At 61.6% G+C, this 57,671-nt stretch carries 44 protein-coding genes and 3 pseudogenes (1 of these 47 running past the window's edge); 20 read left to right on the top strand and 27 right to left on the bottom strand.

All coding sequences use genetic code 11. The features are described from left to right. The 7 genes from A7X77_RS18650 to A7X77_RS18615 all read right to left on the bottom strand — a co-directional run. Positions 1-420 carry the 5' portion of a BA14K family protein gene (locus A7X77_RS18650; RefSeq protein WP_064684328.1) on the bottom strand. The gene continues 42 nt to the left of window position 1, outside the view, so only the first 420 of its 462 coding nucleotides appear in the window; the start codon lies at positions 418-420; its stop codon lies beyond the left edge, outside the window. Between the two features lie 149 nt (positions 421-569). Further along, positions 570-785: a cold-shock protein gene (locus A7X77_RS18645; protein WP_003561293.1), complete on the bottom strand. Its 216-nt coding sequence runs from the start codon at positions 783-785 to the stop codon at positions 570-572. A 485-nt stretch (positions 786-1,270) separates the two neighbouring features. Next, on the bottom strand, positions 1,271-2,161 hold the full coding sequence (locus A7X77_RS18640) for a DMT family transporter (protein ID WP_064684327.1): 891 nt from the start codon (positions 2,159-2,161) through the stop codon (positions 1,271-1,273). Between the two features lie 688 nt (positions 2,162-2,849). After that, complete coding sequence (locus tag A7X77_RS18630; RefSeq protein WP_064684478.1) at positions 2,850-3,992, bottom strand: PQQ-dependent sugar dehydrogenase; 1,143 nt, start codon at positions 3,990-3,992, stop codon at positions 2,850-2,852. Positions 3,993-4,051: 59 nt separating this feature from the next. Then, positions 4,052-4,825 (bottom strand): class GN sortase, encoded by a 774-nt coding sequence (locus A7X77_RS18625; RefSeq protein ID WP_064684326.1) that lies wholly within the window; start codon positions 4,823-4,825, stop codon positions 4,052-4,054. Continuing rightward, complete coding sequence (locus tag A7X77_RS18620; RefSeq protein ID WP_064684325.1) at positions 4,815-7,196, bottom strand: marine proteobacterial sortase target protein; 2,382 nt, start codon at positions 7,194-7,196, stop codon at positions 4,815-4,817. Before A7X77_RS18620 ends, A7X77_RS18625 begins: the two co-directional genes overlap by 11 nt. 247 nt (positions 7,197-7,443) lie before the next feature. Next, complete coding sequence (locus tag A7X77_RS18615) at positions 7,444-9,117, bottom strand: ArnT family glycosyltransferase (RefSeq protein WP_064684324.1); 1,674 nt, start codon at positions 9,115-9,117, stop codon at positions 7,444-7,446. Between the two features lie 238 nt (positions 9,118-9,355). Here A7X77_RS18615 and A7X77_RS18610 point away from each other — a divergent pair, with 238 nt between their 5' ends. The 5 genes from A7X77_RS18610 (at position 9,356) to A7X77_RS18590 (ending at position 13,391) form a co-directional block, all read left to right on the top strand. Beyond that, on the top strand, positions 9,356-10,558 hold the full coding sequence (locus tag A7X77_RS18610; protein ID WP_012484631.1) for a pyridoxal phosphate-dependent aminotransferase: 1,203 nt from the start codon (positions 9,356-9,358) through the stop codon (positions 10,556-10,558). A 96-nt stretch (positions 10,559-10,654) separates the two neighbouring features. Next, on the top strand, positions 10,655-10,915 hold the full coding sequence (locus A7X77_RS18605) for a type II toxin-antitoxin system Phd/YefM family antitoxin (protein WP_064684323.1): 261 nt from the start codon (positions 10,655-10,657) through the stop codon (positions 10,913-10,915). A gap of 2 nt (positions 10,916-10,917) precedes the next feature. Further along, positions 10,918-11,304, top strand: a complete 387-nt coding sequence (locus tag A7X77_RS18600; protein WP_064684322.1) for a type II toxin-antitoxin system VapC family toxin — start codon at positions 10,918-10,920, stop codon at positions 11,302-11,304. A gap of 286 nt (positions 11,305-11,590) precedes the next feature. Then, the gene (locus tag A7X77_RS18595) at positions 11,591-12,493 is read left to right on the top strand and encodes a glycosyltransferase family 8 protein (RefSeq protein ID WP_082928834.1); all 903 of its coding nucleotides are present in this window, start codon (positions 11,591-11,593) and stop codon (positions 12,491-12,493) included. A gap of 28 nt (positions 12,494-12,521) precedes the next feature. Then, a complete protein-coding gene (locus tag A7X77_RS18590) occupies positions 12,522-13,391 on the top strand; it encodes a hypothetical protein (RefSeq protein ID WP_064684321.1) in 870 nt (289 codons plus the stop codon). A 72-nt stretch (positions 13,392-13,463) separates the two neighbouring features. On the opposite strand, the gene A7X77_RS18585 is transcribed toward A7X77_RS18590, so the two are convergent. Next, positions 13,464-14,561 (bottom strand): calcium:proton antiporter, encoded by a 1,098-nt coding sequence (locus A7X77_RS18585; RefSeq protein ID WP_064684320.1) that lies wholly within the window; start codon positions 14,559-14,561, stop codon positions 13,464-13,466. Between the two features lie 231 nt (positions 14,562-14,792). Between A7X77_RS18585 and A7X77_RS18580 the strand changes: the two genes are divergently transcribed. Beyond that, a complete protein-coding gene (locus A7X77_RS18580) occupies positions 14,793-15,074 on the top strand; it encodes a DUF2188 domain-containing protein (protein ID WP_064684319.1) in 282 nt (93 codons plus the stop codon). Positions 15,075-15,076: 2 nt separating this feature from the next. Here the strand turns inward: A7X77_RS18580 and A7X77_RS18575 are convergent. Together A7X77_RS18575 and A7X77_RS18570 are read right to left on the bottom strand one after the other, a co-directional pair. Continuing rightward, positions 15,077-15,591, bottom strand: a pseudogene (locus A7X77_RS18575) (GrpB family protein). A 271-nt stretch (positions 15,592-15,862) separates the two neighbouring features. Next, the gene (locus A7X77_RS18570) at positions 15,863-16,768 is read right to left on the bottom strand and encodes a LysR family transcriptional regulator (RefSeq protein ID WP_064684318.1); all 906 of its coding nucleotides are present in this window, start codon (positions 16,766-16,768) and stop codon (positions 15,863-15,865) included. A gap of 93 nt (positions 16,769-16,861) precedes the next feature. Between A7X77_RS18570 and A7X77_RS18565 the strand changes: the two genes are divergently transcribed. Then, positions 16,862-17,887, top strand: coding sequence for an NAD-dependent epimerase/dehydratase family protein (locus tag A7X77_RS18565; RefSeq protein ID WP_064684317.1), 1,026 nt, complete (start codon positions 16,862-16,864; stop codon positions 17,885-17,887). On the opposite strand, the gene A7X77_RS18560 is transcribed toward A7X77_RS18565, so the two are convergent. From A7X77_RS18560 to trxB, 5 genes are all read right to left on the bottom strand, one after another. Next, entirely contained in the window at positions 17,884-18,684 is an 801-nt protein-coding gene (locus tag A7X77_RS18560; protein WP_064684476.1) for an aminoglycoside phosphotransferase family protein, read from the bottom strand. The two genes, A7X77_RS18565 and A7X77_RS18560, sit on opposite strands and share 4 nt — an antisense overlap. Positions 18,685-18,761: 77 nt before the next feature. Next, positions 18,762-19,886: an alkene reductase gene (locus A7X77_RS18555; RefSeq protein WP_064684316.1), complete on the bottom strand. Its 1,125-nt coding sequence runs from the start codon at positions 19,884-19,886 to the stop codon at positions 18,762-18,764. Between the two features lie 124 nt (positions 19,887-20,010). Then, complete coding sequence (locus A7X77_RS18550; RefSeq protein ID WP_064684315.1) at positions 20,011-20,304, bottom strand: ArsR/SmtB family transcription factor; 294 nt, start codon at positions 20,302-20,304, stop codon at positions 20,011-20,013. 551 nt (positions 20,305-20,855) lie between these two features. Then, complete coding sequence (locus A7X77_RS18545; protein WP_004671024.1) at positions 20,856-21,752, bottom strand: LysR family transcriptional regulator VtlR; 897 nt, start codon at positions 21,750-21,752, stop codon at positions 20,856-20,858. A 22-nt stretch (positions 21,753-21,774) separates the two neighbouring features. After that, positions 21,775-22,749, bottom strand: a complete 975-nt coding sequence (gene trxB / locus A7X77_RS18540) for a thioredoxin-disulfide reductase (RefSeq protein WP_064684314.1) — start codon at positions 22,747-22,749, stop codon at positions 21,775-21,777. 231 nt (positions 22,750-22,980) lie between these two features. Between trxB and A7X77_RS18535 the strand changes: the two genes are divergently transcribed. Beyond that, on the top strand, positions 22,981-23,448 hold the full coding sequence (locus A7X77_RS18535) for an Lrp/AsnC family transcriptional regulator (protein ID WP_064684313.1): 468 nt from the start codon (positions 22,981-22,983) through the stop codon (positions 23,446-23,448). Position 23,449: 1 nt separating this feature from the next. Here A7X77_RS18535 and A7X77_RS18530 read toward each other — a convergent pair whose 3' ends face one another. Then, the gene (locus A7X77_RS18530) at positions 23,450-24,796 is read right to left on the bottom strand and encodes a sigma-54-dependent transcriptional regulator (protein WP_064684312.1); all 1,347 of its coding nucleotides are present in this window, start codon (positions 24,794-24,796) and stop codon (positions 23,450-23,452) included. 4 nt (positions 24,797-24,800) lie between these two features. Continuing rightward, the gene (locus A7X77_RS18525; RefSeq protein WP_064684311.1) at positions 24,801-26,675 is read right to left on the bottom strand and encodes a sensor histidine kinase; all 1,875 of its coding nucleotides are present in this window, start codon (positions 26,673-26,675) and stop codon (positions 24,801-24,803) included. 225 nt (positions 26,676-26,900) lie between these two features. Between A7X77_RS18525 and A7X77_RS18520 the strand changes: the two genes are divergently transcribed. Further along, positions 26,901-28,235 carry a dicarboxylate/amino acid:cation symporter gene (locus A7X77_RS18520; RefSeq protein WP_064684310.1) on the top strand — a complete coding sequence of 445 codons (1,335 nt, stop codon included), beginning with the start codon at positions 26,901-26,903 and terminating at the stop codon, positions 28,233-28,235. 202 nt (positions 28,236-28,437) lie between these two features. Here the strand turns inward: A7X77_RS18520 and A7X77_RS18515 are convergent, their stop codons facing one another. Next, a complete protein-coding gene (locus A7X77_RS18515; RefSeq protein WP_064684309.1) occupies positions 28,438-29,496 on the bottom strand; it encodes a glycosyltransferase family 4 protein in 1,059 nt (352 codons plus the stop codon). Positions 29,497-29,523: 27 nt separating this feature from the next. Then, complete coding sequence (gene greA / locus A7X77_RS18510; RefSeq protein WP_010028762.1) at positions 29,524-30,000, bottom strand: transcription elongation factor GreA; 477 nt, start codon at positions 29,998-30,000, stop codon at positions 29,524-29,526. Between the two features lie 251 nt (positions 30,001-30,251). On the opposite strand from greA, the gene A7X77_RS18505 reads away from it, so the two are divergent. Both A7X77_RS18505 and A7X77_RS18500 read left to right on the top strand, forming a co-directional pair. Then, positions 30,252-31,484 (top strand): putative DNA modification/repair radical SAM protein, encoded by a 1,233-nt coding sequence (locus tag A7X77_RS18505; RefSeq protein ID WP_064684308.1) that lies wholly within the window; start codon positions 30,252-30,254, stop codon positions 31,482-31,484. Beyond that, complete coding sequence (locus A7X77_RS18500) at positions 31,484-32,938, top strand: UdgX family uracil-DNA binding protein (protein ID WP_064684307.1); 1,455 nt, start codon at positions 31,484-31,486, stop codon at positions 32,936-32,938. The genes A7X77_RS18505 and A7X77_RS18500 overlap by 1 nt, the downstream gene beginning before the upstream one ends. Positions 32,939-33,051: 113 nt before the next feature. Here the strand turns inward: A7X77_RS18500 and carB are convergent, their stop codons facing one another. Together carB and A7X77_RS18490 are read right to left on the bottom strand one after the other, a co-directional pair. Beyond that, positions 33,052-36,540: a carbamoyl-phosphate synthase large subunit gene (gene carB / locus A7X77_RS18495; protein ID WP_064684306.1), complete on the bottom strand. Its 3,489-nt coding sequence runs from the start codon at positions 36,538-36,540 to the stop codon at positions 33,052-33,054. Between the two features lie 171 nt (positions 36,541-36,711). Beyond that, a pseudogene (locus A7X77_RS18490) lies at positions 36,712-37,740 on the bottom strand (zinc-dependent alcohol dehydrogenase family protein). Positions 37,741-37,974: 234 nt separating this feature from the next. Between A7X77_RS18490 and ypfJ the strand changes: the two are divergent. The 3 genes from ypfJ to A7X77_RS18475 all read left to right on the top strand — a co-directional run bounded on the left by ypfJ (position 37,975) and on the right by A7X77_RS18475 (position 42,172). Continuing rightward, a complete protein-coding gene (gene ypfJ / locus A7X77_RS18485) occupies positions 37,975-38,895 on the top strand; it encodes a KPN_02809 family neutral zinc metallopeptidase (protein ID WP_064684305.1) in 921 nt (306 codons plus the stop codon). 483 nt (positions 38,896-39,378) lie between these two features. Next, positions 39,379-40,623 carry a TCR/Tet family MFS transporter gene (locus tag A7X77_RS18480; protein WP_064684304.1) on the top strand — a complete coding sequence of 415 codons (1,245 nt, stop codon included), beginning with the start codon at positions 39,379-39,381 and terminating at the stop codon, positions 40,621-40,623. 145 nt (positions 40,624-40,768) lie between these two features. Further along, a complete protein-coding gene (locus tag A7X77_RS18475; protein WP_064684303.1) occupies positions 40,769-42,172 on the top strand; it encodes an MATE family efflux transporter in 1,404 nt (467 codons plus the stop codon). Positions 42,173-42,403: 231 nt separating this feature from the next. Here the strand turns inward: A7X77_RS18475 and A7X77_RS18470 are convergent, their stop codons facing one another. The 3 genes from A7X77_RS18470 to A7X77_RS18460 form a co-directional block, all read right to left on the bottom strand. Then, positions 42,404-43,165 carry a glucose 1-dehydrogenase gene (locus tag A7X77_RS18470; RefSeq protein ID WP_064684302.1) on the bottom strand — a complete coding sequence of 254 codons (762 nt, stop codon included), beginning with the start codon at positions 43,163-43,165 and terminating at the stop codon, positions 42,404-42,406. Between the two features lie 41 nt (positions 43,166-43,206). After that, positions 43,207-44,283: a PQQ-dependent sugar dehydrogenase gene (locus A7X77_RS18465; protein ID WP_064684301.1), complete on the bottom strand. Its 1,077-nt coding sequence runs from the start codon at positions 44,281-44,283 to the stop codon at positions 43,207-43,209. A 179-nt stretch (positions 44,284-44,462) separates the two neighbouring features. Beyond that, a complete protein-coding gene (locus A7X77_RS18460) occupies positions 44,463-45,551 on the bottom strand; it encodes an alpha/beta hydrolase (protein WP_064684300.1) in 1,089 nt (362 codons plus the stop codon). Between the two features lie 316 nt (positions 45,552-45,867). Between A7X77_RS18460 and A7X77_RS18455 the strand changes: the two genes are divergently transcribed. Next, positions 45,868-46,761 carry a LysR family transcriptional regulator gene (locus A7X77_RS18455; RefSeq protein ID WP_064684299.1) on the top strand — a complete coding sequence of 298 codons (894 nt, stop codon included), beginning with the start codon at positions 45,868-45,870 and terminating at the stop codon, positions 46,759-46,761. 54 nt (positions 46,762-46,815) lie between these two features. Here the strand turns inward: A7X77_RS18455 and A7X77_RS18450 are convergent. Continuing rightward, positions 46,816-47,138: pseudogene (locus tag A7X77_RS18450) on the bottom strand (antibiotic biosynthesis monooxygenase family protein). A gap of 392 nt (positions 47,139-47,530) precedes the next feature. On the opposite strand from A7X77_RS18450, the gene A7X77_RS18445 reads away from it, so the two are divergent. Continuing rightward, positions 47,531-48,640, top strand: a complete 1,110-nt coding sequence (locus A7X77_RS18445; protein WP_280950340.1) for a sulfite oxidase — start codon at positions 47,531-47,533, stop codon at positions 48,638-48,640. 187 nt (positions 48,641-48,827) lie between these two features. Here the strand turns inward: A7X77_RS18445 and carA are convergent, their stop codons facing one another. Then, positions 48,828-50,033, bottom strand: a complete 1,206-nt coding sequence (gene carA, locus A7X77_RS18440) for a glutamine-hydrolyzing carbamoyl-phosphate synthase small subunit (RefSeq protein ID WP_064684475.1) — start codon at positions 50,031-50,033, stop codon at positions 48,828-48,830. A 271-nt stretch (positions 50,034-50,304) separates the two neighbouring features. Between carA and A7X77_RS18435 the strand changes: the two genes are divergently transcribed. Then, the gene (locus A7X77_RS18435; protein ID WP_064684297.1) at positions 50,305-50,757 is read left to right on the top strand and encodes a GatB/YqeY domain-containing protein; all 453 of its coding nucleotides are present in this window, start codon (positions 50,305-50,307) and stop codon (positions 50,755-50,757) included. Here the strand turns inward: A7X77_RS18435 and A7X77_RS18430 are convergent. After that, the gene (locus A7X77_RS18430) at positions 50,738-51,637 is read right to left on the bottom strand and encodes a hypothetical protein (RefSeq protein WP_064684296.1); all 900 of its coding nucleotides are present in this window, start codon (positions 51,635-51,637) and stop codon (positions 50,738-50,740) included. The genes A7X77_RS18435 and A7X77_RS18430 overlap by 20 nt on opposite strands. A 666-nt stretch (positions 51,638-52,303) precedes the next feature. Between A7X77_RS18430 and dnaG the strand changes: the two genes are divergently transcribed. From dnaG to A7X77_RS18415, 3 genes are all read left to right on the top strand, one after another. After that, positions 52,304-54,304 (top strand): DNA primase, encoded by a 2,001-nt coding sequence (gene dnaG, locus A7X77_RS18425; protein ID WP_064684295.1) that lies wholly within the window; start codon positions 52,304-52,306, stop codon positions 54,302-54,304. Further along, positions 54,304-56,169 (top strand): DNA helicase RecQ, encoded by a 1,866-nt coding sequence (recQ, locus tag A7X77_RS18420; protein WP_064684294.1) that lies wholly within the window; start codon positions 54,304-54,306, stop codon positions 56,167-56,169. The genes dnaG and recQ overlap by 1 nt, the downstream gene beginning before the upstream one ends. Positions 56,170-56,274: 105 nt before the next feature. Then, the gene (locus A7X77_RS18415) at positions 56,275-57,462 is read left to right on the top strand and encodes a glycine C-acetyltransferase (RefSeq protein WP_064684293.1); all 1,188 of its coding nucleotides are present in this window, start codon (positions 56,275-56,277) and stop codon (positions 57,460-57,462) included. Positions 57,463-57,671 lie beyond the last annotated feature (209 nt).

Genomic DNA, 57,671 nt, shown 5'->3' with positions numbered 1-57,671 from the left:
ATAAGTGCCCGTGCGCGGATCGAACGAGCGGTAGCGATAGGAGCAGTAACGCGCCCATTGCGGCGACCAGGGCTCCACCGCCGTGCGGGCCGGCGCATAGTATCGCGGCTGCTCGACATATCGCGGCTCTTCGACATAGACGCGGCGCGGAGCGCGATAGACCGGTGCCGGCTCATAATAATCCGGCTCGTAGGCGGGGTCGATATAACGGCGCTCTTCGTAGACGGGGCCGTTATTGGCATTGGCGATGGCCGAGCCGACAATCAGGCCGGCCGCAAGGCCGACCGCGCCGCCGACAAGCGCATCGTTGCCGCCGTGCCGGCGCCAATGGCGATCGCGAGCCGACGCCTCACCGATGGCGGAGAGGGTAAGTGCGGCGGCGGTTGCCGTCAGAAGGAGAGTTTTTGCGAGCCTGTTCATAAGCAGAGAGTCCTAATCCCGGGAACCGAACCCCGGTTCCTTTCTCGATGATGCTAGTCCTAGCGTTCGCTAGCTGAACGAAGGCTGAATGACAAAACCCGGCATTGCTGCCGGGCTTCAACTCGAAATTCGACAGCCTTGTTAAGGGTTCAGCCTGCAATCTGCAGATTGACGGCCTTGGGGCCCTTGCCGCGGCGATCCGGCTCCGTGTCGAAGCTTACCTTCTGGTTTTCCGTCAGACCGGCCAGCCCGGAGGCCTGGACGGCAGAAATGTGAACGAAGATATCGGCGCCGCCCCGGTCCGGCTTGATGAAGCCGAAGCCTTTGTCGGTATTGAAGAATTTTACAGTGCCAGTCTCGGCCATGCGTCAGGTCCTTTTCTCTCTGCCCGCCATCCACACGGGCAGCATCATAGCATTGCCTCCTTGCGGGAGGTGTTGGCAGGCAATTCTTGAAATGTGAGAAAAAGGTCCCCTCTACCTCGGCCTGCCCCAGACAGGACTTTCGCCTGCCTTTTTCGGAACCGGCTGACCGGAATATTAGCGTTTCCGGCGCGCAAATACTTAAGGACTTCCCATGCTCGCAAAATGCCCGAACGAGGCGAGAGTGCGGCGTTTCCGGGATTTTGGCAAGCAAAAGTTTTTTAACGTGTCGTTCAGGGCACACTCCCGCCAACAGCCAATTCGCGCAAAAACGCAAAATTTCCTTCGTGAATGCGGAATGATTAACGTTTTATATCGTCTGCAATCTAAGTTGCGAGCAGATTTTCCCAAAAATGCAACGTAAACGGGCTTTCCGAATTCCTTAATTTTTTTTCGAATCCGGCATCCACCCATATTTGGACGCGTGTTCAGGCGGCAGGCAGGCGGCGGCGGGTCAATCCCGGCGCCAGCTCGACTACAAGCATAGCGGTAAACATTAGCGCACAACCTGTATATCCAGTCGCCGGCATCGACTCACCGAGCAGCAGGGCTGCGAGCGAAGCACCGAAGAGCGCTTCGGAAGAGAGGAAGATCGCCGCCTGGGATGGCGTGGTGTACCGCTGGGCGATCACCTGCAGCACGAAGGCCAAGCCTGACGAGAAGATGCCGACATAGAGGATCTCTGGGCCTGCCGCCCATATGGCCGAAAGGGCGATCGGTTCGACCGCTGCGGCAATGACGAGGGCGCAGACCGCGGTGACGGCGAATTGTGTGGCCGACACCGCAAGCGGCCTGCCGGTTTTGGAAACCGTCGTGCCGGCAAGGCTGATCTGAATGGCCCAGAAGAAGGCGCAGACGACTGTCAGTAGATCTCCCGTTGTCAGCGCCGAGAGATGACCGCCGGACAGGAGGTAGATGCCGGCGAGAGCCATCAGCGCGCCCGGCCATATGATCCAATGGGGGGCGCGGCGCAGGAAGAAGACGGAAATGAGCGGCACGAAGACGACATAAAGGCCGGTGATGAAGCTGGAATTCGTCACCGTCGTCGTCTGCAGGCCGATCTGCTGCGTGGCTGCGCCGGAGAAAAGGGCAAGGCCGGTGAGGATGTAGAGTTTCGCGTGGTGTGCGCTTGTCCTCACTGTCGCCTTGCGCGCTTCCAGAACGACGAAAGGCAGCACGGCCAATGTGGCGACGGCGAAACGCAGCGCGATGAACCAGAAGGGGCCGATCGCCTTCATAGCCGTCGACTGAGCGACGAAGCCGCCGCCCCAGATGGCAGCCGCAAGCAATAGAAGGAGATTCGCCTGAACGCGCGTCATGTCGTCCTCGAAGGTTGAAGGGGAAGGTGCTTGAAGCGGTTAGCAGTTGCGTTTCCATTCGGCAAGGGTGAGGTTTTGGCGGGTCGCCGAAGTTGATCGATTGCGCCTTGGGCGGCCTCTACTTTGCTCTGAAACGTCTTCCCGTTGGTGATCGCTCTGTTCTCCCAACCGCCTTGAGATCATGTTCCTGTGGAAACAAAAGATGGCTGCGGTGGCAATGCCGCCCGATTGTGTGGAGAGTTAGAGCGTGTCAAGTGAATGTAGTGGGAGCGCTTCTTATGGACGGGAATATTTAGGCTTTATTGCGCTGTTGGGTCTCCTGGTCCTTGCTATGGGACCGGCTCATGCCCGCGATGCTGTGAAAAGTGGAACAATAAAGCGGAACGGATCGAAATTCAGTTATCAAGTTACCGCCCTAACTTTCGAACAATCGCAGAATTGAAGTCATTCACAGCGGGAAAAAGTATACAGGCCCGCTGGCCGAAATGTCGTTTCGCGACCGCCATTTGCAGGTTTTCGAGATGGTGGCCAGACTGATCAAAACCACCTGCCAGGGCGGTGTTTCCTCGCTCGGAAATATCTGGCTGAGCAAAGATCCGGAACAAGACGAGGATCCTGACGCTAGGCATCCTCAATACTTCATCTGGGAATATAGCTGCAAATAGATCCCTCGAGACCGATCGGGATCTCAGCCGTTGTTGGCATCGGCGCGCGAGACCCTGAGCAGCGCGCCGTCGTCCTCGTCCGTCACCATCAGCAACGCGCCGTCGGGCGCGACGACGACGTCGCGAATGCGCCCATAGTCGCCTTCGAAAAGGCGTTCCTCGGCAACGAAGGCGCCACTCTCATCCCGCTGCATTCTCGATAGCAGCTGGAATTTCAGCGCTGCGACGAGGAAGTCGCCGTCCCATTCCGGGAACATGGCGCCGCGATAGACCGCGAGCGCGCCGGGCGCAATTGACGGATCCCAGTACTGCAGCGGCTGCTCCAACCCTTCCTTGGCGGTACCTTCGCCGATCTCGGCGCCGGAATAATCGCGGCCGTAGGTGATGATCGGCCAACCGTAATTCTTGCCGGCTTCGGGCTGGTTGATTTCGTCACCGCCGCGCGCGCCGTGCTCGACCGTATAGAGCTTGCCGTCCTTGGTATCGAAGGTGATGCCCTGCGGGTTGCGGTGGCCCTTCGACCAGATTTCCGGCAGCGCCTTGCCGCCGTCCTTGAAGGGATTGTCGGCGGGAATGCTGCCGTCGGCATTGATATGGATGATCGCGCCGGCATTGTCCTGCCAATCCTGGGAACGGTCGCGGTCGCCGCGGTCTCCAACGCTGATGAACAGTGTGCCATCACGGGCAATCGCGATCCGCGAGCCATAATGAATGTTGGTGGATGTGAAGCGCCGCATGCCGAACAGAGGCGTTACAGCCTCGAGCTTCTTCTCGTCAGCGGAAAGCTTCGCGCTGAAGGCTTCGGTGCCGGAGCCCTGGTCATTCCTCATGGCGGCGGTGAAGTAGAGCTTTCTGCTCGTGGCAAAATCCGGGGCGAGCGCCAGATCCAGTAGCCCACCCTGGCCGCGAGCGCTGACCTTGGGCACATTAGCGATCGGATCGGACAGTTTGCCGTCGCGGATAATGCGCATGCGGCCGGGCCGCTCGGTAACGATATAGCCGCCGCCGGGCAGTGCCTCGACCGCCCAAGGATGGTCGAGCCCATCGGCGAGTTTTTCGACACGAACAGCGGGACCCTGTGTATTGACGGTATCGGCCGCGTTGGCCGATATGGCGCCTGCGAACGCTAGCGCTGCAGCGAAATGGAAGGCGGATACTCTCTTCATCTTGCTCCCCGTCGTCTCTTCATGCTGAACCTGGAGCAGGCAGGGGACGGCTTCAACCCTCATATGCCTTGCAATAACGGCTTTGTGTTTGCCGGTTGAACGGAACCTGTCGCCTCGTCATCGACCAATTCCGCTTCGAGGATGTAGCGCAGCGGCCCGCGTTCTGTCGCGTCGAAGGGCCAGCAGGTGGTCAGCACGAGATGGCGACCGTCGGAGGCGGGATCGATGCCGCTGGCATCCCAGGGAGCGATGCGGCCTTCGCCGGCCTTGAAGGTCAGGACTTTGCCGTCGCGGCGGGTGACTTCGATGGCGTCGCCCGGCTTTATATATTGCAGCCAGCGAAAGTGGGTGTCGCGATGAGCGGCGATGACCGCGGTGCCTTCATCGCCTGGCTGCGGCGTGTTGGCGAGCCAGGCAGGACCAAAGGCGAGAGCCTCGCCGGAAGCGCCGGAAAGCACGATTGCCTCCTTGCCGAGGCGCGGTGCGCGCACCTTGGCTTCCGTGGTGAAGTCCGCCCAAGGCCAGGGTTTTGCCGCTTCGCCCCGCAGTTCCGCAGCGAAGGCGCGTTTCAGCAGCACCTGAGAGAGCTCTGCCTTGGCCTTCAGCAGCAAACCGTCGCCGATCAGCGCCAGGCCGTAGAGCGCCAGGCCGGCAATCCCAATGGCGATTGCCTTTTCGATCGACGAAAGGCGCCAGAGGAAAAAGCCCTTCTTCTGGCGCGCCTTCGGTCTGTCATGGGCCGTGGCCGCGGCCATGGCGAGTTCCAGGTAGGTCGGAAGCGGCTCGAATTCAGCCGCTTCCTCATTCCTGCCGGCAGGGCGACTAGAGGCCATTGCGCCTGCCTCCGGTGGTGATGACGCCTTTGAGGCGCCGGCGCCACACGGCCAGTCCGCTTGCCGCCGTCAGCGCCAAGAGCAGCATGGTAAGCCCGCGCATGATCTGTTCGTCGGCGCGGGTCGCCGTCTGCGGCAGGTTCACGGTCGAAGTCTTCTGCGCGATCATGGTGGCGGCCTTCGCGGTCGGAGCTGCGGCCATCAGGTTTGCGATCTCCGGCGATGCGCCGCGCCCGTGGATGACGGCGGCAGCGTGCTGCGATCCGGAACCCTCCGTCGGCGTGATCGAGCCATGGGGTTGCCCGCCGCCAAGCGGCGCAGCATTTTCGCCGAACACCTTCCCGAAATCCCAACCGTCAGGCAGGTTGAGCGGCAGCTTTGCCGAGCCGAGCGGCTCGTTTGCCGGCCGTGACGGCGTGACGTCGACGGCGACGAGGCTGGTGACGCGGGAGACGAGGTGGTGGGCAAGCGCCACCGTCTCGATAACCTTGTCGAGCGCGGCAGGATCCCGGCGCTCATAGGCGCGGGTTTCAAAATCGTCGATCTTGCGCCGCGCCCAGAGCTTGGAGATGCCCTTGCCGTCGGCGGCGTGAGCGATATCCATCTCGACGCGCCAAGGCTGGTCGCCCGTCTTGCCGATGATCTGCAGCTTGCCGGCTGGCTTATCCTCAGGCAGTTCCGCCGTCAGCACGACGGGCTCGCCGCTATAAAGGTCGGGCATCGGGTTCGGCGTGATGTCCTCGGCCGCGATGCCTTCGAAATTCGCGGCGATATCGGTCATGGCGGGGTTCTGCAGCTTGGCGAAGAGTTCGCCCATGCGGCTTGCCACCTGATCGGCCGATCCGATCTGGGTGAACGTGCCGCGGCCGATTTCGGCGGCCTTGCTCATGAAATAAGTGTTCGGCGCCGAGCCGATGCCGACGGTGAAGACGCGGGCATCGCCACGGTTTGCGGTGATTTCCTGAAAGAGCTGCTGCTCGTTGCCGATCGCGCCGTCGGTTAGGAACACGATCTGGCGTAGCGCCCCGCTTGCGACCGGGCCCTGGTTGCGCAGCGCGTCCTCGAGGGCGGGCAGCATTTCGGTGCCGCCGTCGGCGGTCAGGCCTCTGACATAAGCGATGGCTTTTTCGCGATTGTCTGGCGTGGCGGCGACGAGACCCTTGAAATAATCGGTCATCGTGTCGTCGAAACGGATGACGTTGAAGCGGTCATCCGGATTCAGCTTGGAAATGGCGAGCGCCAGGCTCTGTCTTGCCTGCTCGATCGACTGGCCGGACATGGAGCCGGAATTGTCGATGACAAAGACCACCTCGCGTTTGGCCGGCGCTGCCGCATCCGGCGCCGTCGGCGGGGTGACGAAGGCGAGCAGATAGGTCTTACCGTCCTTCACTTCGCGAAAGAGACCGGCGTTCGGCGTCTTGCCGGGAGCAGCCTTCCAGGTGAGTTCGAAATCCTTGTCGGCGGGAACGGAATCCCCCTTTAGGCTGATCGTCCTCGCCTGATCGCCGTCCCGTCCGATTTCGACCGCGTGGAAAGATGATGTGACGTCACCGAGCGGAAAACCCGCCTTGAGGTTGACGGTCAGCGAGACGGGGTTGATTTTTGCATTCTCGCGCGGATCGAGCACGGTGGCTTCGATCTTCTCACGGTTTTCCACCGGCTCGCTCGGCGTGGCGAAACCGGCGCCGTTGTTGAATTCGACCGTCTGGACGATCGGCGCCGGATTGTAGCGCGGTGCGACGACCATCGGGAAGCGCAGTGAGAACTCACCGCCCGACTGGCGGACAGTCTGCTGATATTCGATCTGCACGACGATTTCTTCGCCGGGGCCGACATTGGCGACCTGATTGGTAAAAATGTTCGGCCGCTGCTGTTCGAGCAGCGCCGTCTTCTTGCCTTCGGCCTTCGCCTGCTCGTAGATCTCCCGGGCTTCCTGGCGCGGCTTGATCTGGCCTTCGATCAAGCGTTCGCCGATCTGCATCTTCAGCGCGTCGACGGCGGAACTCTCCGGCAGCGGGAAGACATAGGTGCCCTCGACCCAGCCCTGGCTCGGGTTCTGGAAGCGCTGCGTCACCTTCACCCTGGCGATCGGTCCCGAGACGTCGATTGCGACGTCGGTCTTCAGCCGCGGCGCTTCGACGTAGAAGCCGGGTTCCTTCGCCGGGAAGAGCAGCGAGCCGCTATTGACGTCGTTCGGCCGGACAAGGGCCGCGAGCTGGCCGGATGTCTGCTGCGCCTCGGCGCGCGCGGCTGAGGCAAGTCCCAGCATGGCTGCGAGGCACGCGGCAAAGGCAGTGGCGGCGACAAGAAATGAAATGGAAATCCGGCGCATGCGCATGCGCCCGATGGCGAACTCATCTTCCAGAAACATTGGCGTACCCTCAATAACCAATTTTGGATAACGCAATGATGCGGCTTCGATCTCGGCGCGCTCGCGACCGAATTGCGGCGGCGTGCGGCATTTGTTGCGGCTTATTCGTGGCGAAGGGCGAATCCGACAATGCCCCTGATTTCTAAGGGTTTAGGTGACAAAAACGCGACGGTTGCCAACGCGAAGTGCCGGACGTGATGCGGTCGAAATGCATGGCCCTCAACCGTCGAGGCTCATTCCGCGGCTCTCATGGACGGGTGATCCTGTAGACCAGCAAATCATTTGAATCCGTGAGCTTGGTTGCGGTCCTGTCCAGATAGTCGATCACGCCCTTATGATGCTCGACGAACAGCAGGTCCTGCTTGTCCGTGGCGTTCTTGGCCACGCCGAACAGATCCGCGCCCTGCGCGCGCAGTTCCTCGAGCTGTGCGATCGCGGTGGCGTCATCCGCGACGAATTTCGACCATTCGGAATCGCCTCCGCCGGGCGGGAATACCCAGCCGCGCGCCCTGCTGTAGTAAACTGCGACGGGATCGCCGACTTCGGGCGCGATGGCGACGACGAGGTCGCCCGGTTGCGTCAGCCGCGCCAGTTCCTCGCCAAGCAGCTTGCCCTTCATCGCGATTGGCTTCTTCATCGTCCTCACGAGGGGAAGGGTCGACCAGCCGAGCGCTATGGCCACGATACAGATCGAGCGAAGCATCACCGCCGGCGTTAGAAAGGTTGTCGATGAAAGCCTTGCCAGAAGAAGCGCGCCATGGCCGCAGAATATCGCGACCGGCACATGGAAGATGTGGAGGTTCCACACATTGCTGGTGATCTCGCCCGCCGCCGCCAGATAAAGGATCGATGCCGCGGCCAGCCACACATAGGGAATGGCCGAAAGGATGCGTTGCTTCGGGTCTTCGGCGGGTCTGGGCGGCATCCACATGCCGACCGCGAACAGCACCATGAACGGATAGCCATAGAACCATAAAACCGAGGTGTTCCATGCGGATTTGAAGTAGAACCTGTCCCTGACATATGTCCAGAAGCCGTAATCCCAGATATAGCCGCCGCTGCCGGCGAAATGAAACGGCGGATAGCTGCGGGCGAGATAGATCGCCCAGCTGAAATATGCGCCGATGATGGTCAGGCTCAAAAGCCCTGACAGGAAGACCAAGCTCGCCCGCTTCCACTTCTTCTCCAGAATCCAGCAGACCATCAGATAGAAGATGACGGCGCCGGCGGCGATGCCCGGAGGCTTTGACAGCACGCCGAGCGAGAAGCTGGCCGTGGCGAGCGGCAAGAGCCAGCCGCTGCCGCCGACCCAGTATTTGGCGAACAGCCAGACACCAAGAGTGACCAAAGCTAGCATCGCGGGATCGGGAAGAAACGAGCTGTCGATCTGGATTGCCGCCGGCATCAGCGCGTAGGCCAATGCCGCCGCATGGGCGTGCATCTCGCCCCAGCACAGCGCCGTCAGCCTGTGCAGCGAAAACACGGTCAGCAGACCGAAGAAGGCTGCGACCACGCGGCCGAACCAGTCGTGCCAGCCGAAGAGTTGGTAGAGCAGGGCTGTAAGGTAGCTGACGATCTGGAACTCGCGGCCCTGATAGCTTGGCCCGGGCCCGGTCCAACTGACCTCGGGAAAGAAGATGTTCCAGCTGCGCTGCTGGAAGTTGTCGGCCATCATGGCGGTGCTTATCTCACGCCAACTGAAGCCGTCGACCAGCGGCAAGGTGATCTTGTGGAACCTGAAGACGATCGCAATAATCAGGATCCCCAGCAAGATCGCCGTGTCGACGTTCAGATAATTGCGGGAAGCCATTTCCCGGTCGATCGTCTCCCGCGGGTATTGCCGACTTTCGGACCGATTCAATTCCAGGGCGTCCGGCGCGAGACGCAGCGGTGCGGAGGGCTTGCGGGGCGGCTTTCTCATGCCGGCAGTTCATCAGCAGCGGCTTAAAAAGCAATTCATCCAAATTGAGTACTGACCCTCCTCCCTCGTGCTGAGATGGCAAGTACCCCGGCTCGCCCTGTGTGGCGAAAACGATCAATAAGAATCATTGCCCCCATCACGCCTTTGCGCTTGAAATGCCGTCATACATTGGACATAGAGCTAACCGCAGAACTCCGGTCCCGGCTTTCTGCCCGTTTCAACCATTAGGACCGATATCATGGCCTTCCTTGCCGATGCTCTTTCCCGTGTGAAGCCTTCAGCCACCATCGCTGTCTCTCAGAAAGCGCGCGAGCTGAAAGCAAAAGGACGCGACGTCATCGGCCTCGGCGCCGGCGAGCCGGATTTCGATACGCCCGAGAATATCAAGAAGGCCGCCATCGACGCGATCAACCGCGGCGAGACGAAGTACACGCCGGTTTCTGGCATTCCCGAACTGCGCAAGGCGATCGCCGCCAAATTCAAGCGTGAGAACGGCCTGGAATATTCCTGGGAGCAGACGATCGTCGGCACCGGGGGCAAACAGATCCTGTTCAACGCCTTCATGGCGACGCTGAACCCCGGCGACGAGGTCGTGGTCCCTGCGCCCTACTGGGTTTCCTATCCCGAGATGGTGGCGCTGTGCGGCGGTACGCCGGTTTTCGTTTCCGCCACCCAGGAGCATAATTTCAAGCTTCAGGCCGCCGATCTCGAAAAGGCGATCACGCCGAAGACCAAGTGGTTCATCTTCAACTCGCCGTCCAACCCGACGGGTGCTGCCTATACGCATGCCGAGCTGAAGGCGCTGACCGACGTGCTGATGAAGCACCCGCATGTCTGGGTGCTGACCGACGACATGTACGAGCACCTGACCTATGGCGACTTCAAGTTCGTCACGCCTGTCGAAGTCGAGCCGAAGCTTTACGACCGCACGCTGACGATGAACGGCGTCTCCAAGGCCTATGCGATGACCGGCTGGCGTATCGGCTATGCGGCCGGCCCGATCCAGCTCATCAAGGCGATGGACATGATCCAGGGCCAGCAAACCTCGGGCGCGACGTCGATCGCCCAGTGGGCGGCCGTCGAAGCGCTGAACGGCACTCAGGACTTCATTCCGGCCAACAAGAAGATCTTCGAAGGCCGTCGCGATCTCGTCGTGTCCATGCTGAACCAGGCCAAGGGCATCGTCTGCCCGGTTCCGGAAGGCGCCTTCTACGTCTATCCGTCCTGCAAGGGCTTGATTGGCAAGACCGCCCCCTCCGGCAAGGTCATCGAGACGGACGAGGATTTCGTCTCCGAGCTTCTGGAATCGGAAGGTGTGGCCGTCGTTCACGGTTCGGCCTTCGGTCTCGGCCCGAACTTCCGCATTTCCTACGCAACCTCGGAGGATTTGCTCGAGGAAGCCTGCCGCCGCATCCAGCGCTTCTGCGCCGCCTGCAAGTAAGCCGGTTGCGCCAACTTCGATTGAAGGCCCGCCGGCGACGGCGGGCTTTTTGTTCGTGTGTTGACGCTGTGGCTGCATGTAGCTACATTTGATGTCATGAAGATCGTTTCAATCCGTGACGCGAAGAACCGCCTGACCGAGCTTGCCCGCGAGGTCGAGGAAGGTGAGACCATTGTCGTGACCCGGAACGGCAAGCCGGTCTTCGATCTCGTGCCGCATCAGAAGCGCGGCGGTTTGAACCTGGAAGCGGGCGAAGCCTATCTGCGTTCCAAGGGCATCACGAGGACGGAGATGTATATCGCCGACGACTTCGACGATCCTCTGCCGGAAGATTTCCTTTTGAAGCCGCTGCCGTGACCATGCGGGTCCTGCTTGACACGCACATGGTGATCGCGATTGCGCAGAAGCACCTGACGAAACGTTTTCCGCGTGTCGAGCGGCTGCTTTCTGACGATGCCGCCAGCGGGTTCGTCAGCGTCGCCAGTCTCTGGGAAATTGCCATCAAGACGAGGCTAGGCAAATTGCAGCCGGGATTGCCGTTAGAGACCATTCCCGTCTATCTCCGGGAGACCGGACTGACGATCCTGCCCGTCGACGTCCCCCACGTCATCACCGCTGCCGATCCCGAGCCCGAGACGCGCGATCCCTTCGACCGCCTGCTGCTAGCGCAGTGCAGGGTCGAGGGCTTGCAGCTTGTGACGGTCGACCGATTGCTTGTCGACCATCCGCTGGCGCTGCGCCTCTGAAGCGCGTCGCAATCTTTCATCTTCGCTCCCAGCGCTCCAGGTTTTTGATTTCTCGCATGTCGTCATCGCAAAACCGCTGCACACTTTTGCGCGACATGCTTTAGGCTTCCATTCTGATTGAAGACCTTGCGGCAACGATTCGGCTTTGCCTCGCAAGTCGTTGAATTCCGATTCAAATCGTGAGGGGGGAGCGTCGGCGGCGCGGGTGATCTCAGGTTGCGGGCGGCCGTCAAACCAACTAGATATCCGCCATCAAGTTCAAGTTGCCGCTTTGGGAGGCCGGATTTTGCAGCAGAGTGCCGTCATCGTCTGTTCCGACGTCAACATGCTGCCGGCAGCCTGCTGCACCCTGCTTTCCGTCAAGCGCAATCTGGCGAGGGCCGGTGAATTCCTGCTTCTCGGCATCGACCTGAAGCCGAACGAGGTCGCCGAGGTCGAAAGCTTCGCGCACCTGCATGGCATGACCATCAAGGTGCTGCCCTATGCGACGCCGGATACGGCGCGCCAGGCGCGGGGCCGTTGGTCCGCCGCCACGCTGGCGCGGCTCTATATGGATCTGCAAATTCCAGATAATATCGTGCGCCTGCTTTACCTCGACGCCGATGTGCTGGCGGTAGCGTCCGTCGACGAACTCTTCACCAGGGATCTCCAGGGCAAGGCGCTTGCCGCCGTCGATGACTATGTCATGGCCTTTCCCGAGAAGGCGGGCGCGCGGCAGCGCAAGATCGGCATGAGCGAGGGCGGGCGCTACTTCAACGCGGGCGTCTTGCTGTTCGACTGGTCGGTCTGCCGAGCAAAGGGGCTTTTTGCCAGGACCCGGGAAGTCTTCGAGGAGCGCTCGCATCTGTTCGAAAACAACGACCAGGATGCGCTGAACGTTACGTTCGACGGCGACTGGCTGGTGCTCGATCCGTGCTGGAACACGCAGACGGGGCTTTTGCCGTTCATCGACCGACCGGCCATCCTTCATTTCACCGGTCGTAAGAAACCGTGGCAGGCGACCGTTCCCTGGGTGCACCGTCGGATAGCCGAGCGTTATGCCGAGGATCTCCGCAACACGCCGTGGGCCTCCTTCTGCAAGCAGCCGTCAGCGGCGGGCCGGGTTGCCGGTTTCTTCTCGCACGTGGGAAAGCAGATCGGCGGGCTGACGCGGCTTGCACAGATGCGCGCCTATTTCAGCAACAGCTAGATCGTCCTTGGAAAGTGCATGTGAGCCGATGGAATCAATTCCGAGCGATATCAGGACTACGACCGCCGAAGATGGCGAAGTGAATCTCTTGACACCAGAAGCGTGGAAGGCTTTGCTGTCGCGCTATTCCCACATCGTGCTTGTGGCGAATAGCGAAGCGGTCGATTTCGAACGGCTCAGAAGCGAGCTGCCGGAGACCGCGCTCTACGTCTTCTTCAACAATGTCTACAAGGTGCTCGACGAGCCCTTCGCCGGTCATGCGGTGCTGGTTGCCCGCAGCGGCGTGATGGGCGCCAATATCGTCCACCGTCGCGAGGTGGGCGATGTGCTGCGCTTCTTTGCCGGCGATGACTTCCTGGGTGTCATCAATATTCGCGTCTCCCCGGAGGAAAATTTCAGCGAGGAAAGCCGCTTCAGAGGCGCCAAGGCCCGCCACCTCGATCTGACGCAGATGCTTGGCGATCTCTATCCCCAGGGCAAAATCGCCACGAGCGGCTTTGCAACGGCGCTCTGGATCGCCGACCTGCAACTGCCGGGCAAGATCCTGCTTGCCGGCTTTTCGGCCAAGAGAAGCGAGAAGTGGAAGGTCTTCGACGTGCATGATTGGACGTTCGAGCAGATCTTCCTGCGACTCTTTGCCAGGATGGGTTCGATCTCGATGTTGGGCGGGGTCGATGCCAGCCCCTATTCGGCGCTCGCCAAGCGGTTTCCACAGGTGCCGCCGATCGAGATCGCGATGACGGCGGCCGAAGTCTTGTCCGAGCGGCTCCACAATGCGAACGGCCAGATCGACCGGCTGATGTCGGTCACCAAATCCATTCGCGCCGTCGAAAACTTCTTTCGGCGCTTCAAGCCGAAAACCCGTAAAGAGCGCTACCTCGAAAAAACGAAGAAATGATAGCCGCCGGTTCTCGTCGGAGGGCGTGACCTGCCGAAAGAGTTTCTTCGGCGATCAATCTCCGCGCCGTCTTCAAAGCCCCAGCGCCGTCAGCATGACGAAGGTAGAAAAGAGGATGAAATGCGTCATGCCCTCGATGGCATTGGTCTCGCCATCGTTGAGATTGATTGCCGCGGCAATCAGCGTGATCGCGACCATCACCGTCTGCACCGGAGTCATCGCCATGATGAGGGGTTGGCCGGTATGGAGCGCGATCGCCTCCATGGCGGGCACTGTCAGGATCACCGTCGACAGCGAGGCGCCCATGGCGATATTGACCGTCGCCTGCATCCGGTTTCTCAACGCCGCTCTCAAGGCGGTCAGGATCTCGGGTGCGGCCGAAATCGCCGCGACGACGACGGCGGTGACGGCGATCGGGGCGCCGCTGTCGCGCAGGCCCTCAGCCATGAAAGCCGACATGAACTCCGCGAGCACGCCGATGATGACTATGCCTGCGAGGATGCTCACGATCGAGACCGCCGCCGACTCCTCGGTGTCGCGTTCGTCGTGACTTTCCTTCTTCCGCTCGGAGCGCGGATAGCTGTAACTGAAGAAATAGCTGTGCTGCCCGACCTGCATGCGCAGGAAGAGGCCGTAAAGCGCGATCATCGCGACGATGGTGAAGGCGGAATAATAGTGCCACTTATCGCTCGGCACGAATTCCGGCACAACCATGGAAATGCCCATGGCGGTGAGGATCATCACACCGTAGGTCTTGCCCGAATTGTCGTTATAGGGCTGCTCGCCGTGTTTGAGGCCGCCGAGCAGGGCGGCGAGGCCGAGAATGCCGTTGATATCGAGCATCAAGGCCGAATAGATCGTGTCGCGCACCAGCGTCGGAGAACTCTCGCCGGTCATCATGATGGCGAGGATGAGGACTTCGACGGCGAGGGCGGAAAGTGTCAGGATCATCGTGCCGTAGGGATCGCCGACCTTGACGGCGAGCAGTTCGGCGTGATGGGCGACGCGGATCGAGGCAAGCACGATGGTGCCGACCAAGGCCGCGGCGGCGAGCAGCGCGACACCGCGTCCCATTTCGATCACTGCGTGTTCAAGGAGATACGCGATCATCGCGGCGGCAAGCGCGGCGACGAGATATTTTTCCGCTTTAAAGCGTGAAGCGATGCCCAAATCAAAGCTCCCGTTGCGATTCATGCCTCTTAACTAAGTCACTGATTCGGGATGGGAAGCGCGCCACCGCACTCGGCTATTTGCAGTCTTCGGCGTTTAATGGAATACTGAACGCCATCGGGGCCGGAAAGCAGATCGCGGCGTCCTCGTATTCTCGTCAAGCGGCCGCGATGATCCGGATCCTGTCCGGAGGCGTGCGAATGCGCAACATAAAGATGAGGAGACGGATGCATGGTCAAGGTGGTCTACGAAGTCGTGCCGCATGACGGCGGCTGGGCCTATAGACTGGGAGGCGTCTATTCCGAAGCATTTCCGAGCCATGCCGACGCGCTCGAAGCTGCGCGTATCGTCGCGGCCGAACAGCAGGTCGGCGGCGATTCCGCCGAGATCAGCTGGCAGGACGAAAACGGCAAGTGGCACGAGGAATACGCCGAGGGCGGAGACCGGCCGGAAACGGAAGTGGTGGACGGCCTATGGCAGGATCGCGCGACCGGAGCCCCGCATGGCGCGTGACGCTAGGCATTGCCCTTCAATGCCCGCGCGACTATCGCGTCGACAAGTCGCGCTTCTGCGCGGTATAGCGATCGCCGTCCGTCCTGAACTCGGCTGCCAGTCTGCGTTTGAGCGCGGCATATTCGCTCGCCGACTCCGGATGCGCGATGAGAAAATCCCGGAAAGCCAGCCTGTTTCGATGTGTGCCATTGCCGGCCGGGCAGAGGTAGACCCGTTCCGCCGGTGCCGAGCCTCTCGATAAAAATGCCCAGACGTCGTCGTCATAGCGATTGCCGCGCGGTTCATAGGCTTCCGCCAGAAGCACCGCTGTGGCATCGGCGACATGCTCGAGGCCGGGAAGAACGATGTCGATATCGATCAGAGGCTTGGCGATCATGCCCGCTATCGACGTGCTGCCGATATGATCGATCGAGAGCGCCTGCGGCAGCCAGGTGAGCAGCCGGCTGCGGATGCGCCGGAAATCCGCCGGCCATTGCGGATCGTAAGGCACCAGTTCAACCGGATTGTGAGGTGTCATCTTTATCCTGTTAGAGCGATGTCAGCAAAATGGTGATGCGGTTGGGTGTCGGGAATCGCGAGAAAACAGGGGTATAAAGTGATACCCATCCCGGGTGGAGGCACGCTGCCGACCCCTTGAATTGTGCATGATTCTTTTCGGAAATCGATTCCGATTTTGTGAATATCCGCCAGAGCATGATGCCGAAAAGTAGGAGCGGTTTTCGGACGACATCATGCTCTAACTCTTTAATTTAGAACAGTATTCAGATTTAGGCCGACCAGGCCCAAAATCATCCTGTTCTAGTCGAATACCGGTAGTAGTCCTGCAGGCCGTTGACCAGCGCGTCGAAAGTGACGCGGCAGCGCGGCGAGGATTTCAGGCTCTCATGCATCGCCACCCAGGTGCCGAGCGGGATGTTGAAAACATCGGCCAGGAGATGCACGAGATCAGGGTTCTCCCGTGCAAGCCCGACTTGGCAGAGGCCGATGCCGACGCCGGCGCGGATCGCGGCAAGCTGGGCGAGGTTGCTGTCGGTCCGGTAGGCGAATTTGATGCCATCGGGCACCGGATAGCGCTTCATCACCAGGCGGACATAGGCCGTCTGCCGGTCAAAGCCGATAAGCCGATGATGTGGGAGGTCAGCCACGCTTTGCGGAATGCCATATCTTTCGAGATAGCGGCGATGGGCATGGAAGCCGAGCGGAATATCGCCGATGCGGCGCACGACGAGCGCATCCTGCTGCGGTTCGGCCATGCGCACGGCAATATCGGCCTCGCGATTCACCAGATCCTCGATCGCATCGGAAGCCGAAAGCTCGATCTGCAGCTCGGGATGGGCGTCCTGTAACGGCCCGAGAATCGCAGGCAGCACTTCGACGGCGATGACCTCGCTGGCGCTGATCCTGATCGTTCCGGCGACGCGTTCGCGTTGGCTGGATGCGGTCCGCAATAGCGCGGCGGTGGTTGCCGCCAGCGTCTCGGCATAGGGCTTCAGCGCCAGTGCTGCGTCGGTCGGCAGCAGACCGTTCGGCGATCGAGTGAAGAGTTCGGCGCCGATCGCCAGTTCCAAGGCATCGACATGGCGGCCTATGGTCGGCTGCGTCAACCCCAGCTCGCGGGCGGCGGCCGAGAGCGATCCGTGCTGGAGCACGCTGAGGAAACTGCGATAGAAATCCCAGCTCGGTTCGGGGTTCATATATTTTTGTATATCTGATCCACTGATTTCGTCAATTTCGTTTACCCAGCAACCGGAGCATATTCATTTCATGGATCGAAGGAGATGCATGTGATGAGCAGAGAGACGAAGAAGACCGCCCTTGTTCTCGGTGCAACCGGTGGGATTGGCGGCGCGGTTGCGCGAAAGCTGCTGGGGCGCGGCTGGCGGATCCGCGCGCTGAATCGTGATGCGGAACGGGCGATGCGGAACGAGCCGGCATTCGATTGGGTACAGGGCGATGCGATGAATGCCTGCGACATCCTGAAGGCGGCCGAAGGCGTCGGGCTGATTGTCCATGCCGTCAATCCGCCGGGCTACCGCGGCTGGGACAAGCTGGTGCTGCCGATGCTCGGCAATACAATTACCGCTGCCCGCGCTTTCGGCCTGCGCATCGTGCTGCCCGGCAACGTCTACAATTTCGGTCCCGATGCCCTGCCGATGCCGTCGGAGGAGAGCCCGCAGCATCCGGTGACCAGGAAAGGTGCGATCCGGGTCGAGATGGAGGAACGGCTGAAGGCGGCGGCGCAAGCCGGCATCGGCGTCATCATCGTCCGCGCCGGTGATTTCTTCGGCCCCGGCGCCACTGCCAACAGCTGGTTCTCGTCCGGCCTTGTGACGCCGGGCAAGCCGGTCAGCACGATCAAAAACCCCGGACGGCGTGGCGTCGGTCATCAATGGACCTACTTGCCCGACATGGCGGAAACCATGGCGCAGCTTATCGAACGGGCGGATCGGCTGCCGTCCTTTGCCGTCTATCATATGGACGGTTTCTGGGATGCCGACGGCATGCAGATGGCGGAAGCGATCAGGCGCGTTGCCGGCGGCACGGCGAAGATCAGGCGTTTTCCCTGGTGGATCGTGCCGCTCTCCGCGGCCTTCCTTCCCTTGATGCGGGAGATCATGGAGATGCGTTATCTGTGGAAGGTGCCGTTGCGGATGTCGAACAGCAGACTGACGGCTGAACTCGGAAACGAGCCGCGCACACCGATCGACGAAGCCGTCAAGGCGACGCTCGTGGCGCTCGGCTGCCTGTCCGAACCGCAGCATCAGCAGCCTGCGTCCGCCGTTGTCGGGCATTCACTGCAGGGCGGACATTAAGCCGCAAGTTCGGAAAGGGCGAGCCGGGCGACCATCAGAGCCGTCTCGACCTGAGGCGTGTTTGCGTCTCCGAGGAACCAGGCGGCCGAAAGGCCGGAATAGGCGGCGATCCACTGCAAAAGCCGCTTCGGCTCGAGCCTCGCTTCCATCGAGACGACGGCGAGCTGGCGGCGGAAACGGCTGGGATCGGTGATGGTTGGCAGCTCCTCGTTGGCAAAGATATTGGCGAAATCGAAGCCGCGTTCGCCATGAAGGCGCTTCGGATCGATCGCCAGCCAGCCGCGTGTCTCGAAATCGAGAATATTGCCGTGGTGAATGTCGCCGTGGAGGATGGTGACTTCGCGCGGGTCGGAAAGAAGAGCGTTGGCGACCGTCGAGCAATCGGCAAATGTGCCGCCAACTTTATCGGCCGTCGGCTCCAGTTCACGGAACCAGCGTGTGAGGGGTATTGGATCGGGAAGCGGCTTTTGGCGCGGCGCATGCAGCCTTGCGGCCGTCCGGCAGAGGATACGGCTGGCCTCGTCGTCTTCGCCATTCATCGCCATGGCAAGCAGCGACCGTTTGCCCGTCGCCCGTTCCAGAAGCACGGCGTCGCCCTCATGGGCGTAGACATGGGCAGCGCCATCGCCGTCCCACCATTGCATCAACAGCGCGCCATATCGTTCGTCGGTGTCGGTCGCGACCTTCAGCATGGCGGGCCTATCCTGCCAGAAGACCGGCAGCAGGCGGCTCGATTGGGTGAGGATCGGCTCGCCGTCGGCAACGAGCGACCAGCGATCGAGATAGGGAGCGAACATGGCGACACCGTACAAAGATGGAGCGGAAATGGAAATCCCGCCTCTCAGCGGGATTTCGCAATTCTGATCCGAAGGCCTCAGGCGACCTTCTCGACAGCGGAATAGTCGATGTAACCCTTGGCGGTGCCGCCGTAGAAGGTCGACTGGTCCGGCGTGTTGAGCGGCAAGTTCTTTGCTAGCCGTTCGACGAGGTCGGGATTGGCGATGAAGGGCTTGCCGAAGGCGACGAGGTCGGCGCGGCCGCTTTCGACGGCATCGACCGCCAAGTCGCGGTCATAGCCGTTATTGACCATCCAGTTGGCCTTGCCATCGGCCTTTTCATAGGTCCGGCGCAGTGCCTTGTAGTCGAATGGAGGATTGTCGCCCTGCTTGTAATCACGGTCGCCGCCCGTCTGGCCTTCGATGACGTGGATATAAGCGAGGTCGTATTTGGCCAGTCCCTCAACGACATGGGCGAAGGTGGCCTGCGGATTGGAATCGTAGCTTTCGCCCGACGGCGTCACCGGTGAAATGCGGATCGCGGTGCGGCCGGCACCGACTTCCCTCACGACGGCATCCACGACTTGGAAGGCCAGGCGCGTGCGGTTCTCGATCGAGCCGCCATATTGGTCGGTGCGGTCATTGACGCCGTCACGAATGAACTGGTCGAGCAGATAGCCGTTGGCGCCATGAATTTCGACACCGTCAAAGCCGGCGTCGATGGCGGCGCGGGCAGCCTTGCGGTAATCCTCGACGATGCCAGGGATTTCGGCGGTTTCGAGCGCACGCGGCTCGGAGGTGTCGGCGAAGCTGCCGCTGCCGTCGGCGTTGACCAGGTAGGTCTTGGCCTTGGCGACGCGATTGGTCGAGGAGACCGGCTTGCTGCCGTCCGGCTGCAGCGTCGTGTGCGAAATACGGCCGACATGCCACATCTGTACGACGATCTTGCCGCCGGCGGCGTGAACGGCGTCGGTCACACGCTTCCAGCCTTCGAGCGCTGCCTTGCTATAAAGACCGGGCACGTCGGCATAACCCTGGCCTTGATGGGTGATCGCAGTCGCTTCGGTGATGATCAGTCCTGCCGTGGCGCGCTGGCGGTAATATTCGACGTTGAGGTCGTTGGGGATCGCGCCCGGCGAGCGGTTGCGAGTGAGCGGCGCCATGACGATGCGGTTCTTGACGGTGATGTCGCCAACCTTGGTGGGCTCGAAAAGCTTGGCCATGATGGTCCTTTCTTTTGCGGGAGGATCACTCGGCGGGGGCAAGGGCGGCCCGGCCCCAGGCGGAGAGATGGTCGAGCGCCGCTGCGTCAAGGCCGATCGGGCCATCAGGGCTGCGGCGGAGATTTTACAGGTCCTGCGTCAGCTGCTTGAGGAAGGCTGCGATGGTGTCTTCGTTGCGCTTGTAGAAGATCCATTGTCCCACGCGTTTGGTGGTGACGAGGCCGGCGCGGTGCAGTGTCCCGAGATGGGCCGAAACCGTCGACTGCGACAGGCCGCACCGTTCGAATTGGCTGGCGCAGACCCCCATTTCGAAAGGATGCTCCTGCGTGAGGAAATGTTCCTCCGGATTTTTCAGCCAGTTCAGAATGGCCATCCGGGTGGGATGCGCGAGCGCCTTGATGATCTCGTCTCTGTCCATCGCCGTTTGTCGATCCATAAATCGTATTTTCTCGATATATGGATCGATGCTCGTCGATATGCAAATCACGGAGGCGTGAGGCGGCAGCCTGCCGCGTGTGCGCAAATTTTGTGCAAAAAAAGAGGGCCACCGGAAAACCAGGGCCCTTATAAGTTGTGAAGGTCAAAACCTCCAGAGGGGAACAGCTAATGCGGTGGTACTGGGAGAGAAACCACGAAATGCATCAGCCGAAAGGGATATGGTGCTTCCTTAGGCAGGTTTCAATGCTTTTTTGTGCATGCCTGCTATGCGCCGCACAATTTTTTTGCGGCGCGGCATACCTGGGTAAGCTAAGGCAAAAAAAGAGGGCCGCTGGAAAACCAGGGCCCTTATAATTGTGAAGGTTAAAAACCTCCAGAGGGGAACAGCTAATGCGGTGGAACTGGGAGGAAAAGCCACCATGTGCATCAGCTATGTGCGATATGGTGGTTTAATGGGCAAACGGCAACCCACATTTGTGCATGCCAGTCATGCGTCCCATGCATAGTATGGAAAACATTCCATAAATTTGATTAAAAATTCCAGTTTCTGGCCTTGCTGACAATGAAATCGCGAAAAGCCTTCAGCTTGGCGGCGTTCTTGATTTCATCGGGGTAGCAGAAATAGGTGTCGAAGGAGGGAACATCGGCGTTGATCGCCAGCTGAATCAGGCCGGGATCGCGTCCGACGATGTAATCCGGAAGGCAGGCGACACCGATTCCAAGGAGACAGGCGCGCTTGATCGAGGTCTGGCTGTTGATCTGCAGATGCGGGATCCGCTTGTTGTCGGACGAGCGGCCGGCGACCTCGAGCCAGTTGACATCGAGCAGGTAGCTCGGCGCCGGCTCGCCGAAGGTGATGATGCGGTGGTTGTCGAGATCCTCGATCTTCTGCGGCTCGCCATGGCGGTTGATGTAGGAGGGAGCGGCATAGACGTGCATGTGCACGGTGAAGAGTTTGCGTTGGATGAGGTCGGACTGCTGCGGCTGACGCAGGCGGATTGCGCAGTCGGCATGGCGCATGTTCACATCCACTTCCTCATTGTCGAGGATCAGCTGGATCTGCACATCGGGATAAAGCTGCAGGAATTCCTGGATCTTATCGGTCAGCCAGCCCTGGCCGAGGCCGACCGTCGTCGTCACACGCAGCTTGCCGGACGGCGTCTCGGTCGTCTCGGTGAGCTGCATCTTCACGGTTTCGAGCTTCAGCAGCACGTCATGGGCGGTGCGGTACAGCAGTTCACCCTGCTCCGTCAGGATCAGGCCGCGCGCATGGCGGTGAAACAGCTTGGTGCCGACATCCTGCTCCAGCGCGCTCACCTGACGGCTGATGGCGGATTGGGACAGATGCAGCTTATCAGCCGCGTGCGTGAACGAACCCGCCTCGGCAGCTGCGTGGAAAATACGCAGCTTGTCCCAATCCAGTGGCATTCCCCCGCCTCTCATGCCGATCTTACTCCGCGGCCACGGCGACGGGCATGTGGCCCGTCAGATATCGCTCGGCTTCGAGCGCTGCCATGCACCCCATGCCGGCGGCGGTGACGGCCTGGCGGAAGGTGTCGTCGGTCACGTCGCCGGCGGCATAGACACCCTCGAGGCTGGTCGCGGTCGAATCGGGCGCGGTCCAGAGATAGCCATTGTCCTTCAGCTTCAGCTTGTCCTTGAAGAGCTCGGTTGCCGGCGCGTGGCCGATGGCGACGAAGACACCATGGATCGGCATCTCGGTGACAGCACCGGTTCTGACGTCACGCAGGCGGGCGCCGGAGACGGATTGCGGCATCGGGGGCTTGGCCGGCGTGCCTGTTATTTCGGCCACTTCAGTGTTCCACAGCACCTTGACGTTTTCCTTGGCGAACAAACGTTCCTGCAGGATTTTCTCGGCGCGGAAAGTGTCGCGGCGATGCACCAATGTCACCGACTTGGCGATGTTGGAGAGATAGAGCGCCTCTTCGACGGCGCTGTTGCCGCCGCCGACAACGATCACATCCTTGTTGCGATAGAAGAAGCCGTCGCAGGTGGCGCAGGCTGAAACACCGAAGCCCTGGAAATGCTGTTCGCTTTCGATGCCGAGCCACTTGGCCTTGGCGCCGGTAGCGATGATCAGCGTATCGGCGGTCCAGACCTGGCCGCTGTCGGTGCGGGCGACGAAGGGCCGCTGGTTCATGTCGACCTCGGTCACCAGATCATTGACGATCTCGGCGCCGACATGTTTTGCCTGCTGCAGCATCTGCTCCATCAGCCAGGGACCCTGGATCGGATCGGCAAAGCCCGGATAGTTCTCGACATCGGTGGTAATCATCAGCTGACCGCCCTGTTCGAGACCGGCGATCAAAACCGGCTTCAGCATGGCGCGCGCGGCATAGACCGCGGCTGTATAGCCCGCGGGTCCGGAACCGATGATGAGCACCTTGGTGTGGCGGGCGGGCATGTCATTTCCTTTCGACTGGCAGGAGGGCGGCGGCTAGATAGCGATTGCGGCCGTTTCGCGGTCCATGCGCCATTTATGAACGACCAATGCTTTTATTCAAGGGCAGCCTTGCGTTACCAACAAGGCAAATCACCTTGTTGTGCAAGAATCCGTCATCAGCGTGAAACTTTCTTGCGTATTCCGCGGCTTTATATAGAAGCTCGCCGCGGAGAATTAAAGAAAGGCCATGATGTGGGTCGCACCGAGCTCGACGTCATCGACATAAAGATCCTCCGCGAGCTGCAGGCCGACGGCCGCATGACCAATGTCGAGCTCGCCGATCGCGTCGGCATTTCGGCGCCGCCCTGCCTGCGACGGGTGCGCAAGCTCGAGGACGCCGGCATCATCGAAGGCTATCACGCCATGCTGAACAGCCCGAAGCTCGGCTTCGACCTGGTCGCCTTCTGCATGGTCGGGCTCAAACATCAGTCGGAAGGCAATCTCAAGGCCTTCGCCGCCGCCACCACCGAATGGCCGCTGGTGCGCCAAGCCTGGATGGTCTCGGGCGACAGCGATTTCCTGCTGCATTGCGTGGCAGAAAATCTGACCCACTTCCAGGATTTCGTCATCGAGGTGCTGACGGCGAACGAGCATGTCGATACCGTGCGCACCATGCTGACGATCCGGCAGGTGAAGAGGCTCGGGCTGGTGGAAGTCTGAACTATTTGCGCGAGGCATAACCGCCGCGGTTGATGCCGTGCCGCTGGAGCTTGTCGTAAAACGTCTTTCTCGGGATGCCGAGCGCCTCAATGGTGCGTCGCACGTCGCCGTCATTGCTCGCGAGCGCGTCACGGATAATCTCGGCCTCGTAGCGTTCCAGCCGCTCGGGCAGCGTGCCGCCGGTCGGCGAGGGGGCAAGGGATGGCGCTCCGCCGCCTTCGACGCCAAGCACCACGCGTTCGGCATAATGGGAGAGTTCGCGAACGTTGCCGGGCCATGGATGCGAGGCAAGGTGGCGGCGCACCGCCTCCGAAAGCGGCGGCACATCGCGGCGGAAGCGCTCGGCGGCGCGGGCGCTGAAGTGGGAAAACAGTAGCGGAATATCGTCGCGACGTTCCCTCAGCGGCGGAATCGAAATGGTCACTACATTCAGCCTGTAATAGAGGTCCTCGCGGAAATCGCCGCGCACCTCGGGGTCGCCAAGGTCGATCTTGGCGGCCGCGACGACGCGCAGGTCGACCGGGCGCACCTCGTTGGTGCCGAGCGGGGTGATTTCACGCATCTCCAGCACCCGTAGCATCTTCACCTGTGTGGCGACAGGCATGCTTTCGATCTCGTCGAGGAAAAGCGTGCCGCCGCTTGCATGTTCGATGCGGCCGGTGCGGCGCTTCTGGGCGCCGGTAAAGGCGCCGGCCTCATGACCGAACAGCTCGCTTTCGATGACGGTTTCGGGCAGCGCCCCGCAGTTCAGGGCCACGAAGTTGCCCTTTCGGCGATGGCTCCACTGATGCAGGATCTGGGCGACCACTTCTTTGCCGCTGCCGGTTTCGCCGGCGACCAGCACGTCGACATCTGTATCGGCGATATGGCGAAGGATCTTCCTGAGATTGTCCATGACGGGCGTTTGGCCGATCAGCGGCAAAGTCTCCTGCGCGTCGTCGGCAGCCTTGCGCAGCATGCGGTTTTCCAGGACGAGCCGCCGTTTCTCGCTGGCGCGGCGCACACTCTGGACGAGCCGGTCGGCGGGGAAGGGTTTGGCGATGAAGTCATAGGCGCCGTCCCGGATGGCCTGGACGGCCATCGGGATATCGCCGTGGCCGGTCATCAGGATGACGGGCAGGTCGGCATCCATGCCCTTGAGCGTGGCGAACAGCTGCAGCCCGTCGATCTCGGGCATGCGGATATCGGTGACGACGGGGCCGGCGAAGTCGGCCGGCAGGTCGGCCAGCGCCGCTTTGGCGCCGTCATAGGCGGAAACGGAGAAGCCGGCGAGTTCCAGCGTCTGGGCCGTGGCGCGGCGCAGATCGCCGTCATCATCGATCAAAGCAACGGGTATGGCCATGTCCATGATCTCAAGCCTTCCTCAGATGAACGATGAACCGGCTGCCGTCGCCATCGCTCTCAACTTCCATTCGGCCGTCGTAATCGCCGACGATATCCTTGGAGATGACAAGCCCGAGGCCGAGACCTTTTTCCTTCGATGTGTTGAACGGCGTGAACAGGCCTTTGCGGATTTCAGGCGAAATGCCGGGGCCGTTGTCGGCAACCGTCAGCGTCACCGTCTCCGCATCGGCCGATGTCCTGACCTCGACGCGCCCCTCTTCGGCCTTCGGCGCCACGGCCTCCAGCGCGTTCTGAAGCAGGTTGATCAGCACCTGCTCGAGGCGGATCCGGTTGCCCATAACCTGCAGTTCGGCAGGCGGCAACTCGATGTCCAGCGTATCCATGCGGCCGGCAAAGCGGCTGCGCAACAGCATCACCGCCCCCTCGATGACGTCCTTCAAGCCTGTCGGCTCGGCGCCGCCGCGGCCCTTGCGGGCAAAGGTCTTCAGCTCCTCGGTAATCGAGCCTATGCGCTCCGTCAGTGCGGCGATGTTCTGAAGATTTTCAGCGGCGGGCGTCGTCTGGCCGCGGTCGAGGAAGGTGCGGGCATTGTCCGCATAGGCGCGGATGGTCGCCACCGGCTGGTTGATCTCATGGGCGACACCGGCGGCAACCTGGCCCAGGATTGCCAGCCGGTTAGCCTGCACCAGATCCTGCTGCACCGCCTGCAGCTTCTGCTCGGTGCTGCGATGACCGGCGATCTCGGCCTGCAGGCGATCCCGCGCCTGGCTGAGATCCAGCGTCCGCTCGGCCACACGCTGTTCCAGTTCTTCGCGCGCCTGCTGCTCCCTGAAAATCCTTAGCGTAATCGTCTGGCGGCGGCGCAACAGGAAGGCTGCGCCGGCCAGGAGCGGCAAAAGCAAGAGCAGCGCCAGCATCCGCGTTTCGCGGACCGCCGCATCGACGGACGGCCCCAATGCAACAAGATGCTGCAGATGCCAGCCCGTCGCAGGGATCGGCATCCCGACATTGAGAAAGCTGGTCTTACCGGCGCCGCCGGGCGTGACGATTTCGACGACATCAAGCCCGTCGCCAAGGTGCCTGATGATATCGAGCGGCAACGGCTGAAGCGGCGCGTCACCGAATTGAAGGCTGTCGCGGATCGCGGTCAGCCCATCCTCGGCAATGCGGCTGATCGTCATGAACCGCCAGGAGGGAATGCTGGTGATGAGGACGATGCCGCGATCGTCGATGACGTAGGACGGGGCGCCCGAGGCATGCCAATCCGCCTCGACATCGTCGAATTCCAGCTTTACGACGACGACGCCCAGGAGACCGTCGCTGCCTGATATCCGCTCGGAAATATAAAGACCGGGCTTCTTGCTGACGGTGCCGAGGGCGAAATGCTCGGCCTGCCCTTGAGCGACTGCGCCCTGAAAATATTCGCGGAAGCGATAGTCGTTGCCGACGAAGCTCGTCGGTTCGCGCCAGTTGCTGGCCGAAACCGCGATGCCGTCCTTGTCGATGACATAGATGACGGCAGCCTTCGTACCGGCGGCCAGTGTCTCAAGCTTCCGGCTCAACTGCTCAAACGTGCCGGCGTCGCGTCCCGCCAGGGCGGCGGCGAGCGCGGTATCTTGCGACAGCACGAAGGGCAGCGCCCGGTATTTCTCCAGGACCGTGCGCAGCAGCGCCACGTTCATCCTCGCATCGGTGCGGGCCTGTTCCTCCAGGGCCGCTTCCGCCCGGCGCCGGCCGACCTCGCCGCCCGCGAAGAGACTTGCAGCGACGGCTGAAAGCGCGAGCACGGCATAGGCCCACCACATTCGGCGAATGCGGTGGTGCAAGGGCAGGGAGGGCCAAAGCCTTTGCGAGACTGACAAGGACATGGCGGATTTGTGCATTTTTCCGCACGAGACGCAAATGGATTTGTGTGGGTTTTCGCATTGGCGGGGTGGGTTGCCGGCCCGACAAAAAACTTTTTTGAAGAAAACACAATCACTTAGGCGGAAGCCGCGAAACTGGCACGGCGATTGCGAAGAACAGCGCAACAACGGCTCAGCTGTTGGATTGAAGCGAACGGCTCGGGAGGCCGGAGTTCGTTCCGGACGAGCCTTTAGGAGGACATCATGATCGCAGCACCACTCGATGCAGTCGCAGACAGCAAGGGCAGCAAGCCCTTCTATTCCCATCTCTATGTCCAGGTTCTCGCGGCTATCGCCGCAGGCATCCTGCTCGGCCATTTCTATCCCGAACTCGGCACGCAGCTGAAGCCGCTCGGCGATGCCTTCATCAAGCTGGTGAAGATGGTCATCGCGCCGGTGATCTTTCTGACGGTGGCCACCGGCATTGCCGGCATGAGCGACCTGAAGAAGGTCGGCCGCGTCGCTGGCAAGGCGATGCTGTACTTCCTGACCTTCTCGACGCTGGCGCTCGTCATCGGCATGGTCGTCGCCAACGTCGTCCAGCCCGGCGCCGGGATGAACATCGATCCGGCATCGCTCGACCCGAAGGCCGTCGCCACCTTCGCTGAGAAAGCGCATGAGCAGAGCATCGTCGGCTTCCTCACGAATATCATCCCGACGACGATCGTCGGCGCCTTTGCCGACGGCGACATCCTGCAGGTGCTGTTCTTCTCGGTGCTCTTCGGCATCGCGCTCGCCATGGTTGGTGAAAAGGGCGAACCGGTCATCAACATCCTCAACGCCCTGACGGCTCCGATCTTCAAGCTCGTCGCCATTCTGATGAAGGCCGCCCCGATCGGCGCCTTCGGCGCCATGGCCTTCACCATCGGCAAGTACGGCATCGGTTCGATCGCCAATCTCGCCATGCTGATCGGCACCTTCTACATCACCTCACTGCTCTTCGTTCTCGTCGTGCTAGGAGCGGTTGCCCGCTATAACGGCTTCTCGATCCTGGCGCTGCTGCGTTACATCAAGGAAGAGCTGCTGCTGGTTCTCGGCACCTCGTCTTCCGAGGCCGCGCTTCCGGGCCTGATGAACAAGATGGAAAAGGCCGGCTGCAAGCGCTCGGTCGTCGGCCTTGTCGTTCCGACCGGCTATTCCTTCAATCTGGACGGCACCAACATCTATATGACGCTGGCAGCCCTGTTCATAGCCCAGGCAACCGGCATCCAGCTCTCCTGGGGCGACCAGATCCTGCTCCTCCTGGTGGCGATGCTGAGCTCGAAGGGTGCGGCTGGCATCACCGGCGCCGGTTTCATCACCCTTGCCGCGACACTCTCCGTCGTGCCCTCCGTGCCGGTCGCCGGCATGGCGCTCATCCTCGGCATCGACCGTTTCATGTCGGAATGCCGGGCGCTGACCAACCTCGTCGGCAATGCCGTGGCGACGATCGTCGTGGCACGCTGGGAAAAGGAGCTGGATACCGCGCAGCTCGCAGCGGCGCTCGGCGGCCAGGCGGAAGAGACGGCTCCGGCGGCCGGGCTGCAACCGGCGGAATAATCGGCCACTCATCAGTCTTGGACATTTGCAACGGCCCGTATCGCACGGGCCGTTGGCTTGTTGATATCTCGTTCTCTACTCGGCTTGTGCCGAGGATCTGCTGCCCTATCGAACGGTGGCAGATGCTCGGGACAAGCCCGAGCATGACGAAAGAGGACTTGGCGGCCGTTTCAGAGCTCCAACGGGCCGTTTCTCGTTCGCGTCAGCCGCGATTGCCGCCGAGAAGGCGGTCGTAAACGGCGCCGATCGCGGTTGCTTCCTTCTCCAGCGCAAAATGCGCCCGGACATGGCGCAGGGCATTCTCGCCATGGGCGATCGCCAGCGCGGGATCTGCGATATAGGGCGCGATCGCCCGTGTAAGCGCCTCACCGTCGCCGGCGGCGACCACCGAGCCGGTCTCGCCCTCGGCGATGAGTTCGGCATAGGCGCCGGCATCCGATGCCACCACCGCCGTTCGCGAAGCCATGGCTTCGAGCGGTGTCAAGCCGAAGCCCTCGTTGCGGGAGGGGGCGACATAGAGCGTCAGGCGGCGATACCAGACTTTGATATCGGGCACTTCGCCGAGGAAGAGGATGCGGTCGCTAAGGCCTGCGGCGGCGACATCGGCCTTGAGCTTGTCGCCGAAGCCCACGTGCTCCGCCGTCACCCGGCCGGAGACGACGGCCGTCCATTCGGGGTGCTGTGGCAAGAGTTCGATCATCGCCCGGACGAAGAGATCGGTGCCCTTCTGATGGCGCACCCGACCGAAACAGCCGACAAGATAGCGGCCGGGCAGACCGGTCGCGGCAATGCCGTCTTCCGCCGTTTCCGGCGGGTGGAACAAGGACAGGTCGACGCCATGCTGGATGACCGTGTGCGGCACCTCGAGGAAGGAGCCGGAGCGGTCGCTGGTCGCAATCACCGCGTCCATGCGGCGGATCAGCCATTTCGTGTAGGCGGTGTGGCGGCGCTGCGCAGCGGAGGTGAAGATGAGCTTCAGCGGCATGCGCAGGAGACGGCGGAGCAGGATGCCGACGGCCATCTCATTGTTGCGGCGGGCGTGCCAGACGCGGTGACGCCGGCGTGCCGGCGGGCGCCAGAGGCTTAAAAGTTGCAGCCATCTCAATTTCGGCAGGTCCTCGGGCAGGCCCGGGCCGAGGGTCGCGATCCGGATGCCGAGCCGGATCTGGCATGGGATGAGCTGGACGATGGTCGACGTGACGCCGGAGAGCCGGCGCTTGAAATTGGGCGCTATGATCTCGACGTCACGCATATCTGGCAAGGGAGGGGTCTCGTTTGTGGCTGGCGATCAGCCCCAGGAAACCTGGAGGATTTCGTAGGCCTTGGAGCCACCGGGCGCGTTGACCTCGATGGAATCGCCGACTTCCTTGCCGATTAGCGCACGGGCGATCGGGGAGGAGATGGAGATGCGGCCGGCTTTGACGTCGGCTTCCTGGTCGCCGACGATCTGGTAGGTCTTTTCTTCCTCGGTGTCCTCGTCGACGAGCTTCACCTTGGCGCCGAACTTGATCTTGTGGCCCGACATCTTCGTGAGGTCGATGACCTCGGCGCGCGCCGTCAGGTCTTCCAGCTCGCTGATGCGGCCTTCATTGTGGCTCTGGGCTTCCTTGGCAGCGTGATATTCGGCGTTTTCGGAAAGGTCGCCATGGGCACGGGCTTCGGCGATCGCCTCGATGATTCGGGGGCGCTCCTCCTGCTGACGCCAGCGCAGTTCTTCCTGCAGCTTGACGAAACCACCCTGTGTCATCGGTACCTTTTCAACCATTTTTCTGTCCTTCACTCCTTGTATCGGCACGTCAGGCGCAAACACAAAAGAAAACAGGTCCCGAAGGGGAGCTTCGGAACCGTGCCACAATCCTAGTTAAGTGCTTATAGCAGATCGCCAAGGCCGATTTCCAGAAAATTCGGATAAACGCAACGCAACCCCCCCGATAGCAGGTGATGCGCCTGAAAATCGGGCAGCGGCGAATGGGCCCTGATTGACATCGTAAATTAGAACATATAGTGAACATAGGAATGAAGAAGTCGCTTGCCGAACGCTTGGCCATCCTGTCCGATGCCGCGAAATATGACGCTTCCTGCGCCTCCAGCGGCACGGTGAAACGCGACTCGGGCACAAGAGGCGGGCTCGGTTCGACCGAGGGATCCGGCATCTGCCATGCCTATGCGCCCGATGGGCGATGCATTTCGCTCCTGAAGCTCCTGCTGACCAATTTCTGCATTTACGACTGCGCATATTGCGTCAATCGCTCGTCGAGCAATGTCGAACGGGCGCGTTTTACGCCGGAGGAGGTGATCTGGCTGACGCTGGAATTCTACCGCCGCAACTATATCGAAGGCCTCTTCCTTTCCTCCGGCATTATCCGTTCGTCCGATTACACGATGGAGGAGATGGTCCGCATCGTGCGCGAACTGCGGGTGACGCATGATTTCCGCGGTTATATCCATCTGAAATCGATCCCCGAGGCGTCGCCGCGGTTGATCGAGGAGGCGGGGCTTTATGCCGACCGGCTGTCGCTCAATATCGAGCTGCCGACGGATAACGGCATCAGCCGTTTCGCGCCGGAAAAGAAGCCCGCCAATATCCGGCGATCGATGGCTCATCTCAGGCTGAAGATCGAGGCCGCCGGCGAGCCGACACTGAAAAGCAAGAAACGCCAGCGTTTTGTCCCGGCCGGGCAGAGCACGCAGATGATCGTCGGCGCCGACGGCGCGAGTGACGCGACCATCCTTGCGACCAGCGGCCGGCTCTATAGCAGCTACGGCCTCAAGCGCGTCTATTATTCCGCCTTCAGCCCGATCCCGGATTCGTCGAAAAACCTGCCGCTGATCAAGCCGCCGCTGATGCGCGAACATCGGCTCTATCAGGCCGACTGGCTTTACCGTTTCTATGGTTTCGGCATCGACGAGATCACCGCCAATCAGGCGGGCGGCATGCTCGATCTCAACCTCGACCCGAAGCTTGCCTGGGCGCTTGCCAACCGGGCCGAATTCCCCGTCGATATCAACCAGGCTGAGCGTGAACGGCTGCTGCGTGTGCCCGGCCTTGGGACGAAGACCGTCAAAGCGATCGTTTCGGCGCGCCGCTTTCGCCGTCTGCGGCTCGATGATCTCTCGCGGCTCGGCGTTTCAATCAAGAAGGTCCAGTCGTTCATCTCGGCGGAAGGATGGTCGCCGCGACGGTTGATCGATAGGCCGGATCTTCGCGCCATGTTCGAGCCGCAGCCTGAACAATTGTCGTTGCTGTGATGCGCCGGGTCGTGCTCGCAGGACGCGGAGATCTTGGCGAATGGCGTGATGCCGCGCGCGCCTTGGCGGCGGCTGGCATTTTGCCTGAGGAGATCGAGTGGCGCGAAAAAACCGCAGAGGCCGATCTTTCCTTTCAACGCGACGCCATGCCGCCGGCGCCGGCGGCATCACGCAAGCCGATGACAGTACCGCCCACCTTCATCGAGCTCGCCGAGGCGGTGCTCTGCCATTCCGATCCGGCGCGCTTCTCGCTGCTTTATCGCCTGCTCTGGCGGCTGCAGTTGGACCGGCAGCTGCTTGAGGTAACGTCCGACGAGGATGTCGTGCGTGCCAGGCTGATGGCGAAAAACGTGCATCGCGACGCCCACAAGATGACGGCCTTCGTCCGCTTCAAGGAGGTTGGCGCTGTTTCCGCAGGGCGGCGAAAATTCATCGCCTGGTTCGAGCCGGACCATCATATCGTCAGGCAGACGGCGCCCTTCTTCCAGCGACGTTTCAACGACATGGACTGGCTGATCGCAACGCCCAAGGGGTCGGCCGCCTGGAACGGCGAGCGGCTGACGATCGCCGATGAACCCTGCGAAAAGCCCAATCTCAGCGATGCCACCGATGAGCTCTGGCGCACCTATTACGCCAATATTTTCAATCCGGCCCGGTTGAAGGTGAAGGCGATGCAGGCGGAGATGCCGAAGAAATATTGGAAAAACCTGCCGGAGGCCGATCTCATTCCCGGCTTGATTGCATCGGCCGAAAGCAAGGTGCGGGAGATGGCGGCAAGAGAGGCAACGCAATCCTTGCCTTTTCACGACCGGCTGCAGCAGGCTGCGCGCAATCTTCCCGCCGAGCCCGAGCTTCCGGCGGGCACGCTGGAAGCGCTGCGCACAGAGGCTGCCGTTTGCACGCGCTGTCCGCTTCACGCCAATGCGACGCAGACGGTGTTCGGGGAGGGGCCGCGCGATGCGGAGGTCGTGTTCGTCGGCGAGCAGCCGGGCGATCAGGAGGATATTGCAGGACGCCCCTTCGTCGGTCCGGCGGGCAGGCTTTTCGATCAGGTAATTGCGGAGGCGGGCATCGATCGGTCGACGCTTTACGTCACCAATGCCGTCAAGCATTTTAAATACGAGCCGCGCGGCAAGCGGCGCATCCACCAGAAGCCCACTACGGGCGAGGTGAAGCATTGCCGCTGGTGGCTCGATCTGGAATTGGCGCTCGTCAAGCCGAAGCTGATCGTTGCCATGGGGGCGACGGCGCTTGCGGCGCTGACCGATTTGAAAGGCCGCCTTCAGGACGTCAGGGGAAAGGCAATGGCGATCGAAGGAGGGCGCACGCTCTTCGTCACGGTACATCCGTCCTATCTGCTGCGCATTCCCGACGAACGGCTGAAGGCGGAGGAGATGGCGCGCTTTCGCGAGGATATGATGAGAATTCAGCGACTTATGAGGCCGGCCGCATAAGTTGATTCTGGTTGAACTCAGCGTCGGCGCTCAAGGAGCGCAGACGCAGTTCCAGTTCATACTCTCTTGCGGACGCAAAAACGCGGCACGGGTTTGCTGGAATTGCCCTGATCTCAGGCAAAGTAGCTCTGCAGCGGCCGCACTTCCAGATTGCCGGCCTTCAGCGCCTTGATCGCCTGGGCGGCGGCCTCGGCACCGGCCATCGTCGTGTAATAGGGCACCTTCTGCATCAGCGTCGCGCGGCGCAGCGACTTGGAATCCGAGATCGCCTTGTTGCCGTCGGTGGTGTTGATGACGAGCTGGACTTGGCGGTTGCGGATCGCGTCCTCGATATGCGGGCGGCCTTCCAGAACCTTGTTGATCTTGGTGGCGGTGATGCCGTTTTCGCCGAGGAAGCGGGCGGTGCCGCCGGTCGCCAACACCTTGAAGCCCTGTTCGACGAGGATACAGATCGCCGGCAGCACGCGCGGCTTGTCCTCGTCGCGCACCGAGACGAAGACCGTGCCGTCACGCGGCAGTTCGACGCCGGCGCCGAGCTGCGACTTGGCGAAGGCCAGCGCAAAATCGGTGTCGAGGCCGATGACTTCGCCGGTCGAGCGCATTTCGGGCCCAAGCAGCGTATCGACGCCGGGGAAACGGGCGAAGGGGAAGACGGCCTCCTTGACGGCGATATGCGTGAGCTTGCGCGGATCGGGCTTCGTGCCGTAGGCGGCAAAGGTCGCGTCGAGCTTCTCGCCGGCCATGACGCGGGCGGCGATCTTGGCAATCGGCGCGCCGATCGTCTTGGCGACGAAAGGCACGGTGCGCGAAGCGCGCGGGTTGACCTCGAGCACGTAGACGGTGCCGTCCTTGATGGCGAACTGAACGTTCATCAGGCCGCCGACATTGAGCGCCTTGGCCATGGCCTTCGCCTGACGCTCCAGCTCGTCGAGCAGCTCGACGGGCAGCGAGCGCGGCGGCAGCGAACAGGCGCTATCGCCGGAATGGATGCCGGCTTCCTCGATATGCTCCATGATGCCGGCGACATAGACATCGGTGCCGTCAGAAAGGCAGTCGACGTCGACTTCGATGGCGTGGGTGAGGTAGCTGTCGAAGAGCAGCGGGTTCTTGCCGAGCAGGGTGTTGATCTGGCCGGTCTTGTCGTTGGGATAACGCTGCTTGATGTCTTCAGGCACCAGTTCCGGCACCGTGTCGAGCAGGTAAGTCTGCAGCTGGCCTTCCGAATGCAGGATCTGCATGGCGCGGCCGCCGAGCACGTAGGACGGGCGCACGACCAGCGGGAAGCCGATTTCGGCAGCGACGAGACGTGCCTGCTCGACCGAATAGGCGATGCCGTTGTTCGGCTGGTTGAGGTCGAGCTTCATCAGAAGCTTCTGGAAGCGGTCGCGGTCTTCGGCGAGATCGATCGCATCGGGCGCGGTGCCGAGGATCGGGATGCCGTTCTTTTCCAGCGCTTCGGCAAGCTTCAGCGGCGTCTGGCCGCCGAACTGGACGATGACGCCGACGACTTCGCCCTTTTCCTGCTCGGCGCGCAGGATTTCGATCACGTCTTCCGCCGTCAGCGGCTCGAAATAGAGGCGGTCCGACGTGTCGTAGTCGGTCGAGACGGTTTCCGGGTTGCAGTTGATCATGATCGCTTCATAGCCCGCATCCTTCAGCGCGAAGGCGGCGTGGCAGCAGCAATAGTCGAACTCGATGCCCTGGCCAATGCGGTTCGGGCCGCCGCCGAGGATGACGACCTTCTTGCGGTCCGAAACCTCAGCCTCCGAGCGGGCGGCGCCGACGAAGGGCGTCTCATAGGTCGAATACATGTAGGCGGTAGGCGAAGCGAATTCGGCGGCGCAGGTGTCGATGCGCTTGAAAACGGGGCGGACGTTCAGGCCGTTGCGCAGTTCGGCAACTTCCTTCGGGCGCTTGCCGGTCAGCGTCGCCAGGCGCGCATCGGAAAAGCCCATGGCCTTCAGCATGCGGAGGTTCGCCGCATCATTGGGGAGGCCATGCTCGCGGATGCGAGCTTCCATGTCGACGATATTCTTGAGTTCGGCGATGAACCAGGGGTCGATCTTGCAGCCTTCATGCACCTCTTCGATGCTGAGACCCTGACGCAGCGCCTGGGCGACCATGCGCAGGCGATCGGGCGTCGGCGTGCCGATGGCGGCGCGGATGGCGTTCTGGCTGGATTCGCCTTCTTCGAAATCGGGGATCTCGATCTCGTCGAGACCGGTCAGGCCGGTTTCGAGGCCGCGCAGGGCCTTCTGCAGCGATTCGGCGAAAGTGCGGCCGATCGCCATGACTTCGCCGACCGATTTCATCGCGGTGGTCAGCACCGGCGAGGCGCCGGGGAATTTCTCGAAGGCGAAACGCGGGATCTTGGTGACGACATAATCGATCGACGGCTCGAAGGAGGCGGGCGTGGCGCCCCCAGTGATGTCGTTTTCGAGTTCGTCGAGCGTATAGCCGATAGCGAGTTTGGCGGCGACCTTGGCGATCGGGAAGCCGGTGGCCTTGGAGGCCAGCGCCGAAGAGCGCGACACACGCGGGTTCATTTCGATGACGACGAGGCGGCCGTCCTTCGGGTTGACGGCGAACTGGACGTTCGAGCCGCCGGTCTCGACGCCGATCTCGCGCAGCACCGCGATCGAGGCGTTGCGCATGATCTGGTATTCCTTGTCGGTCAGCGTCAGCGCCGGAGCGACGGTGATCGAATCGCCGGTATGGACACCCATCGGGTCGATATTCTCGATCGAGCAGATGATGATGCAGTTGTCCGCTTTGTCGCGGACGACCTCCATCTCATACTCCTTCCAGCCGAGCACCGATTCCTCGATCAGCACTTCCGTCGTCGGGGATGCATCGAGGCCGCCGCCGACGATCTCGAAGAATTCCGAGCGGTTATAGGCAATGCCGCCGCCGGTGCCGCCGAGCGTGAATGAGGGGCGGATGATGGCGGGCAGGCCGACATGGTCGAGCGCCTGGGCGGCGATCGCCATGGCGTGGTTCAAATAACGCTGCTTGCGGTCGCTCTCGCCGAGGTTCCACTGGTTTTCCAGTTCGTCCAGCCCCTTGTCGAGGTCGGAGCCCGAGAGGCTTTCGCGCAGCTTGCTGCGCTCGGCCTCGTGCGTCTTGCGGTCGAGGTCCTTGATGTCGGTCGCGTTCGCCAGCATCGAGCGCGGCGTTTCCAGGCCGATGCGGGCCATCGCCTCGCGGAACAGCGCGCGGTCTTCGGCCATGTCGATAGCGGCGGGCTTGGCGCCGATCATTTCGACATTGTAGCGATCGAGCACGCCCATGCGCTTCAGCGACAGCGCTGTGTTCAGCGCCGTCTGGCCGCCCATGGTCGGCAGCAGCGCGTCCGGGCGCTCCTTGGCGATGATCTTGGCGACGACCTCAGGGGTGATCGGCTCGACATAAGTGGCGTCGGCCAAGCCCGGATCGGTCATGATCGTCGCGGGGTTGGAGTTGACGAGGATGACGCGGTAGCCTTCCTCCTTCAGCGCCTTGCAGGCCTGGGTGCCGGAATAATCGAACTCGCAAGCCTGGCCAATGACGATCGGTCCCGCGCCGATGATGAGGATCGATTTGATGTCTTGGCGCTTCGGCATGGGCGATATCCATTGTCTGGCTGCGCAAAAAGCCGGCCAGGGTGGGAGATCACCGGGTCGGGTCGCGCATTGAGGGTCTTTTCAGGCTAGAAGCGGCTTATAGGCAAATGTATTTGCAAACGGAACCCCATAAATCGCGGAATCGACAGGAATCCGGATATGGCGTGAAAGCTATTTCCCGTCCGGCACGACGAGCACCCGGATTTCGCCGCCGCGCGCCGGATTGGTGATAGCTTCCGGGGCCTCATCGAGCCCGATCCGCCTGGATATCAGCGGCTCGACCTTGATCCTGCCGGAGGCGATGAGGTCGGCGGCGCGGCCATGGGTGAAGGGGTTGACGAAGGAGCTTATCAGCGCGACTTCGCGAAACAGCAGATCGAAGGGTTCGACCTCGATGATTGCGCCCTGCGGCATGACGCCCAAAATGACGGCGGTGCCGCCGCGCCGCGCAAGCCGGGGCGCCTGCTGCATGGTCTCGGCCACGCCGGCGCATTCGAAGACGACATCGGCGCCGCCGGGCAGCAGTCCGTCTTCGGCGATGATGCGGGCAACGATGTCGCCGTCCCCGGGATCGGCCGTTGCCGTCGCGCCGAGGCTTTCGGCCAGCTGCCGCTTTTCGGCACTGCGAGTCACCAGCACGATGCGGGTCGCACCGGCAAGCCGTGCCAGCTGAATCGTCAGCAGGCCGATGACGCCGCCGCCGAGCACGATGGCCGACGCGCCGGTTTTCAACCCGGCGAGATCGACACCATGGATACAGCAGGCCAGCGGCTCGCAGAAGGCGCCGTGGAGCGGATCGAGATCGGCCGGCAGAGCGAAGGCCTAGCTTTCGGGCATGCAGACATATTCGGCAAAGCCGCCGTCGCGGTGGATGCCGATCGCCTGCAGCTTCCGGCAGAGATTGACCCGGCCGCGCCGGCATTCCTCGCAGCCGCCGCAAGAGATGTTCGGATTGCCGGTCACGCGCATGCCGGGGAGAAAGTCGGTCACGCCCCTGCCGACCGCCTCGACGATGCCGGCAAATTCATGGCCGAGCGTCACCGGCGGCTTGGAAGGAAATTCGCCACGGAAGATATGGCGGTCGGTGCCGCAGATGCCGCAGGCCTCAATGCGCACCAGCAATTCGCCCGGCCCCGGCACGGGCTTGCCGATCTCGCAGAGCTGCAATTTTCCGGTTGCTTCCAGGCGTACGGCCTTCATCGGCCTATCCTCCCGAATTCTTCTCCTGATCAGGAAGAGCCAAAGCGGGAGTCCCGTCAAGCGCTTAGGGCGCCTTCTTTATCTGAAGCGGCGTGCCGATCGGCTGCGCGCTCGCCATGATCGTATGCCCCAAAGAGCTGGCCTGTCGCCCGATGAAGTCGCTGGAATTCCGGCTAACGACGGATATATAGATTCCTGAGGTAAGAAGCATGGGCATTGTCGGGGAGAACGAAGATGGAATGGAGAGGCCGGCGTCAGTCCGACAATATCGAGGATCGCCGCGGCGATCCGGGCGGCCGCGGTTTCGGTCGCGGCGGCGGCTTCAACTTTCCTTCCGGCGGCGGCGTTCGCCGCGCCGGCGGCGGCTTGAGCATCGGCACGATCATCTTTCTCGTCGTCATCTATTTCATCTTCAAGATGATGGGCGTCGATCTGCTGCAGGTGCTCGAAACCGGCGGCATGTCGAGCGGCCCCGGCTACGAACAGAGCCAGTCCGAAGGAACACGCACGCCAGCCAACGACGAGATGACCGCTTTTATGCGCACCGTTCTGGCAGAGACCGAGGATACATGGAACGGCATCTTCCAGGCACAGGGCCAGAATTACGAGGAGCCGCGCCTTGTGCTATTCTCGGGACAAACGCAATCGGGCTGCGGCTTCGCCTCAGCCGCGTCCGGGCCGTTCTATTGCCCAGGTGATCACAAGGTCTATCTCGACACGGATTTCTTCCAGGAACTCTCCGACCGGTTCGGCGCTTCGGGCGATTTCGCCGAAGCCTATGTCGTCGCCCATGAGGTCGGTCACCACGTGCAGAACCTCCTCGGCATCCTGCCGAAGTTCAACGAGGCCCGCCGGCGCATGAGCGAGGAGCAGGCCAATGAGATGTCGGTGCGCGTCGAGCTGCAGGCCGATTGCTTCGCCGGCATCTGGGGCAAATATACCCAGCAGAAGGGTCTGCTGGAATCCGGCGACCTTGAGGAAGCACTGAATGCCGCCCAACAGATCGGTGACGATACGATGCAGAAGCGGTCGCAAGGTTACGTCGTGCCCGAGAGTTTCAACCACGGCACCTCGCAACAACGCGTCAGATGGTTCAAGCGCGGCTTCGACAGCGGCCAGCTGTCGGCTTGCGATACATTCTCAGGACCGGTTTGAGGTTGCTTAGCTAAGGTTTGCGCGTGCCGCCCCCTCATCCGCCTGCCGGCACCTTCTCCCGCTGGGGAGAAGGGAATCGCCGCGGCGCCCTTCGTTCTTAGAGAACCTGTGATGAATGAGGACAGCCGGCTTGCTTCCTCTGCTCCCCAGCGGGGGAGAAGGTGGCCCGAAGCGTCGGATGAGGGAGGTACACGGCAGGACGCTCGTTTTCGTCCTTCGCCCCGTCTTCACTATCTCTCACTATCCATATGCCGCAGCATATGTTCGGGATAACGATCGCCGGCAGCAGCGCGTCGTCGCAGTGATTGCAAGGGAGCCGACCACCCCACCGCGCCCGGCGGTTGAGGGATTTCATAAACTTCCCGTGCAGCCGCATCAAAAACTTTGAAATGTTCACGTATTGTTTCGTGTTTCTTTCTGAGTTATGTCACCTTAGCGGCGACGGGATCGTCTTTTCAGAAACAATTGCTGTAGAGATGCGTCATGCTTGACCCGAAATTCGTTCGCCGCGGCCTTTTCCTGGTCTTCATCATCCTCTTCCTCGACATTATCGGCATCGCCATCATCATGCCGGTGCTGCCGGCCTATCTGGAGCAACTGACCGGCGGCAGCGTCAGCGATGCGGCAATCGACGGCGGCTGGCTGATGCTCGTCTATGCCGGCATGCAGTTCCTGTTCGCGCCGCTGCTCGGAAACCTGTCGGACCGTTTCGGCCGCCGGCCGATCCTTTTGTTGTCGGTGCTGACCTTTGCGATCGACAATTTCATCTGCGGCATCGCCACCAGCTTCTGGATGCTGTTTGTCGGCCGCGTGCTTGCCGGCATCAGCGGCGGCAGCTTCGCCACATGCTCGGCCTACATTGCCGATATCAGCACCGAGGAGAACCGGGCGAAGAATTTCGGGCTGATCGGCATCGCCTTCGGCGTCGGCTTCACCATCGGCCCTGTTATCGGCGGCGTTCTCGGCGAGTTCGGACCGCGTGTGCCGTTCCTTGGCGCGGCAGCGCTGTCGCTTCTCAATTTCATCGCCGCCTGCTTCCTGCTGCCGGAAACGCTGGAAGCGAAGAACCGCCGCCGCTTCGAGTGGAAGCGCGCCAACCCGCTCGGCGCGCTTCGCCAGATGCGCCACTACCCCGGCATCGGCTGGGTCAGCCTCGTGATGTTCCTGTTTTTCCTGGCGCATGCCGTCTATCCCTCCGTCTGGTCGTTCGTCTCGACCTATCGTTACGGCTGGAGCGAGGGGCAGATCGGCCTGTCGCTCGGTATCTACGGGATCGGTGCTGCGCTCGTCATGGGGTTCGTCCTGCCGCGGATCGTGCCCCTGCTCGGCGAGTGGAAGACTGCTCTCCTCGGCCTGTGCTTCTCGGCTGCGGGACTGACCGGCTATGCCTTCGCCTGGGAGGGGTGGGTCGTCTACGTCGTCATCGTCGCGACCGTCATCGAAAACGTCGCCGATCCGCCGCTGCGCAGCATCGCCGCCGGCAAAGTGCCGCCTTCGGCGCAGGGCGAGCTGCAGGGCGCGCTGACCAGCATCAGCAGCATCACCACCATCGTCGGGCCGCTGATCTTCACGCAGATGTTCGGCTATTTCACCCGGCCCGAGGCACCCGTCACCTTTGCCGGTGCGCCTTATCTCACCGCCGCCGTGCTCATCCTGCTGGCCGCCGGTGTATTCCTCACCAGGGTTAGGATCCGTGAGCCGGCCGAGGCGCTGGAAGCGGCGGGCTGATCAATCAGAAATAGTGATGTCATGATGAATTTTTCATCATCTTCCCGTTCTGGGGTAGTTCTTTGCGAGGCTTTGATCTAAGTCCGAATGATATTTTGCCGCTTCATTACGCGGCGTCGCAGATTTCAATCACAGGACTGGTGTCATGGACACGCCGATCGACGCGCGCAGGCTTGCGCCGACAAACGATAACCGTTGGGGCGCACATTTCCGTGCGACGCTGGCGCTCGGCATTCCGCTGATCGGCGCCCAGCTCGCTCAGTTGGGCATCCACACCACCGATGTGATGATCATTGGCCGCCTTGGCGCCGAGCAACTGGCGGCCATGGTACTGTCGGCCCAGTTCCTGTTCACGATCCTTATCTTCGGCTCGGGCTTTTCCATTGCCGTCATTCCGATGGTGGCGCAGGCCTATGGCCGCGGCGACGTCGTCTCGGTGCGCCGATCGCTGCGCATGGGTCTGTGGGTGGTGATCGGATTCTGGATCATCGCGCAACCGGCCTTTTTCAATGCGGAACAGATCCTGCTTTTTGCACAGCAGAAGCCGGAGGTGGCCAGGCTCGCCCATGGCTATATTCTGATTGGCCAATTCGGCGTGCTGCCGGCCCTCCTTTTCAACGTGATGCGAGCCCTCGTCAGTGCCATCGGCAAGGCGGGCATCATCCTCAACGTCACGATCGTCACCCTGGTGATGAATGCTATCTTCGCCTACGCCCTCGTGCTCGGCCATTTCGGCTTTCCGGCCATGGGGCTCGAGGGTGCGGCGATCGTCTCGGTGGTCGTACAGACGGCGGGCTTCCTCTTCATCCTCGTCTTTGTCCAGCGGCGGGAGGAGACGCGGCGCTACGAGATCTTCGTGCGGTTTTGGAAGCCGGACTGGCACGCGCTGCTGGAGGTCATCCGGCTGGGTTTCCCGATCAGCGTCACCGTGCTTGCCGAGGTCAGTCTGTTTACGGTCGCGTCGCTTCTGATGGGTTATATCGGCACCATCGAGCTCGCCGCGCATGGCATCGCCCTGCAATGGGCTTCGATCGCCTTCATGATCCCGCTCGGTCTCAGCCAGGCGGCGACAGTGCGCATCGGCGTCGCGCACGGGCAGGGCGATCACGACGGGCTGGTGCGCGCTTCGATCATGGTTGTTGTCATTGCATGCGCCATCTCGGCGGTCGGATCGGTCATCTTCGCCACCATGCCGCAATTCCTCGGCAGCTGGTTCCTCGACGTCAACTCGCCCGAGGCGCCGCAAGTGCTGGCCTATGCCGGCCCGCTGATCGTCGTTGCCGGGCTTTTCCAGCTCGTCGACGGGCTGCAGGTGATCGCCAACGGATTGCTGCGCGGCCTGAAAGATGCGCGCGTGCCGATGATCATGGCGCTGATCGCCTATTGGCCGATCGGCTTCCTCCTCGCCTGGGCCTTTGCCTTCCCGCTCGGCTTCGGCGGCATTGGCATCTGGTTCGGCTTCCTCGTCGGGCTGGCGGCTGCCGCCGTCATGCTCTGCGCACGCTTCTACCTCCTGCTTCGCCGGGAGGGAGCGACGGCCGGCGCTTGAGCCGGCCGTCTTATCCTCAGGCCGCGAACGACTTGTAGCTGGCGATATCGCCTCGAATGCCGAGACGTGCAAACATTTTCCTGCGGATCGAAAATCGCTGCCTTATCGGCGGCTGCCATGGCCGCCTGCGCGTGCTCGACGGCTTGGGAAAGCACTCTGTCGAGTCAGTATTCCGGAAGCGGCTTTCATCCGATGCCACCAGGGCTGGGTGGCTAAGCGAGGTAGCCTTCGCTATTGGACGGTGTAGCCGCCATCGACCGGCAAGGCGTGTCCGACAATGAAGCTCGCCGCGTCGCTGCAGAGCCAGAGGACGGCATCGGCGATCTCTTCGGCTTTGCCAAGCCTGCCGATCGGAACCACCTGCATCAACGCATCCATCGCTTCCGGCTGAGTCTCCAGCATTCCGGTCACCATCGGCGTCTCGATGATGCCTGGGCAGACCGCGTTGATGCGTATTCCCTTGGCGGCGTATTCGAGCCCGGCGCTTTTGGTCAAACCGACCACACCATGTTTGGAAGCATGATAGATGCCGCGTTCCGCGATGCCGACCAGGCCGCCGAGCGAGGAGTTGTTCACGATCGTTCCGGAGCCCTGCTGGCGCATTTGCAGCAGCTCGTACTTCATGCAGTTCCATACGCCGCGCAGGTTGACGCCCATGACGAAGTCGTAGTCCTTGGGGTCCGCATCAGCGGTCTCAGCCACCGGGCTTTGGACGCCGGCATTGTTGAAAGCGGCATCGAGCCGGCCGAATTCCGCAACCGTCTTCTCGACCATCGCAGCAACCTGTTCCATGTCGGCGACGTCGCATTCAATCGCGATCGCGCGATGTCCACCGGAAATCAGGTTGTCTGCCGCAGCACGCACCGCGGTCTCGTTGACGTCCGCCAGCGCGATGGCGGCGCCGGCTTTCGCAAAGGCTTTTGCCGTCGCCAGGCCCATGCCGGAGGCGGCACCCGTGACGAGGGCGACCTTGTTTTCGAAAGGGATATTCATGGCTTCACTCTTTGTTTGTTGGAGAGCTGGAGTGTCGTCCGCTAGAGCTTGGGCGACAGCTTGATGAGATGATCGTCCGATGGACCTTCACCCCGCGGCGATCGGTTCGTCGTGATCGCGTAGAGGTCTTCGCCAAGGGAGAGGACGTCTCTGAACCGATCGCCGGATGCATAGATCGGCTTGAGATCCCTCGCTTGAGCGTCGAGAACGTAAATGCCCCGTCCGACCAGCGTGGCCACGAGAAGTTCACTTCCCCGGAATGCGATACCCGACGGCGCCCAAGTGTCGCTGCCGGAATGGAGATAGGCCGTCTCCATTCCCTCCAGCTGTTCGTCGCCATCGATCAGCGGCCAGCCGAAGTTCAATCCGGGCCGGATGTGATTGATCTCGTCATGGGCTGATTGACCGTGTTCTGCGGCGAACATCTTACCGTCACGGTCCCATGCCAGGCCTTGGGGATTGCGGTGGCCGAAGGAATAGACATAGGAGCCTGGAAAGGGATTGTCGGCAGGCACCTTGCCTTGTGGGGTGATGCGCAACACCTTTCCGGCGAGGCTCTCACGATCCTGCGGAAGGTCGCCGTCCTCGATCCATCCGGTGGTGACGTAGAGGTTGCCGTCGGGTCCGATCGCTAGACGGCCCCCATTGTAGAGCCTGTGTCCGGGGATTTGCTCAAGGAGGGTGCGGGTCTCCCGCCACGAGTTGCCGTCAAAGCTGGCTTCGATGACCTTGTTGAGTAATCCCCCGTCCGTCCGATAGGTGTGGTAGAAGTAAGCCACGCCGGAGGTCTCGAAGTGCTTGGCCAGCGCTATGCCGAGAAGACCACCACCGCCCTCGCGGCTTATGCCGATTGAAGTCTGCAATGGATATCTGCGCATCTGGCCGTCCTGGACCACGACGATGTTGCCGGCGGCCTCGGTCACGAAGATCCTCTCGCCGCTCGCTTCGATATCCCAAGGGTAGTCGAGTTCTTCCACGACGGTTTCGACGGGCCAATCGCTGGTGGACATGCCAGCGACGGAGCGGGGGGGCGACGCGTCCTTCGCCCAGCCGAGGGACATGACGGTGCCGTTTGGGATGCACGCCAACGCAATTGCTGATGGCCGAGGTTTCGTCATTATGGTCATCGATGTGAAGGATAGGTTGGTTGGTCAGCCATTTGCGCTTGCGGATCGCCGGATGGAGGTGGCAGGCATTTGCAGCCGACCTTTGGTTTTCACGTTGGACGGAGGGTTGGTTCCTGATCTTCAGTCGTCCTGTAGTGAGCAACCATTCCGTGCGATACGGGCATCGCCCACTAGGCTGAGAGGTGTTGGTCGAAGAACGATTTGAGCTTATCCCAGGGGATGAGGTCGGCCTTGTCATATAGGTCCACGTGACCAGCGCCCGGAACGATGAAAAGCTCTTTCGGCTCGGCCGCCTTCTTGATCGCCTGCTCGCTGAAGAAGCGCGAATGCGCATTTTCACCTGCAATCAGCAAAACGGGCCGCGGCGAGATCATGTCGACATGGTCGAACGGCCGGAAATGCAGGTACGACGGATCTCCGGAAACTGTCATCGCCGTTGTTGCGCGCGGATGGGCGCCGCGGGGTGTCCGGTAGTAGTCGAAGAATTCCCGCGTGATCGCATCTGTCTCAGGCGTCAGGATTTCGGGCAGAGCGCCGTATTGCTTCTGCGCGCCCGCGGCCTCGGCCCAGCGCTGTTCGCCAATTTGGGCGAGCATGTCGATGCGGGCTTCGGCCTTCATTTCTTCGCCCTTCCACGCCCATTTGGCGCCGCCCATGTCGTACATGCTCACCGTGGCGACCGCTTTCATGCGAGGATCGATCTGTGCGGCGGCGAGCGCAAAAGCGCCGCTCGCGCAGACGCCGATGATTCCGATGCGGTTCCGATCGACGCGCGGGTCAAGTCCAAGGAAGTCGACGCCTGCGCTGAAGTCTTCGACAACGGCTTCCGGCGACGAGATGAAGTGAGGCTGGCCGCCGCTTTCGCCATTGTACGAGGCATCATGGGCAATGGTGATGAAGCCGCGCTCCGCCATCGTCTGGGCGTAGAGCCCGGAAGTCTGCTCTTTGACGCCGCCATAGGGATGGCCGACGATGAGCGCGGGATGGCGCTGCGAAGCATCGACAGTCTTCGGGACATACATGTCCGCCACGAGATTGATGCCGAGGCGGTTCACGTAGGATACCTTCTTATGCTGAACACGATCGCTCTGCGCGAAGGTCTTGTCCCACGTTCCGGCATATTGAGCGAAGGCGGGACCTGCCGCGAGCGACATCACGCCGGCAGCAGCCGCGCCTGCCCCGGTAAGCTTCAGAAGATCACGCCGACCGATCCCGATCGTTTCCTGTCGGTCGGTTGGTCTGACGGGTCCATTTTCCATAGCCATTCTCCATTGCCGTCTGATTGGTTGCAGGAGGAATATAAGCGGTCTGGACCTGGGTGATTATCGGCGGCGATCTGCTAGCGCTTATGTACCCTACGCATATATCGACCACGTGGGGAAGCTATCCTTCATGACTTCGGAACCGCTTCGAACGTAGGGAAATTGGGCTACTTCGTCTGCCTAAAGCGATCCCCCTCGCGCATCTCAAGCCACATCAGCAACAAATGACTTATTCTTGAGGAGCAATAATCGGTGATGACGTTTCGCGATACACGCCATAGTCTTGTGGGAACTGATATAAAGGAACAAGCGGATGCTGCGCGCGAACGTAAACGACCTCTTGGCTTTTATTGTCGTAGCGCGGGAACGGAGCTTCACGAGAGCCGCCGCGCAGTTAGGCATGTCGCAATCGAATCTCAGCCATACGATACGGGCGCTCGAATCTCGTCTCGGGCTTCGACTTCTGACCCGCACCACCCGCAGCGTGTCGCCGACGGCCGAGGGTGAGCGACTGTTGAACGTGATCGCTCCCCGATTCGAGGAGATCGAAGGCGAGCTTTTTTCAATCACCGAACTGGGAGAGAAGCCGGCGGGTACGATCCGCATCACCGCTGAAGACTACGCGATCGACACGGTTCTCTGGCCGAAGCTCGAGAAGGTTCTGCGTCAATATCCCGAGATTAAAGTCGAGTTCATCGTTGACTATGGACTGACAGACATCGTCGCAGAACGCTTTGACGCAGGCGTGCGGCTTGGGGAGATTGTGTCACAAGGCATGATCTCGGTGTGTATCAGCCCATATCAGCGGATGATTGTCATTGCCAGCCCAGCGTATGTCGAAGAGCGGGGCATTCCGATAAAGCCTCAAGAGCTGACGTCGCATCAATGCATCAACCTCCGGCTCCCGACACATGGCGGAACCTACGCCTGGGAGTTCGAGAAAGACGGGGAAGAATTGCGGGTCCGAGTGGAAGGTCAGGTCATCTGCAACGGGATCAGGCAGATACTGAACGCTGCTGTTGATGGTTACGGTTTCGGGTTTGTGCCTGATGGCTTGGCGAAACCCGATATCGACGCCGGAAGACTGGTTCAGGTGCTCGCCGACTGGTGCCCGTCGTACCCAGGTTATCACCTCTATTATCCGAGCCGTCGGCAACCGTCTGGGGCGTTCAAGGTAGTCCTCGATGCACTCAGGCAGAAGTCGTAGCGCATCGTCTTCGTCACCAATCCCGGAGCGACGCCCGGCGCCCGGCAGCCCGTCTCATCGTAAGGCCGCGACAGGTTTGTAGCTGGCGATATCGGCGCGAATGCCGAGACGGGCAAACATTTCCTGCGGATCGAAATTGGCGGCCTTTTGGGCGGCCGCCACGGCTGCCCGCGCGCGCTCGACGACCTCGGATTTTCCCATTCGGCGATGGTGAAATTGAATTCACCGGGACCGGCGACCTGCTCCAGCACCCTGTGATCGATGAAACCTTCCTGTGCTTCCAGCAGCTTGTGGGTCATCATCACTTTGACGAGAAATTCCTCGCGCGCCGCAGCCGGCACGACGAATTTGTCGACACGATAGAAAGCTCCGCTCATCCATTTTCTCCTGCATCGGATGTCTGCGGAGTTTTGTATTTCCTCAAGTATGGTTGAGGTCAATATGGAAGCGAAGCCGTCCGGTCACTAACTTGGGGCGACCGCTTTCTGAAGCCGTCGTGGGGGCCGCAAGCGGACCGGCACCTTACCGGGGCTTGGCGCGGAGACGGCCGCATCGAAAAAGTTATCGTCGAACCGCATTTGCCGGACATCGCCCTGCTCATATGCAATGGGGGCCCTTTGCTGCCGTTCGAGGTCGATCCGAGGAACGTGCGATATGTGGTAGAGTGGGGACGGAACGCGACAGACGCATTGCGAGGGGCGGTGTGATCAACCCGGAATTCGCGCGACCGAGTGCCAACGTTGTGCTCATGGAAGGGGAGACGAGGACGATGCCGACACCAGAGAAACCCGGTCTCATAATTCGACAGAAGTCCCCACCAAACATCGAGTTTCCGTTTGCGTCGCTCTCCGATTGGCTGATCCCAACCGAGCTGTTCTTCGTGCGAAACCATTTCCCGTCGCCGGACCTCGATGCGCGAAACTGGAGATTGCGCGTTGACGGGGCGGTGCAGCGGCCGCTCGAACTTGACCTCGACAGCATCAAGGCGATGCGGAGCACGACTTGCACGGCCGTCGTCGAGTGCGCAGGCAACGGGCGCGTCCACTATGTGCCGCCGAAGGAGGGGTTGCAGTGGCAGAACGGAGCCGTCGGCAATGCCGCGTGGACAGGTGTTCTTCTGCGCGAGATTTTGGAAATGGCGGGCGTCAAGCGAACCGCACGTGAGGTTCTGCTCGTCGGCGCAGACAGCGGCGTCGTCGATGCGAACAAGAAAACGGCTTCTCCCGGACCCATCGCTTTTGCGCGCAGTTTACCGCTTGAGAAGGCCATCGCTGACAGCACGATCCTTGCCTATTCGATGAACGAGGAGCCGTTGACGCGCGATCACGGCTACCCGCTACGTGCGGTCGTGGGTGGCTGGTTCGGCATGGCTTGGGTCAAGTGGATCACTGATATCACGGTTGTGGAGCAACCGTTCCTTGGCTACTGGCAGGCGCGCGACTATTTCCGTTGGGAGCGCAGCCTCGGGGAACCCAGGCTGGTCCCCCTCGCGGAGATGGAGGTCAAGGCGCAGATCGCGCGTCCCGTGCAGGGGGCGCGTCTCATCGCCGGCCAACCGTATCGAATTTTCGGAGCCGCGTGGGGCGGAGAGGCTGCTATCCGGCAGGTGCAGGTCTGCACCGGAGATGGCAGGGGCTGGCGCGAGGGAAGGCTCCTCGAAACAGAACGTCCGTTCGCATGGCGCTTGTGGGAGTACATGTGGACCCCTGAAGAAGCGGGGGCATATATGCTGCGATGTCGCGCGATCGATAGTGCGGGGTGCGTGCAGCCCGACCTCCCGCATTCCGACAGCGAGAGCTACGCGGCCAATTGGATCGTTCCGGTGGAGGTTACGGTCGTTCCCGGGCCACAGACATACGAGGAGGAATTCGTGATCTAATCACCCGCATGGGGCGGAATGGCGGCTTTGAAGGCGCAAAGCAGCCTTATTCTTCTATAACGAAAAAAGACCGCTTCGGCAGATAGCGGTCCTTACTCTCATTGCTGCCTTCAAGATTCAAGAGATTCCACATCGCGATGGTGGCTGCCGGTTTGGCGGGCCTTTGCGAAATCGGCAGTTCTTGAAGTCAGCGTTCGGCGAGCGCAGGCTCGCCCTTCTTCTCGCGCACCATGTTGATGAAACGGCGGAAGAGGTAGTGGCTGTCCTGCGGGCCGGGAGAGGCTTCCGGATGGTGCTGGACGGAGAAGACCTGCTTGCCGAGGACGCGCAGGCCGCAATTGGTGCCGTCGAACAGCGAAATATGAGTCTCTTCAACACCGTCGGGCAGCGACTTCGAGTCGACTGCGAAGCCGTGGTTCATCGAGACGATTTCGACCTTGCCGGTCGTATGGTCCTTGACCGGATGGTTGGCGCCGTGATGGCCCTGATGCATCTTCTCGGTCTTGGCGCCGAGGGCGAGGCCCAGCATCTGATGACCGAGGCAGATGCCGAAGACCGGGATGTCGGTCTTGATGAGCGTCTGGATCACAGGCACGGCGTATTCGCCGGTTGCCGCCGGATCGCCCGGGCCGTTCGACAGGAAGATGCCGTCCGGCTGCATGGCGAGCACGTCTTCGGCGCTCGTTGTCGCCGACACGACGGTCACCTTGCAGTCGAGGCCGGCAAACAGGCGCAGAATGTTGCGCTTGACGCCGTAATCGAGGCAGACGACATGATACTTGGCATCGGCCGCGCCGAGTTCGCCATAACCTTCGTTCCAGAGCCACGGCGTCTGGGTCCATTGCGAGGACTGGCCGGAGGAGGCGATCTTGGCGAGGTCGAGACCTTCGAGACCGCTCCAAGCCTTGGCTTCGTCCTTCAGCGCCTCGATGTCGAAGACACCGTTCGGGTCGTGGGCGATCACCGCGTTCGGAGCGCCGTTCTCGCGGATCCACGCGGTCAGCGCGCGCGTGTCGATGCCGCAGAGGCCGATGATGCCGCGTGCCTTTAGCCATTGGTCGAGATGCTTGGCGGCGCGGTAGTTCGAGGGTTCGGTGATATCGGCCTTGAAGATGACGCCGACGGCGCCGTGGCGGGCGGCGGGCGTCAGGTCTTCGATATCTTCATCGTTGGTGCCGATATTGCCGATATGGGGAAAGGTGAAGGTGACGATCTGGCCGAGATAGGAAGGGTCTGTCATGATCTCTTCGTAGCCGGTCAGCGCCGTGTTGAAGACGACTTCGGCCTGGACCTTGCCGGTGGCGCCGATGCCCTTGCCTTCGATCACCGTACCGTCGGCAAGAACGAGCAGGGCGGTCGGCTTATCGTTTGTCCAGGGTGCTGTCGCGGTCATCTTCATCCCGTTTCCGGCGGTCGGCGCGCGTTGCTGCGCTCGTCGCCATTTGATCTCGCAGGCGTGTGGACGCGGCAATGCCGCGCGCTTCAGGCCTGATCACGAATTTTGGTGCAGGTGGCGGTAGATAGCCACGCAATCGCTTACGGTCAACTCTTTGTAGCCGAGATCGAGGCTGTTTTCCTGCGGTTTATCGCGCCGATCGCGCAATTTATTTGATCCCTCGCATCGGCGTGGTTTATGAAGCGGCATCAAAAAAGGAGTGAAGACCATGCTGCGCGATCAACTCGCCACCCAGCTGAAAGAGGCGATGAAGGCCAAGGATTCGGAGCGGCTTTCGACCGTCCGGCTCATCCAGGCCGCGATCAAGGACCGCGATATCGCCAATCGCGGCACCGGCAAGGGAGAGGCGAGCGAGGACGAGATCCTGCAGATCCTCGCCAAGATGGTGAAGCAGCGCGACGAATCGGCCAAGATCTACGAGGAGAATTCGCGCCCGGAACTCGCCGCCAAGGAGCGTGCCGAAATCGCCATCATCCAGGATTTCATGCCGAAGCAGCTTTCCGACAGCGAAGTGCGTGCCAACATATCGGCTGTTATCGCGGAGACAGGCTCCTCGGGCGTCAAGGACATGGGCAAGGTGATGGCGGCGCTCAAGGAGCGTTATGCCGGCCAGATGGATTTCGCCAAGGCGTCCGCGACCGTCAAAGAACTGCTGAACTAAAACGTCTCGCCTGCGGTTCTTCGTGGACCGCAGGCCCGAGCACCGCCTCGGCGGCGGCGTCGATGATGGCGAATTTCGCCGCCTGATAATTCCAATATTCCAGGATGAAGGGGCCGGACAGCCAGAAGTCGCCCTTGCGGGAGGGCTCGGTCCAGCCGACGCTTCCCATATTCGACGCCTGCGTCAGAAGCCGCTTCAGGTGGGTGTTCGATATCATGAACTGCTCGCGCAGTTCCCGGAGCGACAGCGGGCCGACCACGACGCGTTCGGCCGCCCGGGGAAATTCCGGAAGCCGCGAGATCAGGTAATCCATCACCAGCCCGCCGGAATTCGCCCAGTTGAAGAGGTTGAAGGTCGGGCCCGGGCTGCGCACCGCCTGGCTGCCGATGATCGCCCTTGCAATCAGCGGCTGGATGGCCGCCATCATCGCCGAAGGATCGGCGGCGACCTTCGCAGCGCGTTCACCGCCGTCGAGGCTGTCGAGGATCATCATGTGCGCCAGGAGCCACCGGGTAAAATGCTGCTCGGCGATCTCGGTGGGTTCCAGGTAGCGCGTGCGCTTGTCAGGGCCGGGAACGGCCTGCAGGAAGCGATAGGCCAGCATCTCCTGCATGAAGGCGGCGGCCGTGTTGCGGCTGGCGATGTCGTTCCTCACCGCGAAATCGATGAAGCGGCCGGAATAAAGGCCTCGCTTCCCATCGCCGGGATAGCCGTAGTGAAGCGCGAAGCCGGCATGGGCCATTAGCCAGCGCTGCTGCGCGGCGAAAATCGAGGCGATGCGCGGGCTTTCGCGATAGATCGCGAGCAACTGATTGGCGCAATGCAGGATCGCAGCGGAAAAGCGATCGTCTGCTGCAAGATTTTCAGCGGTGAAGGCCATTGGGAGGGGTCCAGGATGTCGGCGCATACATCTTTCATGCCGCCGCCGCCTGTCAACGGCTTTGTCAATAATCGGTTAATTTCAAAGGGGAATTGTATCAGGAGAAGCCAAAAATTAAGAAGGCAGGAGCTGGGGGCGCTCCTGCCTTCTTGCTCTTTGCTTCCGCCGGCACGCAGGGCCGAGGCCCAAGCCGGAGGGTATTTGCAAAGGCACCCTTGCGAAGCGGCGCCGGGGGTAGGGATGGTGCTTCGCTCGGGGATCGCTTTGTTGAAATGAACCTACGGCCGGGCGGCTGCTTATTCAAATTACAAAAAAATAATGATTGCCGAAAACCGCAGTTTAGGACGCGTCGAAGCGGTGGCCGGGCAATTGGCCGAAGATGGCGATACTCGATCGAGGAAATTGATAAGCCGCTGTTTTGAAACGTTTTAATCTGGTGTTGCCGAAGGCGGAAGCACTCGATGGAATACTGGCGACAACCGAAATCGCGATGTCGGATGACAACAGTGTCGCACCCCTTGTCGCAGGGGCGGCAACGCGTTGTTGATCGGCTAACCGACACTGTCGGCGATGAGTGCCCTTGCCTGTGAATAGCGGGTTTTCCCGACAAGTTTCGTGGCATGGAGCGGCAAAGCAGCTTATATGGAACTTAGCCAAGAGGTATAAATGCGCTTTTCCAACACCTTTCTCGATGAGATCCGCGACCGCGTTCCGATTTCGAACGTGATTGCGCGCCGTGTGAGCTGGGACAAGCGCAAGACCAACGTTTCGCGCGGCGATTACTGGGCCTGCTGCCCGTTCCACGGCGAGAAGTCGCCGAGCTTTCATTGCGAAGACCGGAAGGGCCGTTATCACTGCTTCGGCTGCGGCGTCACCGGCGACCATTTTCGCTTCCTGACGGAGCTGGAGGGCTTGAGCTTTCCCGAGGCCGTGCAGCAGATTGCCGACATGGCGGGCGTGCCGATGCCGCTTGCCGATGCCGCGATGGAGAAGCGCGAAAAGGAGCGCGGCTCGCTGATCGACGTCATGGAAATGGCGACGCAGTTTTTCCAGGATCAGTTGCAGACGGCGAATGGCGCCAAGGCGCGCGCCTATCTGCGCGATCGTGGGCTGACGGGGCGCACCATCGAAACCTTTCGTCTCGGTTATGCGCCCGACAGCCGCAATGCGCTCAAGGAATTCCTCGCCGGCAAAGGCGTCACCAAGGAGCAGATCGAGGCCTGCGGCCTGGTCGTCCATGAAAACGTGCCGGTGTCCTACGACCGTTTTCGCGACCGCATCATGTTTCCGATCCTGTCGTCGCGGGAAAAGGTGATCGCTTTCGGTGGCCGCGCCATGTCGGCAGATGCACCGGCGAAATATCTGAATTCCAACGAGACGGAGCTCTTCCACAAGGGCAATGTGCTCTACAATTTCGCCCGTGCGCGCCGGGCGATCCAGGGGCCGGGCCGCGGCGATGCCCAGGATGACAATGCATCCGGCACCATCATCGCCGTCGAAGGCTATATGGACGTGATCGCGCTCCATCAGGCGGGCGTCGAGAATGCCGTTGCGCCGCTCGGCACGGCGCTCACCGAAAACCAGCTCGAACTGCTCTGGAAGATGGTGCCGCAGCCGGTGCTCTGCTTCGATGGCGACGGCGCCGGCATCCGCGCGGCCAATCGCGCCGCCGAACTGGCGCTGCCGCATCTGAAGCCCGGCCGCTCCGTCCGTTTCGCGCTGCTGCCTGACGGCAAGGATCCTGACGATCTCGTGCGCGACGAGGGCCGCGCGCCTTTCGACAAGGTGATGAGCCAGGCAAAGCCGCTTTCGGAGATGCTGTGGAGCCGGGAGATCAATACCGGCAAGTTCGATACGCCCGAAGCGCGCGCCGAGCTCGAAGCACGGCTGAAACAGCTCGTCGCGATCATCGCCGACGAGAATGTACGCCGTCATTACCAGCAGGATATTCGCGACCGGCTGAACGCCTTCTTCCAGCCGCAGTTCCAGAACCGCAACAGTGGCGAGCGGCGCGGTTTCAGCGGCAATTCCCGCAACGGCCGCGACAATGCGGGCAAGGCAGGACCGAAAAGCCCCAGCCTCATTTCCGACCGGCTCGCCCGCTCGGGGCCTGTGCGCGGACACCGGGACAATACAGCGCTGCGCGAAAGCGTGTTGGCGCTCACCATCGTCAATCATCCGGCCCTGATGATCGACGATTATGATGAGATCGCCGCGATCGAATATGACAGCCGTGAGCTGCAGCGGCTCTGGTCGGCGATGCTCGGCGCAGCCGCTGCCGTTGCCGGCCCGCATCTGACACGCGAATATCTGACTGAGCGGCTGGAATTCGAAGGCTTCGGTCCGCTCATCAAGAGCCTCGACCAGCAGGTGCGCAATGCGAGGCTGTGGACGGCGACCGAGGAGGCGGCGATGGAGGATGCCCGTGAGGGCTATCGTCAGGCGCTCGCCTTCCACAAACGCGCGAAGGCGTTGCGCCGGCAGAAGATGGAACTCGAACGCGAGATAGCGCTGGCGACCGAAGCCGGTGACGGCGAGGCGATCGTTCAGCTGATCCGGGCGCAGCAGGAAGTGCATCTCGAAGGCGTGCGCCTCGAGAACCAGGAGGCGATCATCGACGGCTTCGGCGTGCTTTCCGGCCGCGTCAAAGGAGCGGCGAGCCACTGATGTCGCTGAGCGAAAGCAATCAAACCGGCTTTACCGCTTCCGGCGCGCTGTTTGCGGGCGGCCGATCGCCGCTCGACGTCCTGAAACAGATCTACGGTTACTCCTCCTTCCGCGGCAAGCAGCAGCAGGTGGTGGAGCATATCGTTTCCGGCGGCGATGCCGTGGTGCTCTTTCCGACAGGTGCAGGCAAATCGCTGTGTTTCCAGATCCCGGCGCTTTGCCGTCACGGTGTCGGCATCGTCGTTTCGCCGCTGATCGCGTTGATGCGCGATCAGGTGGAGGCGATGAAGCAGCTCGGCATCCGTGCCGCGGCGCTGAACTCGTCGCTGTCGCGCGAGGAGTTCGTGGAGGTCCGCCGCGCACTTTCGGCGGGAAAGCTCGACCTTCTCTACGTCACGCCCGAGCGCATCCTGACCGATGGTTTCCGCGAGCTGATCGCCAATGAGAAGATCGCGCTGTTTGCCATCGACGAGGCGCACTGCGTCTCGCAATGGGGTCATGATTTCCGGCCGGAATATCGCGAGCTCGGCCGGCTCGGCGAGCAGTATCCTGATGTGCCCCGCGTGGCGCTGACGGCGACGGCCGATCCGCATACGCGTGACGACATCGTCGAGAGGCTGGGGCTTGAGAATGCCGAAATCTTCACCACCAGCTTCGACCGGCCGAACATCGCCTATGAAATCGTCGAGCGCGACCAGCCGCGCCAGCAGCTCCTGCGGTTCCTCTCCGGCCATAAGGGTGACAGCGGCATCGTCTACTGCCTGTCGCGCGCCAAGGTCGAGGATACGGCCGATTGGCTGAACGGGCAGGGCATCCGCGCGCTGCCCTATCACGCCGGCATGGACCGGGCGCTGCGCGACGCCAATCAGGATGCTTTCCTGAAGGAAGAAAACCTCTGCCTGGTCGCGACCGTCGCCTTCGGCATGGGCATCGACAAGCCGAACGTCCGCTATGTCGCCCATCTCGATCTGCCGGGCTCGGTGGAGGCCTATTATCAGGAGACCGGGCGTGCCGGCCGAGACGGCCTGCCGTCGGAGGTCTGGATGGCCTATGGCATGGCCGACGTCATCCAGCGCCGCCGGATGATCGACGAGGGCAATGCCGCAGATGAGATCAAGCGGGTCGAGCGGGCCAAGCTCAACGCCTTGCTGGCGATCTGCGAAACCGCCTCCTGCCGTCGGCAGGCGATCCTTGGCCATTTCGGCGAGGCGCATGCCGGCCAATGCGGCAATTGCGACACCTGCCTGAAGCCGGTCGAGACCTGGGAGGGCACGGAAGCGGCGATCAAGGCGCTCGCCGCCGTCTACCGCACCGGCGAGCGGTTCGGCGCCGGCCACGTCATCGACGTGCTCGTTGGCAATGTCAACGAAAAGACCGAGCGTTTCGGCCATGTCGATATGCCCGTCTTCGGCGCCGGCAAGGACATTCCGGCTCGGACCTGGCAATCCGTTTGCCGGCAGTTACTCGCGATGGGGCTGATCCGGGTCGATCACGAGGCCTATGGGGCGCTGAAATTGGAGCCGGAAGCGCGCGCGGTCTTCAAGCACGAGCGACAGGTATTCTTCCGCAAGGACCGGCCCGCCTCGGAACGGCGCACGAAGAAGGCGGAACGCAGCGAGCGCAAATCGGCCCTGTCGGGCGCTGACGGCAGCCTCTTCGAGGCGCTGCGGGCGGAGCGCATGGCGATCGCCAAATCGCTCGGCGTGCCGCCCTATGTCGTCTTTCCCGATACGACGCTCATTGCCTTTGCCACCGAACGGCCGCGTAGCCGCAAGGAGCTGCTGGCCATATCCGGCGTCGGTCAGGCGAAGCTCGAGCGCTATGGCGACGCTTTCTTGGAAATTATTCTTGCACATGACGACTGAGCGGACCGGCCGGTGTTCTTCTCGATCTCGGTCCAGCGCTGAAGAAGACAAGCCGATGGCGATATGCTAACGCGGAAGCTATAAAAACATCAGAAAGGGCCGCCCATGACCTCGCCATTTCTCTCCCATCTTCGCGCCGAGATTTCGGCGCTGAAGGATGCCGGGCTCTATAAATCCGAACGGGTCATCAGCTCCAAGCAGGCCGGCGAGATTGCGATTTCTAGCGGCGAGCGGGTGCTGAATTTCTGCGCCAACAACTATCTCGGCCTCGCCGATAACGAGGAACTGGCTGAGGCCGGCAAGCGGGCGCTCGACCGTTACGGCTACGGCATGGCTTCGGTGCGCTTCATCTGCGGCACCCAGGAGGAGCACAAGCAGCTCGAAGCGCGGATTTCCTCTTTCCTCGGCATGGAAGATACGATCCTCTATTCCTCCTGCTTCGACGCCAATGGCGGCCTGTTCGAGACGTTGCTTTCCGAGGAGGACGCGATCATCTCGGATGCGCTGAACCACGCCTCGATCATCGACGGCGTCAGGCTGTCGAAGGCCAAGCGCTCCCGCTATGCCAACAACGACATGGCGGCACTCGAAGAGGAACTGAAGAAGGCCGAGGGCAGCCGCTTCAAGTTGATCGCCACCGACGGCGTCTTCTCGATGGACGGCATCATCGCCAATCTCCGCGGTGTCTGCGATCTCGCCGAGAAGTACGTCGCCATGGTCATGGTCGATGACAGTCATGCGGTCGGCTTCGTCGGCAGGAACGGCCGCGGCTCGCCCGAACATTGCGGCGTCGAGGGCCGGATCGACATTATCACCGGCACACTCGGCAAGGCGCTCGGCGGTGCCTCGGGCGGTTATACCTCGGCGAAAGCCGAGGTCGTCGAGTGGCTGCGGCAGCGCTCGCGCCCCTATCTGTTCTCGAACACGCTGGCGCCGGTCATTGCCGCCGCGTCGCTGAAAGTGTTCGAGCTGATCGAGAATGGTGATGCCTTGCGCAAGCGTCTTTCCGACAATGCCGATCTCTTCCGCACCGAGATGACGAAGCTCGGCTTCACGCTCGCCGGCGAAGGCCATCCGATCATTCCCGTCATGCTCGGCGACGCCAAGCTTGCCCAGGACATGGCAGGTCTGATGCTGAAGAAGGGGATTTATGTGATCGGCTTCTCCTTCCCTGTTGTGCCCAAGGGCCAGGCCCGCATCCGCACGCAGATGTCGGCCGCGCATTCGCGCCACGATGTTGAGCGGGCGATTGCGGCCTTTGCCGAGGCAGGGCGGGAATTGGGTGTGATTTGAGCGAAGCTTGCTCCCTCTTCTCCCCAGCGGGGGTCCGAAGGACGGGGCGAGACCGGTGGCTTGCTCCTGGTTAGTCCGGCAGGACAGATGAGGGGCCGGAGCGAAGCGACGTTTCGAGCGTTGAGCGAGAAACAAACGAGGATTTGACGGCGTGGCGTGCCGCCCCCTCATCCGCCCTACGGGCACCTTCTTCCCGCTGGGGAGAAGAG

This window comes from Rhizobium bangladeshense (assembly GCF_001662075.1).
Taxonomy (GTDB): Bacteria; Pseudomonadota; Alphaproteobacteria; order Rhizobiales; family Rhizobiaceae; genus Rhizobium; species Rhizobium bangladeshense_B.
Note: the sequence above shows the minus strand (reverse complement) of the source record. Positions and strands in the feature narration are given on the sequence as shown.

Bases quoted from the DNA above. Each gene is read 5' to 3' on its own strand.
- A7X77_RS18645 (WP_003561293.1), bottom strand. From the start codon at position 785: ATGGCCGAGACTGGCACTGTAAAATTCTTCAATACCGACAAAGGCTTC.
- A7X77_RS18640 (WP_064684327.1), bottom strand. From the start codon at position 2,161: ATGACGCGCGTTCAGGCGAATCTCCTTCTATTGCTTGCGGCTGCCATC.
- A7X77_RS18630 (WP_064684478.1), bottom strand. From the start codon at position 3,992: ATGAAGAGAGTATCCGCCTTCCATTTCGCTGCAGCGCTAGCGTTCGCA.
- A7X77_RS18625 (WP_064684326.1), bottom strand. From the start codon at position 4,825: ATGGCCTCTAGTCGCCCTGCCGGCAGGAATGAGGAAGCGGCTGAATTC.
- A7X77_RS18620 (WP_064684325.1), bottom strand. From the start codon at position 7,196: ATGTTTCTGGAAGATGAGTTCGCCATCGGGCGCATGCGCATGCGCCGG.
- A7X77_RS18615 (WP_064684324.1), bottom strand. From the start codon at position 9,117: ATGAGAAAGCCGCCCCGCAAGCCCTCCGCACCGCTGCGTCTCGCGCCG.
- A7X77_RS18610 (WP_012484631.1), top strand. From the start codon at position 9,356: ATGGCCTTCCTTGCCGATGCTCTTTCCCGTGTGAAGCCTTCAGCCACC.
- A7X77_RS18605 (WP_064684323.1), top strand. From the start codon at position 10,655: ATGAAGATCGTTTCAATCCGTGACGCGAAGAACCGCCTGACCGAGCTT.
- A7X77_RS18600 (WP_064684322.1), top strand. From the start codon at position 10,918: ATGCGGGTCCTGCTTGACACGCACATGGTGATCGCGATTGCGCAGAAG.
- A7X77_RS18590 (WP_064684321.1), top strand. From the start codon at position 12,522: ATGGAATCAATTCCGAGCGATATCAGGACTACGACCGCCGAAGATGGC.
- A7X77_RS18580 (WP_064684319.1), top strand. From the start codon at position 14,793: ATGGTCAAGGTGGTCTACGAAGTCGTGCCGCATGACGGCGGCTGGGCC.
- A7X77_RS18570 (WP_064684318.1), bottom strand. From the start codon at position 16,768: ATGAACCCCGAACCGAGCTGGGATTTCTATCGCAGTTTCCTCAGCGTG.
- A7X77_RS18565 (WP_064684317.1), top strand. From the start codon at position 16,862: ATGAGCAGAGAGACGAAGAAGACCGCCCTTGTTCTCGGTGCAACCGGT.
- A7X77_RS18560 (WP_064684476.1), bottom strand. From the start codon at position 18,684: ATGTTCGCTCCCTATCTCGATCGCTGGTCGCTCGTTGCCGACGGCGAG.
- A7X77_RS18555 (WP_064684316.1), bottom strand. From the start codon at position 19,886: ATGGCCAAGCTTTTCGAGCCCACCAAGGTTGGCGACATCACCGTCAAG.
- A7X77_RS18550 (WP_064684315.1), bottom strand. From the start codon at position 20,304: ATGGACAGAGACGAGATCATCAAGGCGCTCGCGCATCCCACCCGGATG.
- A7X77_RS18545 (WP_004671024.1), bottom strand. From the start codon at position 21,752: ATGCCACTGGATTGGGACAAGCTGCGTATTTTCCACGCAGCTGCCGAG.
- trxB (WP_064684314.1), bottom strand. From the start codon at position 22,749: ATGCCCGCCCGCCACACCAAGGTGCTCATCATCGGTTCCGGACCCGCG.
- A7X77_RS18530 (WP_064684312.1), bottom strand. From the start codon at position 24,796: ATGGACATGGCCATACCCGTTGCTTTGATCGATGATGACGGCGATCTG.
- A7X77_RS18525 (WP_064684311.1), bottom strand. From the start codon at position 26,675: ATGCACAAATCCGCCATGTCCTTGTCAGTCTCGCAAAGGCTTTGGCCC.
- A7X77_RS18520 (WP_064684310.1), top strand. From the start codon at position 26,901: ATGATCGCAGCACCACTCGATGCAGTCGCAGACAGCAAGGGCAGCAAG.
- greA (WP_010028762.1), bottom strand. From the start codon at position 30,000: ATGGTTGAAAAGGTACCGATGACACAGGGTGGTTTCGTCAAGCTGCAG.
- A7X77_RS18505 (WP_064684308.1), top strand. From the start codon at position 30,252: ATGAAGAAGTCGCTTGCCGAACGCTTGGCCATCCTGTCCGATGCCGCG.
- A7X77_RS18500 (WP_064684307.1), top strand. From the start codon at position 31,484: ATGCGCCGGGTCGTGCTCGCAGGACGCGGAGATCTTGGCGAATGGCGT.
- carB (WP_064684306.1), bottom strand. From the start codon at position 36,540: ATGCCGAAGCGCCAAGACATCAAATCGATCCTCATCATCGGCGCGGGA.
- ypfJ (WP_064684305.1), top strand. From the start codon at position 37,975: ATGGAATGGAGAGGCCGGCGTCAGTCCGACAATATCGAGGATCGCCGC.
- A7X77_RS18480 (WP_064684304.1), top strand. From the start codon at position 39,379: ATGCTTGACCCGAAATTCGTTCGCCGCGGCCTTTTCCTGGTCTTCATC.
- A7X77_RS18475 (WP_064684303.1), top strand. From the start codon at position 40,769: ATGGACACGCCGATCGACGCGCGCAGGCTTGCGCCGACAAACGATAAC.
- A7X77_RS18470 (WP_064684302.1), bottom strand. From the start codon at position 43,165: ATGAATATCCCTTTCGAAAACAAGGTCGCCCTCGTCACGGGTGCCGCC.
- A7X77_RS18465 (WP_064684301.1), bottom strand. From the start codon at position 44,283: ATGACGAAACCTCGGCCATCAGCAATTGCGTTGGCGTGCATCCCAAAC.
- A7X77_RS18460 (WP_064684300.1), bottom strand. From the start codon at position 45,551: ATGGAAAATGGACCCGTCAGACCAACCGACCGACAGGAAACGATCGGG.
- A7X77_RS18455 (WP_064684299.1), top strand. From the start codon at position 45,868: ATGCTGCGCGCGAACGTAAACGACCTCTTGGCTTTTATTGTCGTAGCG.
- A7X77_RS18445 (WP_280950340.1), top strand. From the start codon at position 47,531: ATGCCGACACCAGAGAAACCCGGTCTCATAATTCGACAGAAGTCCCCA.
- carA (WP_064684475.1), bottom strand. From the start codon at position 50,033: ATGACCGCGACAGCACCCTGGACAAACGATAAGCCGACCGCCCTGCTC.
- A7X77_RS18435 (WP_064684297.1), top strand. From the start codon at position 50,305: ATGCTGCGCGATCAACTCGCCACCCAGCTGAAAGAGGCGATGAAGGCC.
- A7X77_RS18430 (WP_064684296.1), bottom strand. From the start codon at position 51,637: ATGGCCTTCACCGCTGAAAATCTTGCAGCAGACGATCGCTTTTCCGCT.
- dnaG (WP_064684295.1), top strand. From the start codon at position 52,304: ATGCGCTTTTCCAACACCTTTCTCGATGAGATCCGCGACCGCGTTCCG.
- recQ (WP_064684294.1), top strand. From the start codon at position 54,304: ATGTCGCTGAGCGAAAGCAATCAAACCGGCTTTACCGCTTCCGGCGCG.
- A7X77_RS18415 (WP_064684293.1), top strand. From the start codon at position 56,275: ATGACCTCGCCATTTCTCTCCCATCTTCGCGCCGAGATTTCGGCGCTG.